The sequence below is a fragment of the Streptococcus suis genome (genome assembly GCF_024509555.1).
Lineage (GTDB): Bacteria > Bacillota > Bacilli > Lactobacillales > Streptococcaceae > Streptococcus > Streptococcus suis_AD.
The window spans coordinates 173,015-223,134 of sequence record NZ_JAMWEL010000001.1; the positions used below are offsets into that span (position 1 = coordinate 173,015).

Below are 50,120 nucleotides of genomic sequence, written 5' to 3' on the forward strand. Positions count from 1 at the left end.
TTATTTTGGTAGATGATGTGCTCTATACAGGTCGAACTATTCGTGCGGCTATTGACAATGTGGTTTCCTTGGGAAGACCAGCTCGTGTTAGTTTGGCTGTTCTAGTTGACCGTGGGCACAGAGAACTACCTATTCGAGCGGACTATGTTGGGAAGAACATTCCGACTAGCCGTTCGGAAGAAATCATTGTTCAAATGGCTGAAATTGATGGTCAGGATTCTATCCTCCTAGTCGAGGGAGCTTAGTCGTTTATTTTTCAACTCAATATTCTACATCTATATCATAAAGGCAGGTATCGTCATGACAATTTCAAATGGTAAAGTCTCACTCAAACACTTGGTTACTATGGAAACTCTTTCAAATGAGGAAGTGCTTGGACTCATTCAACGTGGACTTGCATTCAAAGGTGGGGAAGAGGTAGAGTTGGATCGGAAGTACTATGCTTCGAATCTTTTCTTCGAAGATTCAACCCGAACCCACAAGTCTTTTGAAATGGCAGAGCTTCGTTTGGATATGGGAATGATTGATTTTGATGCACGTACCAGCTCAGTCAATAAGGGTGAAACCCTGTATGATACCATTTTGACCATGTCGGCACTTGGGGTAGACATCTGCGTGATTCGTCACTCGGAAGTGGATTATTACAAGCAATTGATCGATAGTCCAACTATTCAGACATCAATTGTCAATGGTGGTGACGGTTCTGGGCAACATCCAAGCCAGTCCTTGCTTGACTTGATGACTATATATGAAGAATTTGGAACCTTTGAGGGCTTGAAGATTGCCATTGCTGGTGATATTACACACTCACGGGTTGCCAAGTCCAATATGCAAATTTTGAAGCGTTTGGGCGCTGAAATTTACTTTGCTGGGCCTGAGGAGTGGTACGCAGAGGAATTTGATGTTTATGGTCAACATGTGAATATTGATGATATTGTTGAGAAAGTAGATGTCTTGATGTTACTTCGTGTGCAACACGAACGTCATGATGGAGATGGTGTTTTTTCGAAAGAAACCTATAATCGCTTGCATGGCTTGACAGAGGAGCGTTACAAATGCTTGAAAGATACTGCAATTGTTATGCATCCGGCCCCTGTTAACCGTGATGTAGAAATTGATGACCATTTAGTAGAGGCACCAAAATCACGCATCGTCCGTCAAATGCAGAATGGTGTATTTGTCAGGATGGCTATTTTGGAAGCTATTGTTAATGGTAAGGCTTAAGAATTTATTAGACTTATCTTACTTAATGTCGCCCAGGGAAGCGACGAATAGAAAGGCAAGGGACAGGTCAATGGTTGCGAGCAACTCATTTCCCTAGACCTGGGAGTGGGAAAGAACTCGAAAAGTAAAAAGAGTTCGTCTTCCCACCCCCGCACAGTTGATTAGGTTAAATTTGGAGTATAGAATACGAACAAATTTACCAATCAACCACTGCGCTGAGATGTTGACACCTGCTCGTGGAAATGGTGATATACTTTAAGGCTATCCCTTGCACTAGCTCGAAAATGGATTAATATCGAATCCATTTTCTCACGTCGGTCAGAGCAAGTCGGACTACATGCAAGGCATGTGTCCTTCTACGCAAAGTCCTATGGGACCTTTGCTAGCTCTGACACTAGCCGTAAGGTTTACCTAATATCGAGCTAAACCTTACGGCCTCGGACTATTATTTAATTCTATCCGGAGAGATAGAAAATAGAAAGGCAAGGAACAGGCAATGGTTGCGAGCAACTCATTTCCCTACGCCTGCCTCTATGGAGGTCAGGCTATTCCTTGCACTAGCTCGAAAATGGATTATTATCGAATCCATTTTCTCACGTCGGAGAATTATTTAATGTCGCCCAGAGAGGCGACGAATAGAAAGGAGTAGATACAGGTTCGAGTATGATCTTGTTTTCCTATTCGAACACGCCCTAAGGACTGTGTGAAAAAGATAAATATCGTCTTGACGCTCATAGCGTCGGCGTCGAATTTCCTATTTTCACTTTGTCCTTTTAACGGGTTTTGTATCATAGTTTATGTCAAAAAGACGTTTAATTTTGGAAGATGGTACTATTTTTGAAGGTGAGGCCTTTGGTGCTGATATTGATGTAACTGGTGAGTTGGTTTTCTCGACTGGAATGACTGGTTATCAGGAATCAATTACAGACCAGTCCTATAATGGTCAAATTTTAACCTTTACCTATCCTTTGGTGGGGAATTATGGCATCAACCGTGATGATTATGAATCCATCAATCCAACTTGTAAAGGTGTTGTGGTTAGTGAGTGGGCTCGTCGGGCAAGCAACTGGCGTAATCAGATGAACTTAGATGAATTTTTAAAGGCTAAGAAAATTCCAGCTATTTCTGGAATTGACACACGCGCCTTGACAAAAATTATTCGTCAGCACGGGACCATGAAGGCGACTCTTGCAAATGTTGGTGATTCCGTAGAGCATTTGACGGACCAGCTTAGAGCGACTGTTTTGCCAACCAACAACATCCAGCAAGTATCTACCAAAACAGCCTATCCTGCACCTGGAGTTGGACGTAGTGTTGTTTTGGTTGATTTTGGATTGAAACATTCTATTCTTAGAGAGTTAGCCAAACGCGACTGCAATGTGACGGTTGTTCCTTACGATACGACAGCAGAAGAAATATTGGCCCTCAATCCAGACGGAGTCATGCTGTCAAACGGTCCTGGTAACCCAGATGATGTTCCAGAAGTCTTGGACATGATTCGGGGCATTATTGGAAAAATTCCGATTTTTGGGATTTGTATGGGCCACCAACTCTTCGCCAAGGCTAATGGGGCTACAACTTACAAGATGAAGTTTGGACATCGTGGTTTTAATCATGCGGTTCGTGAAATTGCGACTGGTCGAGTGGACTTTACGAGTCAGAACCACGGTTATGCAGTGGCTCGTGAAGATTTGCCAGAGTGTTTGATGATTACGCATGAGGAAATCAACGACAAATCAGTGGAAGGGGTACGCCATAAGTACCATCCAGGTTTCTCTGTTCAATTCCATCCGGATGCAGCACCTGGACCACATGATGCTAGCTATCTATTTGATGAATTTATGGATTTGATGGATTCGTTTAAAATAGGGCAGTAAGGTTTAACTACTATCGAGCTAAACCTTTCTGCGTCGGACTTATCTTATTTAATGTCAACCTGTGAGTTGACGAATGGAAAGGAGAAGATACAGGTTCGAATAAGATTTGATTTTCATATTCGAACACGCCCTAAGGACTGTGCGAAAAAGATAAACGTCGTCTTGATGCTTGAAGCATCAGCGTCGCGTTTCCTATTTTCGCTTTGTCCTCTTAACGGGCTTTGTATCATACATTATGCCAAAACGTACGGATATTAAGAAAATTATGGTGATTGGGTCTGGTCCGATTATTATCGGTCAGGCTGCGGAGTTTGATTATGCTGGGACTCAGGCTTGTTTGGCTTTGAAGGAAGAAGGTTATAGCGTTGTCCTGGTCAATTCAAACCCTGCGACCATCATGACAGACAAGGAAATTGCAGACAAGGTTTATATTGAGCCAATTACGCTTGAGTTTGTTACACGGATTTTACGGAAGGAGCGTCCAGATGCTCTCTTGCCAACCCTTGGTGGTCAGACAGGTCTCAACATGGCTATGGAATTGTCTAAGGCTGGTATTTTAGATGAACTTGGGGTTGAACTCTTAGGCACAAAACTATCTGCAATTGATCAGGCAGAGGACCGTGACCTCTTCAAACAACTCATGAAAGACCTTAATCAGCCTATTCCTGAGTCAACGATTGTAACGACAGTTGAAGAAGCCTTGGAATTTGCTGCTGAAATTGGCTATCCTGTCATTGTTCGCCCTGCCTTCACGTTGGGTGGTACTGGCGGTGGTATGTGTGCCAATGAAGAAGAACTGCGTGAAATTGCAGAAAATGGTCTAAAATTATCACCAGTGACCCAGTGTTTGATTGAGCGTTCGATTGCGGGCTTCAAGGAAATCGAATATGAAGTCATGCGTGATGCGGCTGACAATGCCTTGGTCGTATGTAACATGGAGAACTTTGATCCTGTGGGAATTCATACAGGAGATTCTATCGTATTTGCCCCAACGCAGACGCTTTCGGATATTGAAAACCAGATGTTGCGTGATGCCAGTCTCAGCATTATTCGTGCTCTGAAAATCGAGGGTGGCTGTAATGTGCAGTTGGCACTAGATCCACATAGTTTCAAATACTATGTCATCGAAGTCAATCCTCGTGTATCGCGTTCCTCTGCCTTGGCATCCAAAGCGACAGGTTATCCTATTGCCAAATTGGCAGCAAAAATTGCGGTTGGTTTGACCTTGGATGAAATGGTGAACCCTGTTACAGGAACAACCTATGCCATGTTTGAACCAGCTCTTGACTACGTTGTGGCAAAAATTCCACGTTTCCCATTTGATAAGTTTGAAAAAGGGGAGCGTCGCCTTGGAACGCAGATGAAGGCAACTGGTGAGGTCATGGCTATTGGTCGCAATATCGAAGAAAGTCTGCTCAAGGCCTGCCGTTCTTTGGAAATCGGTGTCTACCACAATGAAATGCCAGAACTCAGCCAAGTGACAGATGACCAATTGGTTGAAAAGATTGTCAAGGCACAGGATGATCGTTTATTCTATCTTTCAGAAGCCCTTCGACGTGGCTATACAGTAGAAGAACTGGCTCAGTTGACCAAGATTGATCTTTTCTTCCTAGATAAGCTGCTTCATATCTTAGAAATCGAGCAGGAATTGGCAACGAATTTTGATAATATTGATTTATTGAAAAAAGCCAAGAAATACGGTTTTGCAGACCGCAAGATTGCGGAACTCTGGGGACGGACAGAATCCTACATCCGTCAACTGAGAACAGACCACAAGATTGTCCCTGTTTATAAAATGGTGGACACTTGTGCGGCTGAGTTCGAAAGTTCAACGCCATATTTCTATTCAACTTATGAGTGGGAAAATGAGTCTATCCGTTCGGAGAAAGAATCTGTTTTGGTGCTGGGTTCTGGTCCAATTCGTATCGGACAGGGTGTTGAGTTTGATTATGCGACGGTGCATTCTGTTAAAGCTATTCAGGCAGCTGGCTACGAAGCCATCATTATGAACTCAAACCCTGAAACTGTGTCAACTGACTTTTCGGTTTCAGACAAGCTTTATTTTGAGCCATTGACCTTGGAAGATGTCTTGAATGTCATTGATTTGGAACAGCCAAAAGGGGTTATCGTTCAGTTCGGTGGCCAGACGGCTATCAATTTGGCGGAGCCATTGGCCAAAGCAGGTATTCCAATCTTGGGGACACAGGTGGCGGATTTGGATAGAGCTGAAGACAGGGATTTATTTGAAAAAGCCCTGAAAGACCTTGGGATTCCACAGCCACCAGGCCAAACCGCAACCAACGAAGAGGAAGCTCTAGAAGCGGCCCGCAAAATTGGTTTCCCGGTACTTGTTCGTCCCTCTTATGTCTTGGGCGGTCGTGCAATGGAGATTGTCGAAAATGAAGAGGACTTACGTTCTTATATGAGAACTGCGGTCAAGGCTTCGCCAGAGCACCCAGTTTTGGTGGATTCTTACATCGTCGGTCGTGAGTGTGAAGTGGATGCTATTTCAGATGGTAAGGATGTCTTGATTCCGGGTATTATGGAGCATATCGAGCGCGCTGGGGTTCACTCAGGGGACTCTATGGCCGTTTATCCGCCACAAACCTTGTCCAAAGAAGTGCAGGCGACCATTGCAGACTACACCAAACGTTTGGCAATCGGTCTCAACTGTATCGGTATGATGAATATCCAGTTTGTCATCAAGGATGAAACGGTCTATGTCATTGAGGTCAATCCTCGTGCCAGTCGTACGGTGCCATTCTTGTCGAAAGTCACTGACATTCCAATGGCTCAGGTTGCAACCAAATTGATTTTGGGACAAAGCCTTGCGGAACTTGGCTACCAAGACGGTCTTTATCCTGAGAGCAACCAAGTACACGTCAAGGCACCGGTCTTCTCGTTCACGAAACTAGCTAAAGTTGACAGTTTGTTAGGACCAGAGATGAAGTCAACCGGTGAGATTATGGGGTCAGACTTGACACTGGAAAAAGCGCTTTATAAGGCTTTCGAGGCAAGTTATCAGCACCTGGCTGAGTTTGGCAACGTTGTCTTTACCATTGCGGATGAAGACAAGGAAGAAGTGCTTGGTCTGGCTCAACGTTTCTATGAACTTGGTTATGGCCTACTGGCTACGGCAGGAACAGCCGCCTTTCTAACAGAAAATGGACTTGCTGTAACAACTGTTGGTAAATTAGGCGATGATTCCTGTCCAGATATTCCTAGTCTTGTTCGGGCAGGTAAGGTTCAGGCGATTATCAATACGGTTGGTAAAAAACGTGTAGCCGATGGTGACGGGCAAGTCATTCGAAGCTCTGCTATTGAAGGAGGAATTCCGCTCTTTACAGCCCTTGATACAGCAGAAGCTATGATTAAGGTGTTGGAAAGTCGTAGCTTTATGACACAGGCAATTTAATAGTATAAGCAAATTAGCAATATTGACGACTTCGCAAGAGGTCGTCTTTTCTTGAATGAATATATCCCATGCATTCATTTCTGGAAGCTTGCACGATCCATCTACTGTGAAAATTATAACCGTATGAATTAACATTCAGACAAAGAAATGAGGTGGATGTATCAAAGCTGATTCAAATGACCATAATCGTGAATAATAGAAGTAGGAGAGTCTATAGTAATGCATTTATGAAAAACTTTTAGAATCGCTCTTTCTGTGCAGATAATTTCTTGACTCATAGAAGTTATAACAATATAATAAAATAAGCGAGGTACAAAAAAATGATTGATGAAGCTTTTTTAAAAAAATTGAAACGTATATCAAGAATATATAATTTTTTATGTTTGATGTGGATTCCATATATCGGTTTCTTGTTATATTGGATGACTCAAGATGAAACCCTTCTTGCTCAGTTGATTTTAATGATTTTTATTATCCCAGCAGTATTTCAACCTCTGTTCTGGTATATTATGCTAGGGGGGCTTCTCTGGGTTTTTACAGGGATATATTCTGATGAATATTCTATTTTACTAGGGAATGAGACGACATTTCTCAAAAAAGATAAAGAAAGTGATTCTCCAAAAAAGTCAGAGAGTTCAATTCCTTTATTGTTATTTTACTGGACACTTTTCAAATGATTTTTATATAGAAAAATATACAGTCCTTGCTACGATGGCATTCGAGTGTACTATCAATTCTTGACTTTCAAAAGAAGGATAAGATAATAAAACAAAAGTGAGGTGAGAGTGATGAATAGACCTAAAAGACCACCAACAATTCAGATTATTCTTAGGATAATTTATGTTATTGCATTGATTTATTATTTATGTAACGGTAATGTTTTTTTGATTATGTCATTATTATCACCGGAATCGGTCTGTTTTTTTCTCCAATACCCTACTTTATTCTGATTGGATATCTTTTATTCCAAAATTATAATGATATTTTTTATCCATAATCCATGGATAACATATAATTAACACAACACCTTTTTAGGTGTTTTTTGTATCCAAAATCAAAGAAAGGAGCACGAATGGCTACACCTCTTGGCGCAATGCGAATTGAACTAGAATTAGATAGTTCAAAGTTTTCGAGTGGACTAAATGCCAGTAAGAAGGCTGTTAATTACTTTAAAGCTGAACTAGATGGTGATGGGGTTTATTCAATTTCAGCAGAATTGAGTTTTTTTGATATAATGTTCAATATGAATGTAATCATCACAACCAGTCTTCGAATGAACCATGACCTGATTTTACAGGCTAGGGAAATAGCAGAGCAGCTCAATCTAAACTATCAAGACCGTCGAAAGAGGTCAGTCCAGTCTATCCTAGCAGAAACAGAAGCTGACGCGGTGCTTGTGGTCTATCAGGGTCAGCTAGTTTTGGAAGAAAAAAATGGACAACGCTTCTTTTTCCACCCTGACACAGCTATCCTGCGTATCAAATCTGGAAGAGATCCACTCTTGGAATTGCTAGGACCTGATAAACAAACCGTCCTGGACTGTACCATGGGACTGGCGTCTGATAGTATTGTCTTAGCTAGTGCGGGTCATCAGGTGACAGCCTTGGAAAGTTCACAGCTTATTCATTTTATGGTGAGCCGAGGTCTGAAAGAGTTTGATAGTGGCAATGAAGCGGTTAATCAAGCCATGCGGTATATTCAGCCGATTTGGACGGACAGTCTGACTTACTTACTGACACAAGCCGACCAGTCAGTCGATGTGATTTATGTTGATCCCATGTTTTCGCAAGAGATTAAGGAATCTGATAATCTTAATGGTCTGAAACCTTTTGCCAATTATTCGGCCCTGTCTGAAGATTTTTTGAAAGAATGCAGGCGTGTGGCCGGAAGAAAAATCATTATCAAGGCTCATTTTAGAGATGAAGTTTTTGAAAAATTCGGCTTTGAACGCCACATCAGACACAATCAAAAATTTCATTATGGAGAAATCATTTTGGAGGAAAACGATGAAAATTTTAGTAACAGGTTTTGATCCTTTTGGTGGAGAGGCTATCAATCCAGCTTTAGAAACCATCAAGGCCTTACCTCGTACCGTAGCAGGCGCAGAGATTATGATTGTCGAAGTTCCGACTGTTTTTGATAAGGCTGCTCGTGTTTTGGAAGAAAAAATGGCAGAATTTCAACCTAATGTAGTGCTTTGCATTGGTCAAGCAGGGGGGCGAGTAGATTTGACACCTGAGCGCGTGGCCATCAACCAGGATGACGCTCGCATTCCTGACAATGAGGGACAGCAGCCCATTGACAGAACTATCCGTCCAGATGGGCCAGCAGCATATTTTTCAACCCTGCCTATAAAGGCCATGGTAGAAGCTATTCGTTCTGCTGGCATTCCAGCTTCAGTTTCTAATACTGCTGGTACCTTTGTCTGCAACCATCTCATGTATCAGGCCCTATATCTGGCTGAAAAATCCTTCCCTAAAACGAGGGCCGGTTTTCTCCATATCCCCTATCTTCCTGAGCAGGTATTGGACAAGCCAGGTGTTCCGTCCATGTCCCTTGAGGTGATTGTCAAAGGCATAGAGGCGGCCATTTCAGCTATTATAGCCTATGCGGACAAGGAAGATATCAAAACTGTTGGAGGGGCGACGCATTGATGGATGGAAAATGGCAGAGCAGACAGCGTGTTGAACAGATGGAAAGCATATTTAATTCCCAAATCCAGCTCGTTTCAGCATTACAAACAATTCTAGAACAGGTTGAAACAAGCCAGCCAGCTTATTTGGAATTACTGGACTATTACCAAAGTTCGACCTTCCTAGAAGATATGGACTTGGCTGATAGAGGGGAATTCAAACATCTTCCCTGCGGTGTCCTGAGTGAAGATGGTGTCTATAATTTGCTAGTTGATAGAAAAGAATTGACCAAAATGATGATAAAATGTATTCATTTACTTGAAAATTAAATTTTATAAAAGTGTCAAGTTTTTTTCTTGACACCAGATCGAAGTATGTTATAATAGAACATGTGATAAATAGCTCTGCTATTTCACTGAATAAAAAAATATAAAGAAAAGAGAACATTTTAAAATGGCAGTAAAAATCCGTTTGACTCGTATGGGTTCTAAAAAGAAACCTTTCTACCGTATTAACGTTGCAGACTCACGCGCTCCACGCGATGGTCGTTTCATCGAAACAGTTGGTACTTACAACCCACTTTTGGCTGAAAACTCAGTAACTCTTAAAGAAGAGCGTGTACTTGAATGGTTGGCAAAAGGTGCACAACCATCTGATACAGTTCGTAGCCTTCTTTCAAACGCTGGCGTATTGAAGAAATTCCACGAGCAAAAATTCTCTAAATAAGAACAGTAAGCGAGAACACTTATGGACATGATTGAAAATCTCATTATTGCGATTGTGAAACCTTTGATTTCACAGCCTGATAGCTTGACAATTAAAATTGTTGATACACCTGAATTTTTAGAATATCATTTGGATTTGGATAAATCTGATATTGGACGTATCATAGGGAAAAAAGGGCGCACAATTTCTGCAATCAGAACGATTGTCTACTCTGTTCCAACAAGTGATAAAAAAGTTCGTTTAGTGATCGACGAGAAAGAATAAGAAAGTCACCGTATGGTGGCTTTTAACTTAGAAAAAGGGGCTAGGCCCCTTTTTATCATCATTTAGTTTCCTCTTGATATTTAGAAATTTGATAGAGTAGGAAAACTTCAGGCCTACTAGATTTATACATGTTTAAGTAAGGTTTGATATATTTTATGTCGTCTAGTGATGCGACTAATAGAAAGGTGGATTTATGCGATTAATTTGGACTTATTTGAAAAAATACCCCAAGTGGCTTGCCTTGGACTTGTTCGGAGCATTCCTATTCATAGTAGTTAACTTGGGCTTGCCGACATTTTTGGCAAGAATGATTGACCAAGGGATTACAAAAAACAATGTTGGACAGCTTTACTACTGGGCAGGAATGATGGGATTGATTGTTTTGCTTGGTATTCTTGGACGCATTACTCTAGCCTATGCGGCTGGACAGCTAACAACCAATATCGTCAAGGATATTCGGAATGATTTGTATGAGAAAATTCAGGACTATTCTCATCATGAATATGAGCAGATTGGTGTTTCTTCTCTAGTTGCTCGCATGACCAACGATGCTTTTGTTTTGATGCAGTTTTCAGAAATGGTATTGAAGCTGGGAATTATCACACCTTTGATGATGGTTGCCTCGGTCATCATGACCTTGGTAACCAGTCCAAGCTTGGCCTGGACAGTAGCAGTAGCTATGCCGTTTCTAGTTTTTGTTATTTTCTATGTAGCTACTAAAACTCGTCCTCTCTCTGAAAAACAACAGAAACGATTGGATACGATTAACCAGTATGTTCGTGAAAATCTCATGGGCTTGCGGGTCATTCGTGCCTTTACGCGTGAAGAGTTCCAAGAAACTCGTTTTGCAGAGGTCAATGAAGAATATACTGAAACATCCAAAAAACTCTTTAACCTGACTGCGCTGACTGAGCCACTATTTGTGCAGATTATTATTGCCATGATTGTGGCTATTGTCTGGTTTGCCCTCCCTCCTTTGAAAGAGGGCAGTTTGCAGATTGGTGATTTGGTAGCCTTTATCGAATACAGTTTCCACGCCCTTTTCTCCTTCTTGCTCTTTGCCAACTTGTTTAATATGTATCCACGTATGTCGGTATCGAGCCAACGGATTCAGGAAGTCTTAGACATGCCGATTTCTATTTCTAAGAATGAGGACGGTATTACTGAAACAGATACTCGTGGCTATTTGGAATTTGAAAATGTAACTTTTGCTTATCCTGGTGAAACGGAGTCCCCTGTTCTCCACAATATTTCCTTCAAAGCTAAGCCTGGTGAAACCATTGCCTTTATTGGTTCAACAGGTTCTGGTAAGTCTTCCTTGGTCAACTTGATTCCGCGTTTCTATGATGTAACACTAGGACGAATCTTGGTGGACGGTGTGGATGTTAGACGCTACAATCTAAAGGCACTTCGTAGTAAGATTGGCTTTATTCCGCAGAAAGCTCTGCTATTTACCGGAACTATCGCGGAAAACTTAAAGTACGGTAAGATGGATGCTAGTCTTGCTGAACTTCATGATGCGACGGATGTGGCTCAGGCTAAGGAGTTTATCGAGAGTAAGGAAGAGAAATTCGACACCCATTTAGCAGAAGGTGGAAGCAACCTGTCAGGCGGGCAAAAGCAACGTTTGTCCATTGCGCGTGCTATTGTCAAACAGCCCGATATTTATATCTTTGATGACTCTTTCTCAGCCTTGGATTATAAGACGGATGCCATTTTGCGAGCTCGTTTGAAGGAAGTGACGGAGAATGCGACGGTGCTAATTGTGGCCCAACGGGTCGGGACCATTATGGATGCCGACCAGATTATCGTGCTGAATGAAGGTGAAATCGTTGGTCGCGGTACCCACAATGAATTGATGGAAAGTAATGAGATTTATCGTGAAATTGCCAATTCTCAGCTTAACCGTCAATCGCTGACAGAAGAATAGGAGGACTTATGAAGAATAAATCAGTATTTACTCGAGTTTGGGACTATTTGCGTCGTTACCAATCTTCTGTATTTTTAGCCGTTTTTCTAAAGACCATTAGCGCAGTCATGAATGCCTTGGAACCCTTTGTACTGGGACTAATCATTACTGAATTGACCAAGAATTTGTTGGATATTGCTAATGGTGTAGAGGGGGCGCAGATAAATGTTTCCTATATCGCCGTCATGCTTGGTCTGTACGCATTCCGTGCCCTCATGTATGAAATCGGCGCCTATGGTTCCAACTATTTTATGACCAAGGCTGTCCAAGGTGCGACCAAGGAATTGCGTCAGGATTTGAGTCACAAGATTAACAAAATTCCTGTTTCTTACTTTGATAAGCACCAATATGGTGACCTGCTGGGGCGATTTACCAGTGATGTGGAAACGGTTTCGAATGCCTTACAGCAAAGTTTTCTTCAGTTGGTTAATGCTGTCTTGACCCTCTCTCTAGCCATTTTCATGTGTTTCTGGTTGGATGTGTCATTAGCTCTCGTAGTCGTGACCTTGGTTCCTGTTACTTATTTTGGTTCCAAGTTTGTCATGGGCAAATCTCAGCCATATTTCAAGCAGCAGGCTGATGCTCTCGGTCGATTGAATGGCTTTGTCCAAGAAAATCTCACAGGCTTCAATGTCCTCAAGCTCTACGGCCGTGAAGAAATTTCTACAGAAGAATTTCGCCAGATAACTGCCGACTTGCAGGAAGTTGGTTTCAAGGCTAGTTTCATGTCTGGCTTGCTCATGCCCCTGGTTCATGGCTTGTCCAATATCGCCTATGTCGTCGTCGCCCTGCTTTCTGGTCTGAAAGTACTTGCAGGTACATTGACAGTAGGTAATATGCAGGCCTTCGTCCAATACGTCTGGCAGATTTCTCAGCCCGTCCAGACCTTGACCCAGTTGGCACCCCAGTTGCAGTCTGCCAAATCCTCCCTTGAACGCATCTTTTCAGTCCTAGACGAGCTTGATGAAGAAGACGCCAATGCGCTTGAGTTGACAGCTAATCTGACTGGACAAGTCAGCTTTGAACAGGTCGAATTTGGCTATTCAGAAGATAAGCCGCTTATCCGTAACTTTAATCTTGATGTTGAACCAGGTGAAATGGTGGCTATCGTTGGACCAACAGGGGCTGGTAAGACAACCCTCATCAACCTTCTCATGCGTTTCTATGATGTCACATCCGGTGCTATCAAGGTGGATGGCCAGGACATTCGAAATATTTCCCGTCAATCCTACCGTAGTCAATTTGGTATGGTCTTGCAGGATGCTTGGCTCTACGAAGGGACAATCAAGGAAAACTTACGTTTTGGTCGTCTGGATGCGACGGATGAGGAAGTTGTGGAAGCTGCTAAAGCTGCCAACGTTGACCACTTTATCCGTACCCTGCCTGGTGGTTACAACATGGAAATGAACCAGGAATCCAGCAATATTTCCCAAGGTCAGAAACAGCTTTTGACCATTGCGCGTGCCTTGTTGGCAGACCCTGCTATCCTGATTCTTGACGAAGCGACTTCATCAGTCGATACGCGTTTGGAACTTTTGATTCAAAAAGCCATGAAACGTTTGATGAAGGGGCGGACAAGTTTTGTCATCGCCCACCGTCTATCAACCATTCAGGAAGCTGATAAGATTTTGGTCTTGAAAGATGGACAGATTATCGAACAAGGTAACCATGAAAGTCTTTTGGCAGATAAAGGTTTTTATTACAATCTTTATCAAAGTCAGTTTAGTCAATCCAAATAAAATGACTCCCTTGTCAGTGAAGACAGGGAGTTTAGTGTTTAATAGGCAATTTCAGCTAGTAGATTTTCTGCTGTAGTAGTTGGGAGGATGCGAACACGATTGAGGGTCAGTAGCCCATCACTTGCTGAAGCAAGGCCATTATTGGTTGTGACACCTAATTTGTAGCCAGCCTGTTCCGTCAAGGCAACGGTATCTGCTGAGTATCGTCCACCAGGGTAGGCGATAGCGATGGTTTCTTGATTTAATTGGCTATCTAGATAGGCCTTGGACGAGGTTAGTTCAGTTATTTGCGTTTCAAAGCTGCTATATTCCAGGTCAGGATGGTTGACTGTGTGGCCTTGGAAGGACAGACCAGCAGCCTGCATTTCCTTAATTTGTTCAATGGTCAGGTGTCCAGCCTGTCCATACTCAGTAAATCCTGTTATGACATTGTTGGTTGCTTTCATTTGATATTTCTTGAGTAGGGGATAAGCGTGGCTGTAGAAATCCCAGAGGCTATCATCAAAGGTTAGCCAGACCACTTTTTTGCCAACAGGTAGAACATTTTCAGTTAGTACCTTATAGGCTTCTTCAGGAGATAAAGTATAGTAGCCCGCATCATTTAATGCTTTAAGGTGACTTTCAAAGGTTGCAGGATCTACAATTAAATTTGCATTTGGAGCTTCCTCGGGTGCCATGACGTGTATGGCGTGGTACATGAGAATTGGAAGTTTGACAGGTTCAGACTGGACTTCCCACGTGATGTCTGTTTGACTAGAAGAGTTGACATCAGTTGTTTCAGTGGATGTTGATGAAGTAATTACTTGTTGGGTCTGAATGACATTCGACTGACTTGTTGATATGTTTTTATGCAGGAGGGAAAACAGTATAGCTACTAGGCCTAAGAGTGGCAATAAGCCACATATCATGAGGATTGTCAGCAATTTGGTCTGTTTCTTCTTTTTTGTATATTTTGTTTTTCTTGATTGGTTCATCTAGCCTAATTCTCCTATCTTTTGTAAGCTAATTATACCAAATTTTTTGCCAAATTGTTGGACTATCTGATATAATAGGAGAAATACTTTTTAAAGGAGATCACATGGTCGTTAAGATTGGATTATTAGGTTTCGGTACAGTAGCAAGTGGCGTGCCATTTTTATTGACTGAGAATACGGAAAAAATTGAAAAGGCAGCGCAGGACAGTATCGAGGTTGCAAAAGTTCTTGTCAAAGATGATGCAGAGAAAGAACGCTTGTTGGCTACGGGACATAACTATAATTTTGTGACAAATATTGACGAGATTTTAGCTGATGAAGAAATTGCTATCGTCGTTGAATTGATGGGACGTATCGAACCGGCTAAAACCTTCATCACTCGCGCCTTGGAATCAGGTAAGCATATTGTTACAGCGAACAAGGATTTGTTGGCGGTTCATGGTAGCGAATTACGTGCCTTGGCTGAAGAAAAGGGGCTGGCACTTTATTATGAGGCTGCTGTAGCAGGTGGTATTCCAATCTTGCGTACTTTGGTTAACTCATTGGCTGCTGACAAGGTCACTCGTATCCTTGGTGTCTTGAATGGTACATCAAACTTCATGTTGACAAAGATGGTGGATGAAGGTTGGACCTACGAAAAAGCTCTTCAAACAGCTCAGGAACTTGGTTATGCAGAATCAGACCCAACCAATGACGTTGAGGGAATTGATGCAGCCTACAAGGCAGTTATCCTCAGTCAATTTGCCTTTGGTATGACAGTTGATTTTGAACATGTGGCTCACAAGGGTATCTCAAATATCACGCCAGAGGATGTGGCAGTGGCGCAAGAATTGGGCTATGTCATCAAACTAGTGGGAGATATTCAAGAAACCACCACAGGTATTTCTGCCGAGGTATCCCCAACATTCCTACCGAAAAATCATCCACTGGCTAGCGTAAATGGTGTGATGAACGCTGTCTTTGTGGAGTCAATCGGTATCGGCCAATCTATGTACTATGGACCAGGGGCGGGTCAAAAGCCGACTGCAACAAGTGTTACAGCAGATATTATTCGTATCGTTCGTCGTTTGAAAGACAAAACTATCGGCAAAGCCTTTAACGAATACAGCCGTCCGCTTCAATTAGCTGCTCCAAGCGATGTTAAAAGTGAGTACTATTTCTCAATTGTTGCACCAGATAAGAATGGAAAAATGCTTCGTTTGGCAGAGATTTTCAATTCTGAGGAGATTTCCTTTAAGCAAATTCTGCAACAAGCTGCCAATGGTGAAACTGCTCGCTTGGTCATTGTAACTCATGAAATGAGCAAGACACAATTAGAAAATGTAACAGCTAAATTGGCTCAAGAAGCAGACTTTACGGTCTTGAATACCTTCAAGGTGTTGGGAGAATAAGGCATGAAAATTATTATTCCAGCAACTTCAGCTAATATTGGTCCGGGTTTTGACTCAGTTGGTGTTGCCCTTTCGAAATATCTAACGATTGAAGTGTTTGAAAAGACTGATGAATGGATTATTGAACATAATTTAGACCATGTTCCATCTGACAAAAATAATCTGTTGATAAAAACTGCACTGAAAGTATCTAAGAACTTGCAACCACATCGGATCAAGATGACCAGTGATATTCCGTTGGCGCGTGGTTTGGGCTCTTCAAGTTCTGTCATTGTAGCAGGAATTGAGTTGGCTAATCAATTAGCTGGATTGAATATGACTGCAGATGACAAATTACTTAAAGCAACGGAAATTGAAGGGCATCCTGATAATGTGGCTCCTGCAATTTACGGTAATCTGGTTATTGCTAGCTATGTCAACAAAAAGGTTCAGGCAGTCGTAACAGAATTCCCAGATGCTAGTTTTGTTGCCTTCATTCCAAACTACCCACTGCGCACAGTTGAAAGTCGTGGAGTGTTGCCTTCACAAATTGGCTACAAGAAAGCAGTGGCTGCTAGTGCCATTTCCAATGTGGCTATCGCAAGCTTGATGGTTGGTGATTTGGAAAAGGCTGGTAAAGCCATTCAGTCAGATATGTTCCACGAACCCTTCCGTCAATTGTTGGTCAAAGAATTTTGTCCAATCAAGCAAACAGCACAAGAACTAGGAGCCTACGCAACCTATCTTTCAGGTGCTGGACCAACAGTTATGGTATTGGCTCCAAAGGATAAGGAAGATGCAATTGTCTCTGCACTTGAACAATTGGACTTAGACGGCACAGTTCACCGTCTTCATGTAGATAAAAAGGGAATACAGGTCTTATAGCCTCCAAATTTTGTATGGATTGACATAGAAATCGTTTGTGATTATTCAACTTGCAAACGATTTTTATATAGGTTATAATATCAGTATACTTGTGAATAGTAGGGAGATTGTCATGAAAATATACAAGAACTATATCTTTGATTTTTATGGTACATTGGTTGATATTGTAACAGACGAGAATAAGTTGGATCTGTGGGAAAAATTGGCAGCTGTTTACAATTCTTTTGGTTGTTCCTACGGAGCAAGACAGTTGAGGAATGCATTTTATTCTTTAACAAGCGAAGAAGAAGTAGATTTGATTCGGACCAGTCCACATCAGTATGTAGAAATTGATTTAGAAAAAGTCTTTCTACGTCTATACACAGAGGCTGAGTCTTTACGCCAAAAGGAGACTGCTCCAATTGATTTGAAAACCTTTAGCCAATCGGTTGCAGCCATTTTTAGGGTCTTGTCGCGAGAGAAACTTGAGATTTTTGCCAACACTCTGACAGTTTTACAAAAATTGAAAGATGAGGGCGCTAGGCTTATCATAATGTCCAATGCGCAACGGATATTTACACAGTCAGAACTTGAATTGACAGGTTGTGCAGACTTAGTTGACAAAATCTATCTGTCATCTGATTACCAAATGAAAAAACCAGATGCCGATTTTCTTCAGCTAGTTTTGGAAGAAAATCAACTTAATCCGGAAGAAACTGTAATTATAGGAAATGATCTTTCAGCTGATATTGCCATCGCTCAGACAGCTGGAATTGATGGGATATTGTTGAATACTTTCCCCTACAGTTGGGACGAGATTGAGGCCTATCGGTCAAAAGGCTGGAACTTTGCAATTATCAATGATATTCTCGAATTGCTTGACTAGTTTTGGGATTTACCAAGTGATAGAATACTCAACAAGAGTGAAATTGAATCTTCACTCTTTCCTTATTTATGAAACTGGCTAATAAGAATAGATCGAATTGACAGCATGGGTGAAATAATGATTATCAAGGAAGATAAATCCGATTTTAGAAAAATATGTATTTTCATGTTATAATGTAACCATGGTATTATCAAAAAAACGTGCTAGAAAAGTTATCGAAGAAATTATCGCCCTTTATCCAGATGCTAAGCCTAGTCTGGATTTCCGCAACCATTTTGAATTGGTCTGTGCAGTACTTTTATCTGCTCAGACAACAGATGCTGCCGTAAACAAGGCAACTCCAGGTTTGTTCGAGGCTTTCCCAACACCTCAAGCCATGGCAGCAGCAGAGGTGAAGGACATCGAGCCTTACATTTCGCGCTTGGGCTTGTATCGTAATAAGGCTAAGTTTTTGAAAGAATGTGCCCAGCAGTTACTAGACCGACATAATGGCATCGTCCCGCAGACGAGAGAAGAATTAGAGGCCTTAGCGGGTGTGGGGAGAAAAACGGCCAATGTTGTTTTAAGTGTCGGTTTCGGAATTCCCGCCTTCGCAGTTGATACCCACGTGGGTCGGATTTGCAAGCACCACGACATTGTCAAAAAATCGGCTACTCCTCTAGAAACGGAAAAGCGGGTTATGGAGGTCTTACCACCAGAACTCTGGCTGCCAGCTCACCAGGCTATGATTTATTTTGGACGAGAAGTCTGCCATCCCAAAAATCCTGACTGTGAAAAATTCCCACAATTATATGAATTTGATTAAAAATCTTCAGTTTTTGAAGATTTTTTTCGTTTTCTTGTCAGAAATATCTAGCTAAATCAGAACGTTTTTAAAATTATTCAACATAAAAACTGTTAAAATGAAACTATGCGAATATTCGATTGGATTCTATTTGAATAATTTATATAAAAACGAACATTGGATCGTGAACACTCTTTGATATTGACAAAAAACAAACAATAAGCTATAATTATAGATGTCGGTTAAGGAAAAGCGAACAAAATCCTGTTTCCTAATACAAAAATCATTTAAAAACGAACAGAGGAGAAGCCCATGTTTAATGAAACACCTGTTTTTGACTACGAAGATATTCAGCTCATTCCAAATAAATGTATCATCAATAGCCGTTCCGAGGCAGATACAACAGTGACTCTTGGGAAATATAGCTTTAAATTACCAGTTGTTCCAGCTAATATGCAGACTATTATTGATGAAGATGTGGCAGAAATGCTTGCCAAAGAAGGGTATTTCTACATCATGCACCGTTTTGATGAGGAGGGGCGTATTCCTTTCGTGAAGCGCATGCATGACCAAGGCTTGATTGCTTCCATTTCGGTTGGTGTGAAAGACTATGAATATGACTTTGTTTCTAGTTTAAAAGCTGACGCGCCTGAGTTTATTACCATTGATATTGCGCATGGTCATGCTGATAGCGTGATTAAAATGATCAAGCATATCAAGAAAGAATTGCCTGATACCTTTGTCATTGCTGGGAATGTTGGCACACCTGAAGCTGTTCGTGAGTTGGAAAATGCTGGTGCAGATGCAACAAAAGTTGGCATTGGTCCAGGTAAGGTCTGCATCACCAAGGTCAAAACTGGTTTTGGTACAGGTGGTTGGCAGCTGGCTGCCCTTCGTTGGTGTTCAAAAGCAGCCCGTAAACCAATTATTGCGGACGGTGGTATCCGTACCCACGGAGACATTGCCAAATCCATCCGCTTTGGTGCAAGCATGGTCATGATTGGTTCCCTCTTTGCTGGTCACATCGAAAGCCCAGGAAAGACGGTAGAAGTAGACGGCAAACAGTTTAAAGAATACTACGGCTCTGCGTCTGAATACCAAAAAGGTGCTTATAAGAACGTGGAAGGCAAAAAAATTCTTCTGCCAGCCAAAGGACATTTGAAAGATACCCTGGTTGAAATGGAACAGGATTTGCAATCATCCATTTCTTATGCTGGCGGTCGTGACATTACCAGCTTGAAGCATGTGGATTATGTCATCGTGAAAAATTCAATCTGGAATGGGGATTCTATCTAATTAAAGAGGACTTGCAAAGCAGGTCCTTTTCTTGTTACAATATGTATATAAAATTGAAAGAGAATAAGCATGTACCAAACAAGAAATAACAAAGAGAAGCTCTGGCTCTTTATCAAAATTTTTTTGCCCATTTTAATTTATCAATTTGCTAATTATTCGGCCTCCTTCATTGATACCATGATGACTGGCCAGTACAGTACAATGGATTTAGCCGGTGTTTCCATGGCAACTAGCCTTTGGAATCCCTTGTTCTCATTTTTGACAGGTATTGTGTCAGCTCTTGTCCCGATTATTGCCCACTATTTGGGAAAAGGTGAAAGAGATAAGATCCGTGAGGAGTTTCATCAGTTTGTCTATTTGGCCCTTGGACTGACGGCAATCCTCTTACTCTTGGTCTATCTTTTTGCCGTTCCGGCTCTGGCTCGTTTCAACTTGGATGAAGCTGTTTTTCAGGTTGGTCGGCAGTACCTCTACTATATCTCCATCGGCATCTTGCCCCTCTTACTGTTCAGCGTCTGCCGATCCTTTTTCGACGCCCTAGGTTTGACCCGCCTATCTATGTACCTCATGTTGCTTCTGGTTCCCTTTAACAGCCTCTTTAACTATCTCTTGATTTATGGGAAAATGGGCCTACCGGCCCTGGGCGGAGCAGGTGCTGGATTGGGTACTGCTTTAGCATACTGGGCCGTGTTACTCGTAATTGTCCTTGTCATGTGCAAAAATAAGACCATTTCTTCGTATCAGATTTGGCGTTGGAGTCCGCTTGACCTTTCTTTATTGAAGGAAGGCTTGAAAATTGGTTTGCCAATTGGTTTGCAAGTCTTTGCAGAAGTGGCTATTTTTGCAGTAGTTGGTCTCTACATGGCAAAATTTTCTGCACAGATTATCGCAGCCCACCAGTCAGCTATGAACTTTGCGACATTATTATATGCCTTTCCTGCCTCAGTTTCTTCAGCCCTAGCTATTGTCATTGCTTATGAAGTAGGGGCTAAACGACTACAGGATGTGAAAGCCTACAGTCGTTTGGGACGATTAGTAGCGCTAGGATTTGCAGGTCTGACCCTAACCTTCCTTTATTTTTTCCGATCCAAAGTTGCCTATCTCTACGGAACGGATGCAGACTTTGTCCGACTGACCTCACATTTTCTAAGCTTTGCCCTCATGTTCCAATTGGCAGATGCCTATACAGCTCCAATTCAAGGAATTTTGCGGGGCTACAAGGATACGACTGTCCCGTTTGTACTTGGCTTGGTTGCTTATTGGTCCATGACCTTTCCGGTTGCCTTTTTCCTGGAAAGATTTTTCCATCTGGGACCAGAAGCCTATTGGATCGGTCTGATTTCAGGTATTTTTGTTTGCGGGATTGCCCTAAGATTGCGTTTGAGGAAAGTTGCTAGTGTTCAATAGATTTCTTATGTTTGTGATTGATAGATTTTTGAGCTTGATATAATTTACTAAAAAAGGTTGGGTTCTTATATGAAAAAGAGATGGTTGATTTTTGTTGTTTTATCTAGTATTTCCTTGTTGCTTGCTTATCAAGTTGTGAAGAAAACTGAAATTCGTTTACCTCAAGCTGACCAGATTGTAATCAGTAACCAAGATAGATTAGAGATAAAAACTTTGGAAGGTAGTGAAATGAGCGATTTTCTATCGGAGCTTTCCCAAATCCATCCCTATCTTTTCAAAAATGCTAGCAACCATGACCAGCCCGTCGGGGTAGAAGAGTATTATCAACTAACCTTTCAACCCAATAACAAAATAGCCTATCTCTATGAGAAAAATGGCAAGACCTATTTGGAATTTCCCTATGAACTGACGGTCAGAACTAAAAAGCCTCTGTCTGAGTTGATAGACTAGATGAAGTCGGAGCAATCTGGCTTTTTTCTTTGCTTGAGAAAATAACCTCGTCATGATAAAATAAAGGGATAGAAAATCAGATGGAGAAGTTATGAATTATTTTAACGTAGGTAAGATTGTTAACACCCAAGGCTTGCAAGGAGAAATGCGTGTTTTGTCTGTAACGGATTTTGCAGAAGAACGTTTTAAAAAAGGTGCAAAATTGGCTTTGTTTAATGACAAGGACCAGTTTGTCATGGAAGTTGAAATTGCCAGTCACCGCAAGGCTAAGAACTTTGATATTATCAAGTTCAAGGGTATGTACCACATCAATGATATTGAGAAGTACAAGGGATTTAGTTTGAAAATTGCGGAAGAAAATTTGTCTGACCTTGAAGACGGTGAGTTTTATTATCATGAAATTATTGGTTTGGATGTTTATGAAAATGACCAATTGATTGGACAAATCAAGGAAATCTTGCAACCTGGTGCTAATGATGTTTGGGTGGTCAAACGCAAAGGGAAGAAAGACCTGCTCTTGCCTTACATTCCGCCTGTTGTCTTGAACATTGATATTCCAAACAATCGCGTAGATGTGGAATTGCTTGAGGGCTTGGACGATGAGAATTGATATTTTGACCCTCTTCCCAGAAATGTTTGCTCCGCTAGAACATTCTATTGTGGGCAAGGCACGTGACAAGGGCTTGCTAGAAATCAACTACCATAATTTTCGTGAGAAAGCTGAAAAGGCTCGCCATGTGGATGATGAGCCCTATGGTGGTGGTCAAGGGATGTTGCTTCGAGCTCAACCGATTTTTGACACCATGGATAGCATTGAACAAACCAAGCCCCGTGTAATCTTGTTGGATCCTGCTGGTAAAACGTTTAATCAGGCCTATGCAGAAGAATTGGCGAAGGAAGAGCAGTTAATTTTTATCTGTGGTCATTACGAGGGCTATGATGAGCGGATTAAGACCCTGGTGACAGACGAGATTTCTCTCGGAGATTATGTTCTGACCGGAGGGGAATTGGCGGCCATGACGATGATTGATGCCACCGTTCGCCTAATTCCAGAGGTCATCGGCAAGGAAGTCAGCCATACGGACGATAGTTTTTCTTCTGGTTTATTGGAATATCCTCAGTACACTCGTCCCTACGAATATCGAGGGATGGTAGTGCCAGATGTTCTCATGAGTGGCCACCATGAAAATATTCGAAAATGGCGTCTGGAAGAAAGCCTACGAAAAACCTATCAACGTCGTCCAGATTTGCTAGAAAATTACCAATTTACAGATGAAGAGTTAGCTATTTTTGAAAAAATCAAAGCAGAAGACACAGTTGATTAGACTGTGTTTTCATGTTCAAAGGAGAAAATTATGAAACGTCAGGTATTTGAAGACTACCAACCTTATAAAATAAAACATAAGGCTAGATTTGACTTGGGAAATAATGAAAATCGCATTATTGATTGGTCCTTTTTACCGCAAAAGACCTTAGAGAGCTTAGAAGTTGGTCAATTGAGCTTTTACGGTGACAATACATACTCAGAGTTGATTGAGAAATATGCGACCTATCTTGGAGTAAGTCCCAGACAGGTGACGGTGGGAGTTGGCTCCGACCACCTCATTCATATGATTGTTTCCACCTTTATGGAAAAGGATGATACATTCTTGACGGTCAATCCTGATTTCTTCATGTATGAAACCTATAACCAGATGCATGGTAGTCGGTTTGAAGCTATTGACTTGGAGGAGAAAGATGGGACCTTGGTTTTGCCAGTTGAGAATTTGTTGGCGTGTGCTCAGGAAACCAATGCAAAAATTCTCATGCTTTCCAACCCCAACAATCCTTCATCGGTCGCCTATTCTATGGAAGAATTGGAAAGGTTAGCGACTTCTTTCAAGGGATTACTAGTTATTGACGAGGCCTATATTGAATTTGCGGAAGTTAAAAGTTTCATCAGTCGACTTGAATACTATGAGAATGTCTTAGTTTTACGCACACTTTCCAAAGCTTTTGGTCTAGCAGGCTTAAGAATTGGTTTTGCGGTTGGAAGTGAAGAACTAATTTATGAGCTAGACAAGGTTATCCCACCTTTTAGCCTATCAAACTTAACGGCTCATATGGCTACAGTTGCCTTGGATTACAAAGAAAAAGTAATAGAAACGGTTGAAACAATTGTCAAACTGCGTCAAGAAATGGTTGCTTTTTTAGAACAATTAGAAGATTGTCATGTCCTGCCAAGTCAGACCAGTTTTGTGACCTTCAAGGCCCCATGGGCAGAAGAGTTACACCGACAAGCCTTGGCACAGGATTGGAATTTCAAATACTATCCAACAGGGAAATTAGCAGATTACATTCGCCTGTCCGTTGGCCGACCAGAAGAGATGGCTATGCTTAAAGAGATGGTCAAATCAATGATAGAGAGGGGAACAATTTCGTAAGAGATTGTTCTTTTTTGAAGAAAATTGACATTTTTTGAAAGATTTTGCTAGAAAATGATTGACATTGATGGTTTTTAGTGTATAATGGTTTTTGTAAACGATTGCAGGAGGTGTTGGACATTCTCAAATCAGAACGCAAGCAAGTCATATTAGAACGCATTCAAGCACAACAATTTGTCCGACTGGAAGAGTTGGTTGACATTCTAGCAACATCTGAATCCACTGTTCGTAGGGATTTGGACGAGTTAGAAAATGAAGGAAAGCTTCGAAGAGTACATGGCGGTGCAGAAGCACCAGCTAAATTGCAACTGGAAGAATCCATTCTTGAAAAATCTGTCAAAAACGTTCAAGAAAAACGAATGATTGCCGAAAGAGCAGCTCAGTTGATCATGGACGGCGATGTGATTTTCCTTGATGCAGGAACAACGACTAGTTTACTGATTGATTATCTTCAACAGGAAAATCTGACAGTCGTAACCAATTCCATTAACCACGCTGTCAAGTTGGTTGAACGCAAGATAAAGACCATTATAATTGGTGGTTATGTCAAGCAATCGACAGATGCTTCAGTAGGTGCAGTGGCTTTGGAACACATTCGACAGCTCAATTTTGATAAGGCCTTTTTGGGAATGAATGGTATTGATAAAAACTATTTTACAACGCCAGATATTGAGGAAGCGACCATCAAACGTACCATCATAGACAATGCAAAAGAAAGCTATGTTTTAGCTGATGCGTCAAAAATTGGTCAATTCTCCTTTGTTAAAGTTGCTGTAATCGAAAAATCCAACATTATCTGCCAATCTTCAGAAAGCAGTTTGTTGGACATCATAAAAGAGAAAACGAGGGTAATCGAGGTATGATTTATACAGTTACGCTCAATCCAGCGATTGATTATATTGTTCGACTAGACCATGTCGAGACGGGCAGTGTCAATCGTATGGAGAGCGACGATAAGTATGCCGGTGGTAAGGGAATCAACGTTAGCCGTGTTTTGAAGCGTTTAGGCTATCCAAACACAGCGACAGGATTTCTAGGCGGTTTTACCGGTCAGTTCATCAAGGATGGATTGGTTGCTGAAGGCATTGATACCGATTTTGTTCAGGTAGACCAAGATACGCGGATTAACGTGAAAATCAAGGCTGACCAAGAAACGGAAATCAACGGTTTAGGTCCAATTGTGACCGATATTCAATTGGCAGAACTAGAAATGGTTTTGGCTGGATTGACTAAAGATGACACAGTTGTCTTTGCTGGTTCAGCACCAGCTAGCCTTGGTAATGAAGTCTACAATAGACTGATTCCTGTGGCGAAAAAAGCAGGAGCACAAGTTGTCTGTGACTTTGAAGGTCAAACACTTCTAGACTCACTAGCACACCAGCCACTCTTGGTCAAGCCGAACAATCATGAATTGGAAGCTATTTTCAATGTTGAATTGCAGGGGATAGCAGACATCGAGACCTATGCTAAGAAAATCTTAGAAATGGGTGCTCAGAATGTGATCATTTCTATGGCAGGGGACGGAGCCTTGTTGGTCACTCCAACGGCAACTTACTTTGCCAAACCAATCAAGGGAACGGTGAAAAATTCTGTCGGTGCTGGAGATTCCATGGTGGCAGGGTTTACTGGCGAATACGTTCGCTCACAAGACCCAATTGAGGCCCTAAAATGGGGAGTTGCTTGCGGTACGGCAACAGCCTTTTCAGACGATTTGGCAAGTATCGAATTTATTAAGGAAACTTATGAAAAAGTTGAGGTAGAAACACTATGAAAATTCAAGACGTTTTGAGAAAAGATGTCATGTTGCTTGATTTGCAAGCGACAAGCAAGGAAGCAGTCATCGATGAAATGATTGCTAGCTTGGTAGAAAAAGGATACGTAACTGATTTTGATGTTTTCAAAACAGGTATCATGAACCGTGAAGCACAGACAACAACAGGTCTTGGTGATGGAATTGCAATGCCACATGCTAAGAATGCGGCTGTAAAAGAAGCGACTGTTCTCTTTGCAAAATCAAACAAGGGTGTTGACTATGCAAGTCTTGATGGTCAACCAACTGACTTGTTCTTCATGATTGCGGCTCCAGAAGGTGCTAACGATACACACTTGGCTGCCCTTGCGGAATTGTCTAAATACTTGATGAAGCCTGGATTTGCTGATAAACTTCGTGGTGTTTCTAGCCCAGAAGAAGTCATTTCAGTCTTTGACGCAGCTGAAGCAGCAGATAAGTCTGCTGAAGAAGTAGTAGTAGCTCCAAGCGGTGATCGTCCATTTATCGTTGCAGTTACAGCATGTACAACAGGTATTGCTCATACTTACATGGCAGAAGAAGCACTTAAGAAACAAGCTGCTGAAATGGGTGTTGATATCAAGGTTGAAACAAACGGTGCATCAGGTGTCGGAAACAAACTAACTGCTGAAGACATCAAGAATGCAGCAGGTGTTATCATTGCAGCAGATAAGGCTGTTGATATGCCACGTTTCAATGGTAAACCATTGGTATCTCGTCCAGTTGCTGCTGGTATCAAACAAGCAGAAGAATTGATTAACATCATCTTGGATGGTAAAGCATCAGCCTATACAGCAACAGAAGGAGCAGCTACTGTGGAATCTTCAGAAAAACTTAGCCTTGGTAAAGCATTCTATAAACACTTGATGAGCGGTGTTTCTCAAATGTTACCATTCGTTATCGGTGGCGGTATCTTGATTGCCCTTGCCTTCTTATTTGATAACCTGTTGGGAGTTCCAAACGAAAACCTCAGCAGCCTAGGTTCGTACAATGAACTTGCATCTATGTTTATGAGTATCGGTGGTGCAGCCTTTGGCTTCATGTTGCCGCTACTTGCAGGATATATTGCTTTCTCAATCGCTGAAAAACCTGGTTTGGTCGCAGGTTTCGTAGCGGGTGCTATTGCAAACAATGGCCTTGCTTATGGTAAGATTACTTACGGAGCTGCAACTTCTGAAATCCCTGCTGCAGTGTCATCAGGTTTCTTGGGCGCCCTTGTTGGTGGTTTCCTTGCTGGTGGTGTAGTTCTTGTTCTTCGTAACGCATTGCGTAACATGCCAAAATCACTCCAAGGTTTGAATGCAATCTTGCTCTTGCCACTTTTGGGTACAGCTATCACTGGTTTCTTGATGTTCTTCGTTAACATCCCAATGGCAGCAATTAACACTGGTATGAACAACTTCCTTGCTGGTCTTGAAGGTAGCTCTGCTATTCTCCTTGGCCTTGTCCTCGGAGGTATGATGGCAGTCGATATGGGTGGTCCAGTCAACAAGGCAGCTTATGTCTTCGGTACAGGTACACTTGCAGCGACTGTTGCAGATGGTGGTTCTGTTGCCATGGCAGCGGTAATGGCAGGTGGTATGGTTCCTCCGTTGGCAGTATTCGTTGCAACCCTTCTTTACAAAAATAAATTCACGCAAGAAGAGCGTAACTCAGGTTTGACAAACATCGTTATGGGTCTTTCATTCATCACTGAAGGTGCCATTCCATTTGGTGCTGCTGATCCAGCTCGTGCAATCCCAAGCTTTATCGCAGGTTCTGCTCTTGCAGGTGCCTTGGTAGGTTTGTCAGGTATCCAATTAATGGCTCCACACGGTGGTATCTTCGTTATCGCTTTGACTTCTAACCCTCTACTTTACCTTGCTTATGTAGCAATCGGTGCGGTTGTATCAGGTGTTCTTTATGGAGCTCTTCGTCAAGCTAAATAAGTTTTTATACCTTGTCTTTTGGCAAGGTTTTTTAGCTATTTCATGCGGAATGTGGTATAATATGAGTATTACTGTTATTAGAGGAGTCTAGAGATGGAAATTATTCGCGATAAAGAATTTGTCAATCAGTATCATTTTGATGCACGTAACCATGAGTGGGAAAAAGAAAATGGCATTCCTGAAACCAAGCTGAAAGTAGATTTCCAGTTGATTGAGCAAAATAAAGAAGAAAATAAGACAGCTATGATTACCATTCTTCGGTTTATGATTGTTTTGAATCATTTTGTGATTTCAGGAGCAATGAGTCAAGCAGTTCAATTACCAAATCGCTATATCCAAGAACCGACTGAATTTACTGATGAGGAAAAACGCGAATTAGTAGATCCCTTGTTAAATATTTTGAAACGCATGACTTATGAGGTGACTGAAATTGCATTCGACGCACCTGGGGTAAATTTGGAGTTTTAATATGAAATTAGCAGTTATAACTGACTCATCAGCTGTTTTAGGGATCGAGCGTGAGGACTTATTTGTCTTAGATATCCCAGTCAATATTGAAGGGGTAAACTATGTCGAAGGTCAAAACTTGACAGTTGAGGAATTTTATCAAAAAATGGCCTCGTCAAAAGAATTGCCTAAAACAAGTCAACCAAGTTTGATGGAATTAGAAGATATCTTGGGAAGCTTAAAAGAAAAAGGTTATACTCACGCGCTGGGCTTATTCTTATCATCAGGTATTTCAGGTTTTTATCAAAATATTCAATATTTGGCTGATGAATTTGAGGGTTTGACAGTTGCCTTTCCAGATACCAAAATCACTTCAGCACCTTTAGGTATGATGGTTGAAAATGTTTTCAAATGGGCTGACTCTGGACTTAGTTTTGACGAAATTTTAGGCAAGCTGGACCAAGAAATTGGAAAGACCACAGCCTTTATTATGGTCGATGACCTTAATCACCTAGTGAAAGGCGGTCGCTTGTCCAATGGGGCAGCCTTGTTAGGCAATCTCTTGAGTATCAAACCGATTCTGTATTTTACAGGCGAGGGAAAGATAGAAGTCTATGAAAAAGTGCGGACGGAGAAGAAGGCCATTAAACGCTTAATCGAAATTCTCCAAGAGCAAACGACTGACGGACAGTATCAGATTGCTATTATTCACGCCAACGCACCTGAAAAGGCTGAAAACTTTAAGCAGCAGTTGGAAGAAGCAGGTGTTGGTAGCGATTTGCCAATCGTGTCATTTGGTTCAGTCATCGGTACACACTTGGGAGAAGGGGCAGTGGCCTTCGGTATTTCTCCCATTATTGAATAGGAGTTTTCATGACAATTAAGGTAATTATCGCAGGATTCAAAGGGAAAATGGGCTCTACAGCTGTTGAAATGGTCAAAGGTGACGCAGAACTGAGTCTGGCTGCCTTGGTGGATCCATTTGCGACAGAAACAGAAGTGGACGGAGTTCCTGTTTTCAAGTCAAAAGAAGAAGTGGCTGGCCTAGAAGCTCATGTCTGGGTGGATTTTACAACGCCAAAATTTGCCTATGAAAACACCCGTTTCGCCTTGGAAAATGGTTTCGCACCTGTGGTTGGAACGACAGGATTTACCCCTGAAGAAATCGAGGAATTGAGCGTCTTATCTGCTGAGAAGGGCTTGGGTGGCTTGATTGCTCCTAACTTTGCAATCGGAGCGATTTTGCTCATGCAATTCGCAGCTCAGGCAGCCAAATATTTCCCAAATCTTGAAATCATCGAATTGCACCATGACAAGAAGAAGGATGCACCGAGTGGAACGGCTGTTAAGACAGCTGAACTCATTTCACAAGTACGTCAGTCACAAGTTCAAGGTGCAGCGGATGAAGAAGAATTGATTGCCGGAGCACGTGGTGCAGAATTTGATGGATTCCGTATTCACTCGGTTCGTTTGCCAGGCCTTGTTGCCCATCAGGAAGTGATTTTTGGTGCGCAAGGTGAAGGCTTGACCATTCGTCATGACTCTTACGATCGTATTTCCTTTATGGGCGGTGTCAACCTCGGCATTAAAGAGGTAGTCAAACGCTCACAACTTGTATATGGTTTGGAACACTTATTATGAAATTAAACAATCTGCCTTCTGAGTTTCAGGAGGCTTTGCCGATTTTAGAGAAAATTAAAGCAGCTGGCTTTGAGGCTTACTTTGTTGGTGGCTCCGTGCGGGATGCCATTTTGGGCCGACCTATTCATGATGTCGACATTGCCACTTCCAGCTATCCGCAAGAAACCAAGCAGATTTTTCCTCGGACTATCGATGTGGGGATTGAGCATGGAACTGTCCTAGTCTTGGAAGGTGGCAAAGAGTATGAAATCACGACTTTTCGGACAGAGGAAGAGTATGTTGACTTCCGTAGGCCGAGCCAGGTTTCCTTTGTACGTTCCTTGGAAGAGGACCTCAAACGCCGTGACTTCACGGTTAATGCCTTTGCCCTTGACGAAGAGGCCCAAATCATTGACCTTTTTAATGGGCTGACTGACTTGGAAAACCGTACCCTACGGGCTGTTGGTATTCCGTCAGAACGATTCAACGAAGATGCCCTCCGTATCATGCGTGGATTTCGCTTTGCAGCGACCTTGGACTTTGAAATTGAGCCGACTACCTTTGAAGCCATGGTTCAAACTGCACCGCTTTTGGAAAAAATCTCTGTAGAACGTAGTTTTATCGAGTTTGATAAGCTCTTGGTAGCTCATTTTTGGCGAAAAGGCTTGCGAGCTATGATTGATTCCAAGGCTTACAATTTCTTGCCTGATTTAGCTGGAAAAAGTGATGAATTAGAGGCCATGCTAACAAGTTTGACAGAGGAATTTCGCTTTTCGACATCTGAACAAGCTTGGGCCATGCTCTTTGTCTGCCTAGGTATTGATAACATCAAATCCTTCCTGAAAAAATGGAAAACCAGCAATGATTTTCAACGCAGCGTGGTCAAGTTGGTAGAGATTTATCAGCTCCGCCAAGCAGGGCCTGTCACCAAGCAAATCTGTTTCAAGTATGGCAAAGAATTCTTGTACTTGGTAGAGGAACTCCGTCAAGCACAGGGGTTGACTACAGATTTTGAAGCAATTGACCAGATCGATCAAGCATTGACCATTCATGACAAGCATGAAATTGTTGTCAACGGCGGTCATCTGATGAAGGCATTTGACCTCAAACCAGGTCCAGTATTGGGCAATTTGCTCAAAGAGGTGGAATTCCAGATTGTGGAAGGACAGCTGGAAAACGAAGAGCAAGCGATTATGACATTTGTGAAAGGAATCTTAGAGAATGAGTGATTTTATCGTTGAACACCTGACTAAATCTGTCGGAGATAAAACGGTCTTTGCTGATCTGTCTTTCATCATCCATCAAGGTGACCGTATCGGGATTATTGGGGTCAATGGTACAGGGAAGACGACTTTGTTGGATGTCCTGTCAGGTCGCATCGGTTTTGACGGAGATGTATCACCTTTTCGTACAAAAAATGCCTATAAAATTGCCTATCTGACCCAGGAACCTGATTTTGATGAAAGTAAGACAGTTTTAGATACCGTTCTTTCTTCTGACCTCCGTGAAACCCAGTTGATCCGTGAATACGAGCTGCTCTTATCTCATTACGATGAAGCTAGTCAAGCAAGACTGGAAAAGGTGATGGCTGAGATGGATTCTCTCAATGCTTGGGAGATTGAAAGTCAGGTCAAGACTGTCTTGTCGAAACTCGGTCTAACAGACCTCAACAAAACCGTTGCTGAGTTATCAGGTGGTCTACGTAGACGAGTGCAATTGGCCCAAGTCCTCCTTGGCAATGCTGACTTGCTCTTGCTGGATGAACCGACTAACCACCTGGACATTGATACCATTGAGTGGTTGACGACTTTCTTGAAAAATACTAAAAAGTCTGTTCTCTTTATTACCCACGATCGCTATTTCTTGGACAATGTGGCGACACGGATTTTTGAATTGGACCGCGCCAGCTTAACCGAATATCAGGGAAATTACCAGGACTATGTTCGCTTAAAGGCAGAACAGGACGAGCGAGATGCCGCCCTTCGCCATAAGAAAGAGCAGCTCTACAAACAAGAGTTGGCTTGGATGCGCAGACAACCTCAAGCTCGTGCTACCAAGCAACAGGCCCGTATCAATCGTTTCCATGACCTTAAAGGCGATTTAGCCAACAAGATAGACGATAGCGAATTGGAAATCAATTTTGAAACCTCTCGTATCGGTAAAAAAGTCATTAACTTTGAAAATGTCAGCTTTTCCTATCCTGATAAGCCCATTTTAGCAGACTTTAACCTGCTCATTCAAAACAAGGACCGCATAGGAATTGTCGGTGATAATGGTAAAGGAAAATCTACCTTACTCAATCTAATCGCAGGCGACTTACAGGCAGACAGCGGTAAGGTAGATATTGGCGAAACCATCCGTATCGGCTACTTCTCGCAAACAATCAAAGGACTAGACGAAAGCAAGCGGGTCATCAATTTCTTGCAGGAGGTGGCCGAAGAGGCTAAAACGACATCTGGTATGGTTTCTATCGCAGAACTCTTGGAGCAATTCCTCTTCCCACGTAATACTCATGGTACACTGATTGAAAAGTTATCAGGTGGGGAGAAAAAGCGACTTTATTTGCTGAAAATTCTCTTGCAACGGCCCAATGTTCTCTTACTGGACGAGCCAACCAACGACTTGGACATAGCGACTCTGACAGTCTTGGAACATTTCTTGCAGGGCTTTGCTGGTCCAGTTATCACTGTTAGTCACGACCGTTATTTCCTAGACAAGGTAGCCAATAAAATCTTGGCTTTCGAAGATAGCGGTATAGAGACCTTCTTTGGCAACTACACAGACTATCTGGATGAGAAGGCCTTTCTGGCTTCCAGCTCTGCCATTTCCTTGGAAAAACCAAAGGAGAAAACCGAGAAAATCAAAGAGAACAAGAAGCGGATGTCCTACTTTGAGAAGCAGGAATGGGCGACCATCGAAGAGGATATTGCTGGCTTGGAGGAGCGGATTGCGGAAATCGAGGCGGAAATGCTAACTTGTGGCAGTGATTTTACAAAATTGTCCGATTTGCAGCAGGAATTGGATGATAAAAACGACCTGCTCTTGGAAAAATATGAGCGGTATGAGTATCTGAGCGAGTTGGAGGGCTAGATGAAAGTTCTTGTCATGTCTTATATGGTCATCTATCTCTTGGTGACCTTGGGTGCAGCCCTCTATAGCTATTTTATGACCAAAAAAATGAATGCTTTGCGCTTGATGATGACGGTCTTATCCATGATCCTGCTAGCTGTTTCACTCTATTTTTACAGTCAGGCCTATCACGACTTGCAGATGGTGGGATTTGCCATGGGATTTACCTTCATTTCCACTCTTTTTCTCTATAATGGAACCAAGGAAGGTAGCAATTTTACGACAGTTATGCTCTTTTCCATTGGAAGGTTTATCTTACATATTCAATTTTTAATTTTGCTCTATCTCTTTCGATAGAGCAATTTTTTATCCGTACAAATTTTTGAAAAGGCTTTACGCAAACCTTTGCATTATGTTATAATAAAGAAAATACATTTGAGGTGATGATTATGTCTAAAAAAATTATCGGTATTGACCTTGGGGGAACTTCTGTTAAATTGGCCATTTTGACTACTGAGGGAGAAATTCAAGAAAAATGGTCTATCAAGACCAATATTTTGGATGAGGGAAGTCACATTGTACCTGATATTATTGACAGTATCAAACACCGATTTGAAAGCCATGGTTTAACCAAGGACGATTTCTTAGGCGTCGGTATGGGTTCTCCGGGCGTTGTTGATAGTGAAGCTGGTACTGTTATCGGTGCTTATAACCTCAACTGGAAGACTTTGCAGTTGGTCAAAGATCAGTTTGAATCTGCTCTCGGTTTACCATTCTTTATCGACAATGATGCCAATGTAGCTGCCCTTGGTGAACAATGGGTTGGTGCTGGAAACAACAATCCAAACGTTGTCTTTATGACGCTTGGTACAGGTGTTGGTGGTGGTGTCATCGCTGCTGGAAACTTGATTCGTGGGGTCAAAGGTGCTGGTGGTGAATTGGGCCATATCACAGTTGACTTTGATGAGCCATTTGCATGTACTTGTGGTAAGAAAGGTTGTCTTGAAACTGTTGCTTCAGCAACAGGTATTGTCAACCTCAGCCGTCGTTATGCAGATCAGTACGCAGGCGATGCAAAACTGAAACAAATGATTGATGATGGGCAAGATGTAACGGCTAAAGATGTCTTTGATTTGGCAAAAGAAGGCGATGATTTGGCTTTGATTGTCTACAGTCACTTCTCAGAATACCTAGGTGTGGCTTGTGCAAATATTGCAGCAGTCCTCAATCCTGCCTACATCGTTCTGGGTGGTGGTGTATCAGCTGCAGGAGAGTTCTTATTGGATGGTGTTCGCAAGGTCTTTGCTGAAAACAGCTTCCCACAAATTAAGGAAAGTACACAAATTGTCTTGGCAACACGCGGTAATGATGCAGGTGTATTGGGCGCAGCATCACTTGTTTTGAAATAATAACTAAAGCAGGGGTACCCTGCTTTTTTGAATCCGCTGTCACATTTTCTTTATATACATATATTGAAAAAGGTAGCAAAAAATCATACAATAATAGTGAAGAAAGGAGTGTTGGTATATGAAACAAGTGAGTATGCCTAAACTAATTGACTATCTAACTATAGTCGGGCTTTTGATTTTACTGTCTGCCTTTTTCCTTGATAACTGGATTCGTGACTGGTTTTTCCCGTCTAGCTGGGGAAACGTAGCAACCATGTTGATTCTCCCTCTACTGGGGGCTCTAATTCTTATACTATCTATCTACTATAAAAAATTGTGGACTGGTTTAATCAGTATCTTTTTAATTATCTCATTTCCTTTGATATTCGGTATTGGCTACTTTATATTTGGCCCCTAGAAGGAGCGGTTATGAATTTGACTTTACTAAAAAGATTAAATCTAGTTTTGTATGGGATCGCAATTTTTCTCATCGTCATGCTATTTTTACCAATAGGCCAATGGTTTGATATTGTAAATGTGAATTTTAAACTGACATTTTTCATTATTCCATTTTTCGGACTAGCCAGCTTACCAACGGCAATTTATACGAAAAATGTTCGTCAGATATTGTTGAGTCTCATCTTGCTTGCCTTATATTTTATACTGTTTAGCCTAATAACTGCCCTATCTGGTTTGTTCCACCTTGATTTTTATTCATTCTTTTTCAAATGAGAACTCCTGTGCAAAACTGGAGTTTTTTGCTAGAATTTGCTATACTAAGACCATGACTAAAGCAGATATTATTTTTAAAGAAAATATTCGTAAGATTATGGAAGATGGCGTTTTTTCAGAAAATGCTCGTCCACGTTACAAGGATGGAAATGTCGCTAATTCCAAGTATATTACTGGTTCCTTTGCTGAGTATGATTTGGCTAAGGGGGAGTTTCCTATTACCACACTAAGACCTATTCCGATTAAATCAGCCATTAAAGAAATTCTCTGGATTTACCAAGACCAGACTAATGACTTGTCTGTTTTACAAGAAAAGTATGGCGTCCAGTATTGGAATGATTGGGAAGTAGATGGAACAGGGACCATCGGTGTGCGTTACGGTGCCATTGTGAAAAAACATGATATCATTTCAAAAATCCTCAAGCAATTAGAGGAAAATCCATGGAATCGCCGCAATGTGATTTCCTTATGGGATTATGAAGCCTTTGACCAATCTGCAGGTCTCTTGCCATGTGCCTTTCAGACCATGTTTGACGTTCGACGAGTGGAAGGGGAGATTTATCTGGATGCAACTCTAACTCAGCGGTCAAATGATATGTTGGTAGCTCATCATATCAACGCTATGCAGTATGTAGCTCTTCAGATGATGATTGCTAAACATTTTGGCTGGAAAGTTGGTAAGTTTTTCTATTTCATCAACAATCTTCATATCTATGACAATCAGTTTGAACAGGCTGAAGAATTACTCCGTCGCACACCTTCAGAAATTGAGCCACGTTTGGTCCTCAATGTTCCAGATGGTACCAATTTCTTTGATATTAAAGCAGAAGATTTTGAGTTGGTGGACTATAATCCAGTTAAACCGCAACTTAAGTTTGATTTAGCGATTTAAGATGCAGTCTGTTTTCCATTACAAGATAGTTTATGTTTTGGAAGTGAGGGGAAATCATTTTGAAAGGGGATATTCTTTCCGTCTAACTTATACAACAGAGTATAAACATTTGTCGATTTGTCCTATATTACTAGTTAACATGTCAATAAATTTAGACTATTAATTTTTCTTATAGTTCAGCTTATAGAAGGAATACAGGCTATCTCAATGATAGCTTGTTTTTTTTGATTTGTACGGAATTTTGTGAAATAGGAGTTGAAGATTCAAAAACCAATTTTCAATCTGCATATTTAAAAACTGTTATAGGATATGTATAACTTAATGATAATTATAAGGTTTTTAGCATTATTCTTTAGATAGATATCCAATTTTTAACAAAAGTATTATAGCTCTAGTTAATTATATATTAGAAACATGATATCAAAATATATATGTGTTTTATACACAAACTCAATCAATATCTCAATGGAAGAAGGTTTTTCAATTTTTCTGAAACATCGCATTCCGTTCCTTTTCAAAAACATAAATGAAAATGCAGTTGATATATTGAATATATAGATAACTATGTTATAATATTGTTGCAAAACCCACTAACTTTGGTTATCCAAAGAAGTTATATTATATAGAAAAGGAGAAGACTATGAAGGCTCTCAGGAAAATTTTCATGGTTGTGATGAGTTTGCTTTTGGCATTTGGTCCATTGTTAACAAGTGCCAATGATGTAGTGCCAGAAAGTACAACTATTACAATCCACAAATTGAGTGCTGGCTCGACAAAGCCAGCAGAAGATGCATTAAAAACCAATGCTGATGGTTCTGAAATTCAACTAGATAGCTTAGGTTTTCCAGTAACACCTATGGCTGGAATTAAATTCCAGTGGTTTAAAGTTGGTGACACTGAAACAGTAGAAGAACTCTCAGCAAAAACTTTGGAACAATTGCGTACTACCTATACAACTAATGGCATTACTGATGCTACAGGTACAGACGGTACAACAAATGTGGTTGTTTCAAAATCAAACTATGGTCGTTATTGGATAGTCGAACTTTCCAAAGGTGATGCGAGTGAAGCCAACAAAGCAATGCAGGTCACTAAAACTGTTCCAATGTTAGTTACTTTGCCATTCGGTACAGAAACAGGTTATCAATCAACAATCCACCTTTATCCGAAGAATGTGACAGAAACTCCAACACCAGGTAAGGACGTTGCAGAAGTTGGTAATAATTCTACAGGTCAAAATGTTGGGGACACTGTTAAGTGGTTCTTGAAAGGTACCATTCCAGTTGATATCCGAAATTATACCAAGTACGGCTTCAAGGATGTTCTTTCAGAAGCACTTGATTACTCAGCTGTTCAAAATGTTAAAGTTGGTGATCAAGTTCTAACTGTAAACACAGACTACACTGTAACATATACAGAAGATACTCGTACCCTTTTAGTTTATTTAACACCTGCAGGTATTGCTAAATTGGCTGATTATCGTGATGCGCATCCAGATGCTGATTATGCTACATCAGCCGAAGTACAAGATGCAGTTGCACCTAAAGTATTTGTTTCTGTTGAATTGGATACTGTTTTGAATGAAAAAGCTGTTCCTGGCAAACCTATAACCAACAAAACAACTATTGTCTATGACAATCCTTATGATCCTGATGGAGATGAAGAGGAAACTCCTCCTTCAGATGAACCTAAAGTTTACTCTGGTGGTAAAAAATTCAAGAAGGTTGAAGGATCTGAGCAAACACCAGGTAAATCATTGGCAGGCGCTGAATTCGGTTTATTTACTAACCAAGAAGCAACAACTGCTGTTTTGTGGACGCAAGAGATGATTGAAGCAAACAAGGCTACAACTGATAATGCTGGTAAATTCAAAAATCCTCAAGTTGGTCAACCTGTAGTACTTGTTTCAGATGCAGATGGAACATTTGAAATTCAAGGCTTGGCATATGGTGATAATGGTTCAGATGAAGCAACAGCTGAAAGAACTTATTATTTGAAAGAAACAAAAGCTCCAGAAGGCTTTATATTGCCAGCTAATCCAATTGTTTCATTTGTTGTGAACAAGACTAGCTACTATCAAGACCCAACTGCGACAGATTTGGTTCCAGCTGAGCCAACAAATGTATTCAACAACAAGAAACCGGAACTTCCACTTACAGGTGGTATCGGTGCAACCTTGTTCATCGTTTCAGGTCTTGCAATGATGGCATTTGCCGCTTATAAACTTAAAAATCGTAAAGCATAAATTTTTTAAGATAATATAACTCAATGTGGGTTGAAAAGAAAGAAATATTTCTTTCTTTTCCATAAGGCTATTATCTTGGTAGCTTTGTGGAAAGGAGAGAAGACTATGGCAACAATAGACAAAAGAAGATTCTTGTTACTCTGCTTTGGCTTAGTTTTGTTGCTATTGACGTTAACAAGAAATGCTATTGGTGCAGATGAAGGTTATACCATTCGTCTGCAAGGGCAAGTATCAGCTATTCGTTTTCAGTATTGGAGGATGCCGACAACGGATTGGTCAAGTTCGTCTGATGATTTAGAGAGATTGAACAGTCTGACGAAGGAAGAACTCCATAGTTTGAGTGAGTTTGAAGGATTCACTGGTCCTGCAAGCGAAAGTGGTGAAGTTTATATTACAGGAATTCCTGCGGGTGTCTACTATATTCGAGAAATTTCAGATAGAACAGAGCAGTATGTTCCCGTGATTGTGGACTTGACGACTCTAACAAAATCGGTAACGGTTCGTTTAAAAAACATAGGACCTTTAGGAAGTATTGAACTCACTAAGTTAGGATTTGAAAATCATTCTGATACTTCACCAGAGTATTTATCCTCTGTTTCATTTCAATTATTTAGAAAGGGTGATAGTCGTCCATTAAGATTTGATTCTTCTAAACATCTTACGACAGACATGTCATTTAGTCCTCAGTTAACGACGAATGCTGAAGGTCGTATCCTTGTTTCAGGGCTTACACCAGGAAGTTATTACTTCAAAGAAATTCAAGCCTTGCCTGGTTATATGATTGCTTCAGAGAGTATAGAAGTTACAATAAACGGATCTGAATTAGTACAAGTTGTCGTAAAAAACTACCGTGTTCCGCCTCCAAATCAGCCTGAAAAACCACGTGGTTTTTTGCCAAAAACTGGTGAAACTCCTATGGCAATAGCAGGAATTTTGATGATTGGTTTTAGCCTATATTTTTATTTATTAAAAAAGAAAAAGCAAAAATTTGATTGAATGGGGGAGTGTAGGTGCGTAAAGATAGAAAAAATTCCAGTAAATCTCATTCTAATCTTGCGTTTCTCTTCATTTTCTTCATTGGATTCTTACTCTTATCCTACCCTATTTTAGGTCAAGTAATGACTTTTTTTCAAGCACAGGAGCAAATTGCAACCTATGAGAAAGAAGTTAAAAAATTGGAACCTGAGGAAATAAGTAAGAGATTAGAGCTGGCTCAAGCCTATAATGCTTCCCTAATTTCTTTATCAGATGAAAAAGGATTGCAAGATCCATTCACAAAAGAAGAAAAAGAAGCGGGTCGTGCAGAATACGCTAGGATGTTAGAAATACATGAACAAATCGGATATATAGAAATTCCTCGGATACATCAAGAGTTGCCGATTTATGCAGGCACAGCAGAAGTCGTATTACAAAAGGGAATTGGTCACTTGGAAGGTACTTCCTTGCCGGTTGGTGGTGAAAATCGCCATACGGTCCTTACTGGACACAGGGGGCTTCCTAATGCCCGCTTGTTCACTGATTTAGATAAGGTCAAGGTGGATGATATTGTTTTACTACAAGTTCTAGATAAGACATTTGCCTACCAAGTCGATCAAATCCTGACTGTTGAACCGACGGATATATCTCATATCTCCATCATACCTGAAGGAGATTATCTAACTTTAATAACCTGTACTCCCTATATGGTTAATACACACCGCCTTCTTGTGCGGGGTGTTCGAGTTCCATTTGAAGAAAAAGAAATTCAAGAAAAAATTTCAAAACAGCAGGAGTCTAGACTACATCCGCTTATCTATCTTAGTTTAGTTCTTATTCCAGTCATGCTTATCCTTTTTTGGATATTTGGTTCAAGAAGAAAGAAGAGGGATAAAGATGAGGAGGATTGATAGAAAAATACAAGGCAAGAAAGAAATGGTTTTCATTATTGCTTTGTTTATTACAGGGTTGTTGATTGCTGTTTATCCCTTAACTGCTCAAGTTTATCATTTTTATTTAGCTCAGCAAAATATAGAAACCTTTGAAAAGGAGAGAGAACATGTTGAGTATGAGGATGTTCAAAGGCGAATATACTTGGCTGAAATATATAATGAAACCTTGATCAGTTTGGGTCAAACAGATCTGGTCGATCCGTTTTCAGAACTTGAGAAAGAGGCGCGTGCAGAATATGCACGTATGTTAAAACTAGAGGAAATGATTGGGCATGTCAGTATTCCAAAAATTGATACTAAAATTCCCATCTATGCTGGTACAAGTGAATCTATTCTTCAAAGAGGAGCAGGTCATTTGGAGGGGACTTCTTTGCCTGTTGGTGGGCAATCAACTCATGCAGTTATTACTGCCCACAGAGGCTTGCCTCAGGCAAGATTATTTACTGACTTAGATAAACTCAAAGAAGGAGATTTGTTTTATGTAACCAATATTCGCGATACTCTTGCTTATCAAGTTGATCAAATTCAAGTGATTGAGCCTCATCAAGTTGAGGTACTTCATATCCAAGAGAATCGGGATATTGTTACCCTATTGACTTGTACTCCCTATATGATTAATAGCCATCGGTTACTAGTGACTGGCCACCGAGTTGAGTATATACAAGAAGTAGCTGAAGAACAGGCTGTTCAAGGGCGAAATGATACGATTTTTGTACTCATTCTATCGGTGTGTGGAATAGTAATTGTCATTGGAATCGCTTGTTGGCATTTTTCATATTTTTTCAAACATCATCGAAGGAGGAGTTAGTGTAGAATTTTTTATTCGAAAGGAGGGAGAAAACTGTGTTTAAAAATAAAAAATGGATGAACAGGCATCTTATCATGCTCTTTATCTTAGTTTTTACTCAGCTCTTTTCATCACTGCTTGGTGTTTTAAACGCCAGGGCAAATAGTCCAAACACTGAAATCCAACATGTAAAGATTTTTAGTAGAAATCAAGAACTAACAGCAGATGATGCCCATCCTATCGAAATGTTTCAGGATGAAGTTGAAGTATTCACATTAGAACGTTCTGGCATAAATGAAATGATTATGGAAGTACCTTTGCAAGAAGGTTTGCATTTCGATGTAGAAAAAACACTAGAACATAACCAAAATCGCTTGATACAAGAAGGTCTTTCTGCTAGTACTCAAGTTCCAGCTGATCGACTTGTTCAAGAGCGTTTGGAAACAGATGGTGTCCATAGAAAACTTCTATTTCATTTTCAAGAGAATCAACAACGAATTGATTTCGTTCTGAAACCTATTCAAGTAGGAATTTACGAAATTTATGCTAAATGGTCAGATTTAAAACCAATGCAACTTGATCAGGCTACAATGGAAGAGGTGATAATTAGCAAATCAGGATACTTATCAGTCTCTGAAAAAGTAGTTGAATCACTTCCAATGACCGACGGACAGTCGGAAGCTTCACAAGAGTCAAGTGGAATAGAAGAATCAATGACAAATGATTCTGGTTCAGATGAAAATACAAATGCTTTACAATCAGAAGTGGGAACGACAACAAGTCCTGAAGCAACAATGGCTGAAACAGATTCAACGGAATCTACAAGTCAACAAACAACAAACGAGTCATCAACAATGACTCAGGCTGACCATGATGAAAATCAAGGTCTGTCAACCGAAACAAGTCCTGATGAATCGAAAGTTGAAAAGAGTGAACTTGAAACTAGTGAACTTCAACAAGTACCTGGTACAGAAGATTCTAAACCAGAGGATTCATCTAATAATTTGACAGAAAATAATGCTGAAAATTCTTCGGATTCAGTAAGTCAAATTGAAAAGTCAGAAAAAAAATTAGATTCTAGTCAGGTTACAGGTACAGAAAATCAATCAGCAGATGGAAGTTCTCGTTTCCGCTCAGCAGCAACCGTTCGGAATGCAGATATCGGGGATGGACCGATTGTAGCATATTTTGAAAAATCTTCTGAATCCATCTTATCAGGTGAATCTGGTCGATATAAAATATACTTCAAAGTGTCAGGTGCTTTAGTTGATAAGGTAAAAAATGTTCAAGCTAAAGTTCAATTGCCAACGGAAGTTGATTATTATTCTTTACCTAGTGATCTAACTCGAATGGCGATAAAGGGTGTTGTTCCTGTCTATGACAATCAGACCAATACCTTGACCTGGGACTTTCCAGAACTACTTACTGGGCAAATTTATGAAACGATGTTACAAGTGGATTCAAAGAATGGTATCATCCCAAATAATCATAACATGACATCGGCTTTAACCATTTCGACAGAAGGGAATCAAGTTTATAGTAGCGGTCCTGTATCTATACAGGTTAAATCGAACAAGCCTGCGATATCAGTAACTAAGACCTTGCTTGGAAAGAATGGGGTGCCTGGAACAGTTCTTAACCGTGGTGATGAAATCTGGTGGAATGTGAAGGTTGCGGTAACCTTGAAAGACACGGGTGGTCAATACCTAAAACCAAATAGCAGTTTGACCATCCGAGATGATAATCCTAGTGGACTGACCTTTATTGGTCAACAATCCTTTACAGTGACAATACCTTCTCTTGAGGTCCAAAAACAGAACGCTGAACGATTTAACGGTGTCATTTATCAACATGAAGTCATTTTTCGTACTAATGCGCCAAATAGAGATGGTGATTTTCATAACACGGCTACAGCCACAGCCACATCACTTTTTGATGAATCAATCAGTCAGCAATCAAATCGAGCGAGTGGAAGTATCAGTACTGGAAATAATCCCTTGGCTGCTCCAAGAGGTGAATGGGCATATACGGTCAATCTAGGTCCACAAGATGCAAGCGGAAATATGCCGTTCGGCACGGGATCTATTCAACAGGCTAACCCAAATCCTACAGTCCCAAATAGTCCAGATACCCGACTGGGGTTTTCAATGAACTATAATCCAACCCCCTTACTTGCTAGGAATTACTACGATTCTTTGTCTACAGGATATTCAGGGCCAGTTCGTAATAATAATAATCGAATAATATTTAATCTTTCACTCGATATCGGCTGGGACCAAGGGACGCATCCTCGTCGTGTCAGACAAATTATTTTAAAAGACACAAGTAGGGGAACCAGTAAAACCTATTATTTTGATAATAATGGCAACAGTACAGATGGTTCAGGCTTGCGAATTAGCTATGGTGCCAGTCAGCATTTTGGAACAGCGAAATTAATTGTTCCAGCCAACTTCTTTAACTCTTCCCGTTGGAATGGTACCAAGACAGGACATCTAGCCTGGGAGGCTCCATTAACTCGTGAAGAAAATGTTAATTTTAACTATTACCGCGAAGGGATTGGTTCTGATTGGAATATCGGTTGGACTCAAAATCCTGGATGGGGTGATTATAATCCGACCAAGAATGATTACCATTTCGTAGGATTAAAACGCGAAATAGATCAAAATTTGGAATTGGATGAATTAAGAATTTCTGTTGGATCATTCTTCGCCTTTGGGCGGGCAAATTATCAATTGCCTGGCGGGAAGATTGCAAATGGTACATCAGCAAATTACCCAACAATTACAGTGGAGTTGCAAACAAATAAAGGGACAAAAACGAAAGTAATCTATCCAGGTGAATACCCTGTAACCCAAGGTGGTCCATTTAATCCATATGGAAGTAGCTATACCATTTATCATCCATACATTACACTTTTTCGTAAGGATTTGGGTTTAGCACCAGACGAGCATGTCAATTCCTATAATGTCATATATGGTAGTCGCAATCGTTCTGAAATTCTAAACTCAGGATTTACTAGTCATATCGAAGATTTCTATAGGATAAGTCCAAATTTAAAAAATACTTCTGCAGTTCGTGTAATGAATAAGTCGGAGAGTTTTGGTGAACTTGCTCTGATAAATTTAAATGGAACTGGTGCGCGTGTTCAACCATTTGTCAGACGTGCAATTGGAGCTGCAGACGATAATGGTCTTATCAATACAGAACTTGGACCACGTACAGCAGTCATTGCACCAAGAGATAATACGCCAGCACTAGCCAAAATTTCTGTCGAGTTTTTACAGAGACAAGGGAATATTATACAACGGGGCACAACGAATAGAATGAAAGTTCAATTGCAAAATTTGAACTCATCGACTAAGCCATTAACATCACCATTACTTGCCACTGTATTATTACCAAAAGGTGTAACAATTGATACTGCAAGTCCAAATTGGAGTTATCAAGAATCAAGAGGGGCTGTACAATCTATTGTAGATAATTACAATAATACAGGTCGTCAATTAGTTATTTACAGGTGGGAAGGTGATGGAAACAAGCGTCTAAACCCAGGTAAACACATGGTTTATGAAGTTAATGTGAGGGTTTCTGAACAAACAGAAGAAAATATTGTGGTAGACGCTTATGGTTCTTCAAGTACAGAATTGACCGCAGAAAGTAATGACCAACTCGTAACGGATCTTCAGGATATAAACCGAAATGGTAATACTATCGAAAAATTAGTATTCGCAAGTGCCTCATATACCTATTTAGCTTTGGATAATTTGATTGTTACTAAGTTAGTTAAGGGAAATCGGGATCAAGATTTTTCTAAAATGGGACATTCAGACCTAGGGAGCGAGATAGATTATAAGTTACATATTCGTAATGAAAGTGGTTCAACCATACGGAAATTTGTACTTATAGATATTCTGCCTTCAGTCGGTGATAGGACTGTTTTAAGTGGACGAATGAGAGATTCCAAATTTACGCCAACGCTTGCAGGTCCTATTACATTACCGCAGGATTGGATTGGGAAAGTTGATGTGTATTATAGTACATCAAAAAATCCAAGGAGAGATGATGTCATTGATGGTGCCATTTATCCAAATGAATCATTGAAACCAACAAATCCACTTGGAGCTGAAGAACCTAATTGGCATACGGAAGATGCGGTTGTTAATTGGGCTAATATCCATAGTTTTAAACTTGTTTTGAAAGATGGGATGACCATACCAGCTGAGCAAGATATTTACTTTAAAATGATTGCTCCCCAGGCCGTTGATGATTCAAATCTATTAAATCCAACACCTGAACAGGAGCGTGACAAGGCTGCTTGGAACTCCGTTGCAGCGACAGCTAACAACTTGTTACCTGTTGAACCGGAGCGTGTGGGTGTTGTATTATACACATGGTCTACATCCATTCAAATTACCAAGCTGGATCTAGCTGATCAAGCATTGGCTGGAGTTGAATTTACTCTGTTCAAGAAATCTGAAGACGGCAGTCTAGCTGAAGTTTCTCGTTTGGAAACGGATAGTGTAGGATGGCTAAGATTTACAGGCTTGGTTATTCCAACAACAGATAAAGACTATTATGTCTTAAAAGAAACTCGCTCTGCAGCTGGATATACAAGCCTAGAAAAGGATATTGAATTTAGCCTCAATGTTAATGGTCAATTTGAACTCATTACGTCCTATCAAGTTAACGGACTACCAGTAGCAGAGTTACTGGCAGATGGGCTTTGGGAGTATGCACACTTAAAAATCCGTAATAAAAATTGGACCAATCTTCGAATTATTAAAACAAATGAAGATGGTAGTAAACGACTCAATCAAGCAATTTTTGAATTGACATCTATTGCGGATAACCAGGTCTATAGGCTTGAAACAAATAGTCAAAATGGAGAAGATGGTGTAGCTTACTTAGACAATATTGCTCTTCCAACTGCTGGACAGGTCAGAGAATTTGAGTTGAGAGAGCTGACTGCACCAAGAGGTTATCTACCAATCTCGCAAATGATTCGTTTGACTCTGGATGACAGGGGGCAATGGACTATTCAGAATCAAGGTAATTCTGATATAAGTCTCGATTTGTTTACAACGAACTTTGAACGGACAGATTCACAATCTCAGGTTCATCCAATTGGTGAACAAATCGCTCAGTTAACAATAAAAAACCATCCGTCTTTTGAAATACGTATTGTCAAAGTAGACGGTGCAGACCATAATATCTTGTTATCAGATGTACAGTTTAAGATTGCGGCTTCTAAAGAAGATGCCCAAGCTGGACGATTTATCCGGAAGACTGCTCAATCTCAACTCCTGTTACCAGGACAAAGTGGTTATGAAGATGCCGAAGATCTTCTAGTAACTACTGATGAAACCGGTCGAGCAAGTTTCCAAGGATTAAATAGAAATAGTAGTTATTGGATAGTTGAAACAAAAGCTAAGATAGGTTATCGTTTATTTGAAGCACCTATTGAAGTACAAGTTCCAACTAATTCAGAAGAACAAACAGAGATTACAGTTGAAAATCATAAGATACCAGAATTGCCACATGTTGGTGGTATTGGTATTTTACCTAATCTTTTCATTGGAGTATGTATGATTGTAGCATCATTTGTACTGGCCGAAAGAAGAAAGAGAATTGGTTACAAGGTACAGAAATGAAAAGAATGAACAAGACATTGAAGATAGGATATGAACAGTACCATAATTTCATCGGATATGCTTGTAATTGGTATTTTCGAAGAACTCTATACGAATCAATAAAACCTCAAATCACAGTTAGAATGTCTGATTTGAGGTTTCTTGATTTTAGGGGTGGTATCGATTTCAGTTGTATGAGCTCTTTGATTACTTCGTTAATTCGTTTTTCCATACTTCAGTATAGCCTACACCTATTTACCTTTGAAAAAACTAAACGACTATAGTAGTCATATTTTGAAAAACTGTATTATTATTTTCTGAATATGTTAAAACAAGGAGGTTTATGAATACTGGAAATATGGTATAATAACTACATATTCGATGAGGAGGTATCTATATGCTCATCAAACCTATGGAAACCAATAAAGAAATTCAAGGCAAGGCATTTGTTCACTGGAAGGCTTGGCAGGAAGCCTATACTGGGTTATTACCGAAGGATTTTCTCCAAAAGACCTACACCTTGGAACGGTGTCAAGACTGGGCTGTCCGTTATCCTCAAAATATCCTGGTGGCTCTGGTGGACGAGCAAGTGGTTGGCTTTGCTTGTTACGGTGCCAGCAGTCAGGAAGATTTACAGGAGGCTGGCGAGCTTTATGCCCTTTATATACTGGCGGATTACTACGATCAAGGAATTGGCTACAAGCTTATGCAGGCGGCCTTGGAAAAATTGCAGAGCTACCATAGGGTTTCTCTCTGGGTATTGGAGGGGAATGCGCGTGCGATTGCCTTTTATGAAAAAGTTGGCTTTCGCTTTGACGGAGTAAGCAAGACAGTCAAGCTAGGAGCAGACCGCACCGAGTACCGTATGGTTTTGGAATTAGTAGATGTAATGCAATAATAATATATTGAATATTGAATAACACGCTTTGATGTGCTATAATAAGGCTGAATCAAGGAGGGTTTTTATGATTTTACTGACCAATAATCGTTTACGTGTTGAAATTTCTGAGCCCGGCGAACGACCAAATGATACTTTTCGTTTTGATCGAGCAGGCTTTATTTCAGATGTAACACTGGATGGTGATACACATTTTGGTGCCAATGAGCCTATGAACTTACGACATTTATCGTCTGGTGGTAGAGGGTTGTGTTGCGAATTTTCAGGAGATTTTTCTGCTGGAGCCCAAGTCGGTGACTATTTTCCGAAATTAGGTGTGGGCTTGATTAAGCAGGATAGTGAACTAGGTTACCAATTTGCCCATAAATACGATGAAGTCATTCCCTATCCTGTCACCTACAGCCATACGGAAACTTCTGCTACATTTTTTACAGAAGCGGTTGCTTGTATGGGAATTGCTGCTGAGATTGAAAAGACTATTCGGATTGATGAGAATGCTATTATTTTAGAAGCCAAAATTACCAATGTTGGCGACAAGCCATTTGAAACAGAAGAATACTGCCATAACTTCCTCAGTATTGATGGAATGGCTATTTCACCGGATTACCGACTGGACTTGCCAGATATGAATGACTTGGGCCATGATCGTTTAGAAGGTTTTGGCGGCTATGACCATAACAATTTTATTGCGGACGGGAAGGCTATTACCTTCGAAAAATGTGAAACCGATGTCTCTCTCAGTGTTCTTAGCACCGATAAGGCAAACCTAGGTGATACATTTACCTGGAAACTCAGCCACAAAGGGGCTCAAGCAAGCGTCACTGGGATAGATAATGTCAAACCGACTAGCTTACTTCTTTGGGCTACTGACCACATTGTCAGTCCAGAAATTATTCAGACCATTAGGCTTTCGCCGGGGCAAAGTCATAGTTGGACCCGTCGCTGGATCTTTGAAGCCAACCCTCGTTGGTAAGGAAAATTAAGAGGAAGTGGGAAGAAACCAATCAACCACTGCACTGAGATGTTGACACGAACACTATGAAGTCAGGGTAGAGTTTTTGCCTAGCCTAAAAGTGACAATCGGAGTAATAAAACAGTAATCACTGATGAGATATTCAAATAGATTAAGGGTCTGTTTGCTACCAAGGAAATTATGTTGTCAAGTTGAAATTCCTAATATATTTGATTGAGAATGGAGGTATTTAAAATGAATTCTGAATTTAGAAAAAAGGTTTTCGAAGCGGTATCAAATTTTGATGCAAGTTTTCGCGAAATGGGACTATCACAGGTCACCTATTCACGTGCATATAATTTACTGGATAAGATAAAGTTGGAAGTTAATGATGAGAGTATTAATGGTGTTGCCTTTAATTTGAAGATTCGTTACTTTTATGATTACTTTTGTCGAGAGTTGATGCCTGGTGGAATTGTTCTTTCTGAACAGGCACAGAAAGATTTTTCGGATATTTCTGACTTAGCAAATGCACCGGAGTTATTGGGAGAAATTCATAGTCCTATTGGCTTTTAAGTTCAATTAGCTACTAATGTTGTTAGGTTTGTGTTAATATCTCAAATCCTTGTCTGAAAGGTAATTCATAGGACTGTATCATGTCTTTACTGGCAGAATTTTATGTACATTTGGTTGCAATTTTGTAAAAATGTTTTGAAGAATGAGGCTGTGCTCAAGTCCAGCACCGCTTCTCAACATTAGTGTCAACATCTCATCGCAGTGGTTGATTTCTCAAACAATCTGGGAGATTGTTTGAGGTAGGAAATATAACAAACGAAGTTTGTATCAAAACAGTCCGGGGGAGTGAAACAGTTCAGTGAACTGTTTCAGCCCGAGCCTAGAAAGGAAAAAGCGAGGTTAAAGGTTGGAGATAGGATTTGCAAAGCAAATCACATCAGTTCGCGTTTTACACTCCAAATCTGATCTTACGATTGTTGCGAACAAAGTTCGCTTTATCTCCAACCTCAAACTGTTTCCCAGACAGTTTTGTAGCGAACTCTGTTCGCTCTATCTCCGACCTCCAAAGGTTCCCCAAACCTTTTTGTAACGAACCTTGTTCGCTCTATTTCCAACCTCAAACTGTCCCCCAGACAGTTTGAGCTATACGGGGGTGGGAGTTTAAAAGGTCTGGGAGACCTTTTAAAGTGGGAGATATAAGCTGACGGCAGTCAGCTCACATAAATTGATGTCTGGGGATAGACTGTTTCAGCTCAACAACTGGAAAAAAGGACTTGTTGACGAACTCTTCTATGAATGGTCGAGTTCTTATACGAAAACTCAAAAGAATGCAAAAACTCCCTCCCTATGATATAATCAAAGCGAAAAAAATTTGGCTCTATAATTTCTGTAGTGGGTAAATCCACCATGGAAATTATGGAGCTTTTTTGAGTATAGAAAAAAAGTCCCATATGACCTATAATGAAAAGTGCTCAAACTATCATTTTAGAAAGACTCAT

General features: G+C 40.7%; 43 protein-coding genes (1 of these 43 cut by a window edge). 42 read left to right on the top strand and 1 reads right to left on the bottom strand.

What is annotated here, in order from left to right:
• The 12 genes from pyrR to NF418_RS00915 form a co-directional block, all read left to right on the top strand.
• On the top strand, window positions 1-245 hold the 3' end of the coding sequence (gene pyrR, locus NF418_RS00860; protein ID WP_256778014.1) for a bifunctional pyr operon transcriptional regulator/uracil phosphoribosyltransferase PyrR. Its footprint begins 277 nt before the window's first position; the window shows 245 of its 522 coding nt (coding positions 278-522); its start codon lies beyond the left edge, outside the window; the stop codon is at window positions 243-245.
• Between the two features lie 55 nt (window positions 246-300).
• Window positions 301-1,224 carry an aspartate carbamoyltransferase catalytic subunit gene (locus tag NF418_RS00865; protein ID WP_256778015.1) on the top strand — a complete coding sequence of 308 codons (924 nt, stop codon included), beginning with the start codon at window positions 301-303 and terminating at the stop codon, window positions 1,222-1,224.
• Window positions 1,225-2,021: 797 nt separating this feature from the next.
• Window positions 2,022-3,101 carry a carbamoyl phosphate synthase small subunit gene (locus NF418_RS00870; RefSeq protein WP_256778016.1) on the top strand — a complete coding sequence of 360 codons (1,080 nt, stop codon included), beginning with the start codon at window positions 2,022-2,024 and terminating at the stop codon, window positions 3,099-3,101.
• 235 nt (window positions 3,102-3,336) lie between these two features.
• Window positions 3,337-6,516, top strand: coding sequence for a carbamoyl-phosphate synthase large subunit (carB, locus tag NF418_RS00875; RefSeq protein WP_256778017.1), 3,180 nt, complete (start codon window positions 3,337-3,339; stop codon window positions 6,514-6,516).
• Window positions 6,517-6,836: 320 nt separating this feature from the next.
• Entirely contained in the window at window positions 6,837-7,193 is a 357-nt protein-coding gene (locus NF418_RS00880) for a hypothetical protein (protein ID WP_256778018.1), read from the top strand.
• 566 nt (window positions 7,194-7,759) lie between these two features.
• The gene (locus NF418_RS00885; protein ID WP_256778057.1) at window positions 7,760-8,548 is read left to right on the top strand and encodes a class I SAM-dependent methyltransferase; all 789 of its coding nucleotides are present in this window, start codon (window positions 7,760-7,762) and stop codon (window positions 8,546-8,548) included.
• Complete coding sequence (gene pcp, locus NF418_RS00890) at window positions 8,523-9,170, top strand: pyroglutamyl-peptidase I (RefSeq protein ID WP_256778019.1); 648 nt, start codon at window positions 8,523-8,525, stop codon at window positions 9,168-9,170. The genes NF418_RS00885 and pcp overlap by 26 nt, the downstream gene beginning before the upstream one ends.
• On the top strand, window positions 9,170-9,478 hold the full coding sequence (locus NF418_RS00895; RefSeq protein WP_256778020.1) for a DUF4298 domain-containing protein: 309 nt from the start codon (window positions 9,170-9,172) through the stop codon (window positions 9,476-9,478). Before pcp ends, NF418_RS00895 begins: the two co-directional genes overlap by 1 nt.
• A gap of 124 nt (window positions 9,479-9,602) precedes the next feature.
• The gene (gene rpsP, locus NF418_RS00900) at window positions 9,603-9,875 is read left to right on the top strand and encodes a 30S ribosomal protein S16 (RefSeq protein ID WP_002940682.1); all 273 of its coding nucleotides are present in this window, start codon (window positions 9,603-9,605) and stop codon (window positions 9,873-9,875) included.
• Window positions 9,876-9,896: 21 nt separating this feature from the next.
• Window positions 9,897-10,139 carry a KH domain-containing protein gene (locus NF418_RS00905; protein ID WP_002940680.1) on the top strand — a complete coding sequence of 81 codons (243 nt, stop codon included), beginning with the start codon at window positions 9,897-9,899 and terminating at the stop codon, window positions 10,137-10,139.
• Window positions 10,140-10,332: 193 nt separating this feature from the next.
• Entirely contained in the window at window positions 10,333-12,069 is a 1,737-nt protein-coding gene (locus NF418_RS00910) for an ABC transporter ATP-binding protein (protein ID WP_256778021.1), read from the top strand.
• 8 nt (window positions 12,070-12,077) lie between these two features.
• Window positions 12,078-13,847: an ABC transporter ATP-binding protein gene (locus tag NF418_RS00915; RefSeq protein WP_256778022.1), complete on the top strand. Its 1,770-nt coding sequence runs from the start codon at window positions 12,078-12,080 to the stop codon at window positions 13,845-13,847.
• A gap of 38 nt (window positions 13,848-13,885) precedes the next feature.
• Here NF418_RS00915 and NF418_RS00920 read toward each other — a convergent pair whose 3' ends face one another.
• Complete coding sequence (locus NF418_RS00920; RefSeq protein WP_256778023.1) at window positions 13,886-14,821, bottom strand: polysaccharide deacetylase family protein; 936 nt, start codon at window positions 14,819-14,821, stop codon at window positions 13,886-13,888.
• A 104-nt stretch (window positions 14,822-14,925) separates the two neighbouring features.
• Here NF418_RS00920 and NF418_RS00925 point away from each other — a divergent pair, with 104 nt between their 5' ends.
• From NF418_RS00925 to NF418_RS01070, 30 genes are all read left to right on the top strand, one after another.
• Entirely contained in the window at window positions 14,926-16,212 is a 1,287-nt protein-coding gene (locus NF418_RS00925) for a homoserine dehydrogenase (RefSeq protein ID WP_256778024.1), read from the top strand.
• Window positions 16,213-16,215: 3 nt separating this feature from the next.
• Window positions 16,216-17,076 carry a homoserine kinase gene (gene thrB, locus NF418_RS00930; RefSeq protein ID WP_256778025.1) on the top strand — a complete coding sequence of 287 codons (861 nt, stop codon included), beginning with the start codon at window positions 16,216-16,218 and terminating at the stop codon, window positions 17,074-17,076.
• A gap of 112 nt (window positions 17,077-17,188) precedes the next feature.
• Window positions 17,189-17,941: an HAD family hydrolase gene (locus tag NF418_RS00935; protein ID WP_105109512.1), complete on the top strand. Its 753-nt coding sequence runs from the start codon at window positions 17,189-17,191 to the stop codon at window positions 17,939-17,941.
• A 181-nt stretch (window positions 17,942-18,122) separates the two neighbouring features.
• Entirely contained in the window at window positions 18,123-18,746 is a 624-nt protein-coding gene (gene nth, locus NF418_RS00940) for an endonuclease III (protein WP_256778026.1), read from the top strand.
• Window positions 18,747-19,037: 291 nt separating this feature from the next.
• Window positions 19,038-20,021, top strand: coding sequence for a GMP reductase (gene guaC, locus NF418_RS00945; protein WP_256778027.1), 984 nt, complete (start codon window positions 19,038-19,040; stop codon window positions 20,019-20,021).
• A gap of 69 nt (window positions 20,022-20,090) precedes the next feature.
• Window positions 20,091-21,428 (top strand): MATE family efflux transporter, encoded by a 1,338-nt coding sequence (locus NF418_RS00950; RefSeq protein WP_256778028.1) that lies wholly within the window; start codon window positions 20,091-20,093, stop codon window positions 21,426-21,428.
• 69 nt (window positions 21,429-21,497) lie between these two features.
• Complete coding sequence (locus NF418_RS00955) at window positions 21,498-21,878, top strand: DUF5301 domain-containing protein (RefSeq protein ID WP_256778029.1); 381 nt, start codon at window positions 21,498-21,500, stop codon at window positions 21,876-21,878.
• Between the two features lie 91 nt (window positions 21,879-21,969).
• Window positions 21,970-22,488 carry a ribosome maturation factor RimM gene (rimM, locus tag NF418_RS00960; protein WP_023370422.1) on the top strand — a complete coding sequence of 173 codons (519 nt, stop codon included), beginning with the start codon at window positions 21,970-21,972 and terminating at the stop codon, window positions 22,486-22,488.
• A complete protein-coding gene (gene trmD, locus NF418_RS00965) occupies window positions 22,478-23,203 on the top strand; it encodes a tRNA (guanosine(37)-N1)-methyltransferase TrmD (RefSeq protein WP_256778030.1) in 726 nt (241 codons plus the stop codon). Before rimM ends, trmD begins: the two co-directional genes overlap by 11 nt.
• A 30-nt stretch (window positions 23,204-23,233) precedes the next feature.
• Window positions 23,234-24,301 carry a pyridoxal phosphate-dependent aminotransferase gene (locus NF418_RS00970; RefSeq protein ID WP_256778031.1) on the top strand — a complete coding sequence of 356 codons (1,068 nt, stop codon included), beginning with the start codon at window positions 23,234-23,236 and terminating at the stop codon, window positions 24,299-24,301.
• A gap of 113 nt (window positions 24,302-24,414) precedes the next feature.
• Window positions 24,415-25,164: a DeoR/GlpR family DNA-binding transcription regulator gene (locus NF418_RS00975; protein WP_256778032.1), complete on the top strand. Its 750-nt coding sequence runs from the start codon at window positions 24,415-24,417 to the stop codon at window positions 25,162-25,164.
• Complete coding sequence (gene pfkB, locus NF418_RS00980) at window positions 25,161-26,072, top strand: 1-phosphofructokinase (protein WP_256778033.1); 912 nt, start codon at window positions 25,161-25,163, stop codon at window positions 26,070-26,072. Before NF418_RS00975 ends, pfkB begins: the two co-directional genes overlap by 4 nt.
• Window positions 26,069-28,018 carry a PTS fructose transporter subunit IIABC gene (locus NF418_RS00985; protein ID WP_256778034.1) on the top strand — a complete coding sequence of 650 codons (1,950 nt, stop codon included), beginning with the start codon at window positions 26,069-26,071 and terminating at the stop codon, window positions 28,016-28,018. The genes pfkB and NF418_RS00985 overlap by 4 nt, the downstream gene beginning before the upstream one ends.
• A gap of 93 nt (window positions 28,019-28,111) precedes the next feature.
• Window positions 28,112-28,486: a DUF1149 family protein gene (locus NF418_RS00990; protein WP_172053194.1), complete on the top strand. Its 375-nt coding sequence runs from the start codon at window positions 28,112-28,114 to the stop codon at window positions 28,484-28,486.
• A 1-nt stretch (window position 28,487) separates the two neighbouring features.
• The gene (locus tag NF418_RS00995) at window positions 28,488-29,330 is read left to right on the top strand and encodes a DegV family protein (protein WP_256778036.1); all 843 of its coding nucleotides are present in this window, start codon (window positions 28,488-28,490) and stop codon (window positions 29,328-29,330) included.
• An 8-nt stretch (window positions 29,331-29,338) separates the two neighbouring features.
• Window positions 29,339-30,106: a 4-hydroxy-tetrahydrodipicolinate reductase gene (gene dapB, locus NF418_RS01000; protein WP_256778037.1), complete on the top strand. Its 768-nt coding sequence runs from the start codon at window positions 29,339-29,341 to the stop codon at window positions 30,104-30,106.
• The gene (locus tag NF418_RS01005) at window positions 30,103-31,314 is read left to right on the top strand and encodes a CCA tRNA nucleotidyltransferase (RefSeq protein WP_256778038.1); all 1,212 of its coding nucleotides are present in this window, start codon (window positions 30,103-30,105) and stop codon (window positions 31,312-31,314) included. The genes dapB and NF418_RS01005 overlap by 4 nt, the downstream gene beginning before the upstream one ends.
• Window positions 31,307-33,175, top strand: coding sequence for an ABC-F family ATP-binding cassette domain-containing protein (locus NF418_RS01010; RefSeq protein WP_256778039.1), 1,869 nt, complete (start codon window positions 31,307-31,309; stop codon window positions 33,173-33,175). The genes NF418_RS01005 and NF418_RS01010 overlap by 8 nt, the downstream gene beginning before the upstream one ends.
• Complete coding sequence (locus tag NF418_RS01015) at window positions 33,176-33,511, top strand: hypothetical protein (protein WP_256778040.1); 336 nt, start codon at window positions 33,176-33,178, stop codon at window positions 33,509-33,511.
• A gap of 92 nt (window positions 33,512-33,603) precedes the next feature.
• Entirely contained in the window at window positions 33,604-34,563 is a 960-nt protein-coding gene (locus tag NF418_RS01020) for an ROK family glucokinase (RefSeq protein WP_256778041.1), read from the top strand.
• A gap of 118 nt (window positions 34,564-34,681) precedes the next feature.
• A complete protein-coding gene (locus NF418_RS01025) occupies window positions 34,682-34,960 on the top strand; it encodes a hypothetical protein (RefSeq protein WP_024380701.1) in 279 nt (92 codons plus the stop codon).
• Window positions 34,961-35,326: 366 nt separating this feature from the next.
• The gene (locus NF418_RS01030; protein WP_256778042.1) at window positions 35,327-36,166 is read left to right on the top strand and encodes a thymidylate synthase; all 840 of its coding nucleotides are present in this window, start codon (window positions 35,327-35,329) and stop codon (window positions 36,164-36,166) included.
• 640 nt (window positions 36,167-36,806) lie between these two features.
• On the top strand, window positions 36,807-38,411 hold the full coding sequence (locus NF418_RS01035) for a SpaH/EbpB family LPXTG-anchored major pilin (protein ID WP_256778043.1): 1,605 nt from the start codon (window positions 36,807-36,809) through the stop codon (window positions 38,409-38,411).
• Window positions 38,412-38,516: 105 nt separating this feature from the next.
• A complete protein-coding gene (locus NF418_RS01040) occupies window positions 38,517-39,407 on the top strand; it encodes a SpaA isopeptide-forming pilin-related protein (RefSeq protein WP_256778044.1) in 891 nt (296 codons plus the stop codon).
• A gap of 14 nt (window positions 39,408-39,421) precedes the next feature.
• Complete coding sequence (locus NF418_RS01045; protein ID WP_256778045.1) at window positions 39,422-40,297, top strand: class C sortase; 876 nt, start codon at window positions 39,422-39,424, stop codon at window positions 40,295-40,297.
• Complete coding sequence (locus tag NF418_RS01050) at window positions 40,284-41,147, top strand: class C sortase (protein WP_373325939.1); 864 nt, start codon at window positions 40,284-40,286, stop codon at window positions 41,145-41,147. Before NF418_RS01045 ends, NF418_RS01050 begins: the two co-directional genes overlap by 14 nt.
• A gap of 35 nt (window positions 41,148-41,182) precedes the next feature.
• Window positions 41,183-46,777 carry an MSCRAMM family protein gene (locus NF418_RS10635; protein WP_256778047.1) on the top strand — a complete coding sequence of 1,865 codons (5,595 nt, stop codon included), beginning with the start codon at window positions 41,183-41,185 and terminating at the stop codon, window positions 46,775-46,777.
• A gap of 376 nt (window positions 46,778-47,153) precedes the next feature.
• A complete protein-coding gene (locus NF418_RS01060; protein ID WP_256778048.1) occupies window positions 47,154-47,654 on the top strand; it encodes a GNAT family N-acetyltransferase in 501 nt (166 codons plus the stop codon).
• 67 nt (window positions 47,655-47,721) lie between these two features.
• Complete coding sequence (locus NF418_RS01065) at window positions 47,722-48,627, top strand: hypothetical protein (RefSeq protein ID WP_256778050.1); 906 nt, start codon at window positions 47,722-47,724, stop codon at window positions 48,625-48,627.
• A 234-nt stretch (window positions 48,628-48,861) separates the two neighbouring features.
• Entirely contained in the window at window positions 48,862-49,182 is a 321-nt protein-coding gene (locus NF418_RS01070) for a hypothetical protein (protein WP_256778051.1), read from the top strand.
• Window positions 49,183-50,120: the final 938 nt, after the last annotated feature.

Coding starts and splice junctions, on each gene's coding strand:
- NF418_RS00865 (WP_256778015.1), top strand. CDS start 301: ATGACAATTTCAAATGGTAAAGTCTCACTCAAACACTTGGTTACTATG.
- NF418_RS00870 (WP_256778016.1), top strand. CDS start 2,022: ATGTCAAAAAGACGTTTAATTTTGGAAGATGGTACTATTTTTGAAGGT.
- carB (WP_256778017.1), top strand. CDS start 3,337: ATGCCAAAACGTACGGATATTAAGAAAATTATGGTGATTGGGTCTGGT.
- NF418_RS00880 (WP_256778018.1), top strand. CDS start 6,837: ATGATTGATGAAGCTTTTTTAAAAAAATTGAAACGTATATCAAGAATA.
- NF418_RS00885 (WP_256778057.1), top strand. CDS start 7,760: ATGAATGTAATCATCACAACCAGTCTTCGAATGAACCATGACCTGATT.
- pcp (WP_256778019.1), top strand. CDS start 8,523: ATGAAAATTTTAGTAACAGGTTTTGATCCTTTTGGTGGAGAGGCTATC.
- NF418_RS00895 (WP_256778020.1), top strand. CDS start 9,170: ATGGATGGAAAATGGCAGAGCAGACAGCGTGTTGAACAGATGGAAAGC.
- rpsP (WP_002940682.1), top strand. CDS start 9,603: ATGGCAGTAAAAATCCGTTTGACTCGTATGGGTTCTAAAAAGAAACCT.
- NF418_RS00905 (WP_002940680.1), top strand. CDS start 9,897: ATGGACATGATTGAAAATCTCATTATTGCGATTGTGAAACCTTTGATT.
- NF418_RS00910 (WP_256778021.1), top strand. CDS start 10,333: ATGCGATTAATTTGGACTTATTTGAAAAAATACCCCAAGTGGCTTGCC.
- NF418_RS00915 (WP_256778022.1), top strand. CDS start 12,078: ATGAAGAATAAATCAGTATTTACTCGAGTTTGGGACTATTTGCGTCGT.
- NF418_RS00920 (WP_256778023.1), bottom strand. CDS start 14,821: ATGAACCAATCAAGAAAAACAAAATATACAAAAAAGAAGAAACAGACC.
- NF418_RS00925 (WP_256778024.1), top strand. CDS start 14,926: ATGGTCGTTAAGATTGGATTATTAGGTTTCGGTACAGTAGCAAGTGGC.
- thrB (WP_256778025.1), top strand. CDS start 16,216: ATGAAAATTATTATTCCAGCAACTTCAGCTAATATTGGTCCGGGTTTT.
- NF418_RS00935 (WP_105109512.1), top strand. CDS start 17,189: ATGAAAATATACAAGAACTATATCTTTGATTTTTATGGTACATTGGTT.
- nth (WP_256778026.1), top strand. CDS start 18,123: ATGGTATTATCAAAAAAACGTGCTAGAAAAGTTATCGAAGAAATTATC.
- guaC (WP_256778027.1), top strand. CDS start 19,038: ATGTTTAATGAAACACCTGTTTTTGACTACGAAGATATTCAGCTCATT.
- NF418_RS00950 (WP_256778028.1), top strand. CDS start 20,091: ATGTACCAAACAAGAAATAACAAAGAGAAGCTCTGGCTCTTTATCAAA.
- NF418_RS00955 (WP_256778029.1), top strand. CDS start 21,498: ATGAAAAAGAGATGGTTGATTTTTGTTGTTTTATCTAGTATTTCCTTG.
- rimM (WP_023370422.1), top strand. CDS start 21,970: ATGAATTATTTTAACGTAGGTAAGATTGTTAACACCCAAGGCTTGCAA.
- trmD (WP_256778030.1), top strand. CDS start 22,478: ATGAGAATTGATATTTTGACCCTCTTCCCAGAAATGTTTGCTCCGCTA.
- NF418_RS00970 (WP_256778031.1), top strand. CDS start 23,234: ATGAAACGTCAGGTATTTGAAGACTACCAACCTTATAAAATAAAACAT.
- pfkB (WP_256778033.1), top strand. CDS start 25,161: ATGATTTATACAGTTACGCTCAATCCAGCGATTGATTATATTGTTCGA.
- NF418_RS00985 (WP_256778034.1), top strand. CDS start 26,069: ATGAAAATTCAAGACGTTTTGAGAAAAGATGTCATGTTGCTTGATTTG.
- NF418_RS00990 (WP_172053194.1), top strand. CDS start 28,112: ATGGAAATTATTCGCGATAAAGAATTTGTCAATCAGTATCATTTTGAT.
- NF418_RS00995 (WP_256778036.1), top strand. CDS start 28,488: ATGAAATTAGCAGTTATAACTGACTCATCAGCTGTTTTAGGGATCGAG.
- dapB (WP_256778037.1), top strand. CDS start 29,339: ATGACAATTAAGGTAATTATCGCAGGATTCAAAGGGAAAATGGGCTCT.
- NF418_RS01005 (WP_256778038.1), top strand. CDS start 30,103: ATGAAATTAAACAATCTGCCTTCTGAGTTTCAGGAGGCTTTGCCGATT.
- NF418_RS01010 (WP_256778039.1), top strand. CDS start 31,307: ATGAGTGATTTTATCGTTGAACACCTGACTAAATCTGTCGGAGATAAA.
- NF418_RS01015 (WP_256778040.1), top strand. CDS start 33,176: ATGAAAGTTCTTGTCATGTCTTATATGGTCATCTATCTCTTGGTGACC.
- NF418_RS01020 (WP_256778041.1), top strand. CDS start 33,604: ATGTCTAAAAAAATTATCGGTATTGACCTTGGGGGAACTTCTGTTAAA.
- NF418_RS01025 (WP_024380701.1), top strand. CDS start 34,682: ATGAAACAAGTGAGTATGCCTAAACTAATTGACTATCTAACTATAGTC.
- NF418_RS01030 (WP_256778042.1), top strand. CDS start 35,327: ATGACTAAAGCAGATATTATTTTTAAAGAAAATATTCGTAAGATTATG.
- NF418_RS01035 (WP_256778043.1), top strand. CDS start 36,807: ATGAAGGCTCTCAGGAAAATTTTCATGGTTGTGATGAGTTTGCTTTTG.
- NF418_RS01040 (WP_256778044.1), top strand. CDS start 38,517: ATGGCAACAATAGACAAAAGAAGATTCTTGTTACTCTGCTTTGGCTTA.
- NF418_RS01050 (WP_373325939.1), top strand. CDS start 40,284: ATGAGGAGGATTGATAGAAAAATACAAGGCAAGAAAGAAATGGTTTTC.
- NF418_RS01060 (WP_256778048.1), top strand. CDS start 47,154: ATGCTCATCAAACCTATGGAAACCAATAAAGAAATTCAAGGCAAGGCA.
- NF418_RS01065 (WP_256778050.1), top strand. CDS start 47,722: ATGATTTTACTGACCAATAATCGTTTACGTGTTGAAATTTCTGAGCCC.
- NF418_RS01070 (WP_256778051.1), top strand. CDS start 48,862: ATGAATTCTGAATTTAGAAAAAAGGTTTTCGAAGCGGTATCAAATTTT.